Below are 56,082 nucleotides of genomic sequence, written 5' to 3'. Positions count from 1 at the left end.
CGCCATCCTAATCTTCTTCGAGAGGTTCGGGTGCTTACCACGTTTGGTCTTCCCGGGTTGTATTATTTTGTGCTTGACCATCTCTAACTCTCCTCCTTGACTCGGGTATCGGCATCTGTCCCGATCAATATCTCGTGTCCTGACTGTACCAGTTTCGCGAACTGCTCACCGATCTCCGCCGAGCGGTCACGGACTTCGCCAGCACTCTCGACAGACCACTGCTTCTCAACGAGCCGATAGCGTTTGTTGTCTTTGACGGTGAAGCCATTCTCGGTGAATAGCTCCTCGTGGGCTTGGATTTCGTCGACGACGTTCGGGTTGTCGTCGAGATTGTCGATTGTGACCGTGACTTTGTCTTGATCCGGTTTCGCAGCGAGAGTGTAGACAACGCCACCGGGATGGTCGGGGTGCTGAGATTGGAGTTCCGGCCCGCGCGTGTCGAGACCGCCCGGGAACGCGTCACTGAGCGTCTCAGCCTGAACAGTGCTCCGAATAGAGGGAAAGATCGCTTCGACAATCGGCGCGACGAGCTTGGGATACGTGGGATTTCCACGACTGGCCGGTCGCACGCGGGACAGTTCATAATCTACGACGACAGAACTCGTCAATAGCGAGTGATCATCGTCCTCATCGTCTGGTGGAGAGAACCGCTGCACCTCCGTACACTGGAAGTGCAAGCCCTGTTCAAGTAGAAACCGCGCGTTAGCAGCGGTCGCCTGAGTGATCTCCTCGGCCACGACCACCATCCGCTGCTCGGTGTTGTACTCGTGTTCATCGATCTCTTTCCCGAACTCGGCTTCAACAGATGTCTGGAGAGTGCCACCAATAGCGGAGTCCCCGGCTACGTCCCAGTCGCCGCTCTCCAGCCGCGCTTGGTAATCGTGGTAAAGAGCGTCCAGAGCGTCGTAGTCATAGGTGCTCAGAGAGCTTGCGTACGCCTGTGGCTGGGAGAGTATCGTCTCCTCACTCGCCGAGCCGGAACCCGACCGACCGATCTTCACTTCGATCACGACGACGTTTGCGAACTCGTCAAGCGTGATGAGATCGGCGACACCGGAGCCCAGACGAACTTGCCGTCCAATAACGAGAAGTTGTTCATCCAGAATTAGCGTTGGATTCTCGTGAAGGATTGACTCCAGTGCAGACTCGGGTCGAATTGCATCTCGGGAAAGTGCAGTCACTGCTGACGGTATCTCACTGTCGTTGGTTTCGTAGACTTTCACAGAGCCTCAGTCGTACCCTTATGGGTAAATATTTCGTACCGATCTAAAATCTAAATCGGTTCAAAAATCGTTTATATACCACTTATCCTATCGGTTAGGATTTTTGGTCGATGAGTCTTATCGGAGACACGAAACTCCGGATTTTGCTCGAAGTCGTTGGCGAATCAAAGCACGGGTATCAGATCGCCGACGAGCTCAACATCTCTAAAGGCGGCGTATACAACCATCTCCAAGATCTTCAGGAGGCTGGAATGGTTGAGTTGGTTGACGAACAGGAGAGTGGACGCGGGAAGAAGACATACAAGATTACTGAGAACGGATTGTTACTACTTGAGGCACTGGGTGAGCGATAAATCCATACCAACTGACTCTATCATATGACAGCTTAACCCAGATGCAGTATAGTCAATTGGAGGAATATTACTGATAGGAATCGTCATTTTATACAGATGCGCTTGGGCCTGACCGTCGACAGTGAACCGACATCGTCTTACTGAAAACGCTAATCTGGTAGGCTGGTGACATTGGTTGGTTACGGTTGATGACCTTTCCCCAGGGCGGTCCCTCCCCGGCCCGTTGATTGTCGAGGTTACTGCAGTCGATTGGAACGCGGGGAAGTCACGTCGGGCGGTGGTGTCTCTCGTCGATACCGCTGGAAACCCGCTACGGCTTATCGACTACGAGGGTGCAGAAATCCCGGTTGACTGGAAGACGAAATATCGATACCAAGTCTCCCGCTGCAAAGTACAGAAGGGCGGCGGCGGATACGATCTCGAACTGGCCCCGAGTAAACGAACACGCATTGAACCGCTTGGGTCAGCTAATGAATATACTCGAATCCTCGTCATCGGCGACACGCACGTTGGCCGGACGAAACATCCACGGACTGGTGAGACGATCAATCCGATTGATGCGTTCAGTACGGCTGTTGAGTACGGCATCGAACGTAGGGTTGATGCAGTTGTCCACGTCGGCGACATCTTCCACGACACTGCGACACCAGTACAAGCGAAACTCGTTGATCTCACTGTCTTTGCACCGTTAGCAGAGGCCGATATTCCGTTCTACTACGTACGTGGGAATCACTCAGCGTCAGCGGGTGATGAAGTACTCGAAGACAGAGATGGGCCGCTGGTGTTCAACCTCGACACGCACGGGGTTTCTGTTGGGCCTGGTATTCGCCTTTTTGGCATCGACCACTATGCCGAGGGTAACATTCCGTGGAGCCGTCTCACGTTCCCCGACTCGATTCGTGAATCGGTTAGGATCTTAGTTTTGCATCAGACACTCGAGCAGATTTCTGGTCGCGGCCCAAAGAGCGTCGATCTCAGTCAAGTTCAGCGACGCTTTGGTAACCAGTTCGACTTCGTTGTTTCAGGCCATCACCACGATGCAACGCGAATAGACTGGGAAAGTATTGGAGTGATGTACACCGGAGCGTCCGAACGAATGAGCACTAACAACGATCCTGTTGATCGGGTTGCGTGGTTACTGACCATCGAGAGCGGATCGGTCACCTGCGAGCAATACGACATCCCGTGAGTGATGCGTTATTGAGAAACCAGCTTGAGATCACCTGCTTTAGTCACTCCCGGATCTGGGTGGGGAATAGTCTATGAGAAAGTCGTGTTCATCCCGCAGATATTGGAATGAAACAGGTGGTCGAAAGTCATCGATATGTTGACGGGGATCGATAGATCGCTCGAAACGGCTTGTACTATCTACCTCGATCGCATACCCTGTATCCGCGTCTCCAAAATAGTCCATAAATCGGGAGCGGTCGTCAATACCGGATACAGCGCCAAAGTCTTGCCAGAGCTGTTCCGGCGGGCCTTCGATAACCTCGTCCAAGGAGAACGATCCCACGATCTCTTGGACTGGGGAAGATGCGTACAGATAGATCGTTTCGATACGGGAGGGATCTTGGAACCGAGTCTTCCGGAACTCGTACCGCTTCTCTTGGTCGAGAATTTTCTCGGCGAACTCCGGTTTAATAGATAGTAAAACGTTCATCTATGCTCCCTTTCTTGCGGATGTACTGATAGCTTGCGTCATCAACTTCTTGGATCGTCTGAGGTGGTCCCGATAAAACACCCTCATTCAGCAACACTTGGTAGTGGAGGGGGTTGTCCAAATCGAAGTGCCACTTGAACAGTATCACTGTGGTCGGAGATTCTACCATCTCTTTGATCTCATGCGTAGTAAACACAGACCGCTTACCGACGAGTTCTACCACAGTAGCTGCATCAGTAACGCCGTACTCTACTCGTTCACAGACCCCGAGCGATGTGAGTTCCTTGTGGTCATTCGATCGGTAGAATAGCAAGAGATCGCCTGGTTCGATTTTCCGCGTATTCGCGTGTGAGAGGTACGCCTTCTTAATCGCGTTTCCCTCTGTGAGGAATTGTCCAGAGAACTCCGAAAGCTTGGGTTGGCGCTTTTCGTACGTCGGGAACAGACGGCTGTGAAACTGGGGCTTGATAGGAACGAGGAATTTGCCAACCTCCTCGCCGTCATAGAAACTGGGATAGAACCGAATATTCACTTCCAGTGGATCTGGGTCGTCGCCCGGTCCTGGCGTGAGGCGTTTTACGAAGACACCTTCGCCGTCAGATTCTCGTGAGGCCAGTTTGAAGCCGTATTGGGAAATAAGCTGGACGAGGTAGTCATCTGAATTGATGTGGTGAGTGAGGTACACCTCCTCCAATTCGTGTTGAATCGCCTCTCGGATCGAGATACTAACGAGGAGTTCACCGATCTTCGAGCCGCGTCGATCTGCGGCCACTTTGAGCGTGCAGATCTTCAACCGGTCTCGCTTCCCGAGTTCTGGCTTGCTCCCGACAGACTCCGCCTCATTCGGCTTTAGGATCAGGACCGCACCAAGCGAGTCATCACTGTTCCAGTTCACATAGGCATCGCGTTCATCGGGTATCGACTCGAACCAACTCCGAAAATCGTACTCCGCTTTCAGTGAATCGAAGATCGGATCATCTACGTCGAGATCGCCAACTTGCTTTTTCTGGATAGAGGGCGGACCCTGGTATGCTGCTTGCTCCTCTCTGAATCGGTTCCTGGCCTGATCAACATTCAGTACCTCCTCACCAATATCGAGATCGTCGGCTTTCCGGTGCATCCCCTTGTCTTCTGTAATGAGGACGTCGACGCGCTCCTCGAACACAGCGTAGAGTAACGCATTGTCGACTTGCTCGTTGAAGTCCGCTCCATCTGGGACGTGTGCCCGGAACGCCGTCGACGTGGAGTCTGGATACGACGGAAACCCCAATTCGGCGTATGTTGCGATCTTCGACTCAGCTGTTTCCCGGCGTTCATCGTTCTCGTAGTTTCGAATCTCCTGTTTCGACAACGGATGAACGAGAATCGTGTGACCCTCCGTCTTCAGGAGGTTCTCGAGTTCTTGAAGCGGTTTGGGGACGGTCCAGTCTCCTTCTCGCTGGATGAACACGTTCGTGTCGATAAGCACCTCCATTGAAGCACCTGAGATGTATCTAACAGATCAGTGTTATCTATACATCATAAATCATGGGGACAATTAGCATTTCACAAACCCAACTCAACGACAAGATCGAAGTTACAAATCGCTCTTGTCGAAGATCAGTTTCGTGCTATTTTGATCTAACCACTTCACTGATTCGTGGTACTGTGGAAGTATCTGCTCTATAAGACTCCAGAATTTCGGGCTGTGACTCTGTTCCCGAAGATGGGTGAGTTCGTGGACGACAACATAGTCAATCACTTCAGGTGGAGCCATCATCAGCCGCCAGTTGAACCCAAGTGTCCCAGTAGTTGAACAGCTCCCCCATTTCGTCCGTTGATTACGAATCTCGATCTTTCCGTACTCTACACCTATCTCGTCGGCGTGATGGTCTGCTCGATCAGTGAGGTATTCTCTGGCCTCACGCCTGTAGAAATTCTCCAAAGCTCGCTTGACTGAGGACTGAGCGACCGCACTACGTCGGAGTCGGATCATGCCATCAACCACTTCTGATTTCTGACGTGGTTCCACAACAAGCTCGTGAGTCTCACCGAGATAGGGGAATCGTTCACCAGGTTCGAAGCGTCGGTCGGGAGCTTGCTCTCGGTACGTTTGGTATTTATCCTGCTTGTCAAGGACCCAGTAAGCGTTCTCGCGCAGCAGTTCCTCTGGGTCAATTTCAGCGTCTTCAGGGAGAACGACGACTACACCGCGAATGTCGATGTCAATCCGTGGTTGAGTGGCATCTGCGCTCTTGCGGACCTTGTATCCGACTTCGGTGCCGATGAGCGTCGCTGATCGGGCTTCACTCGACATAGTTCTTGATGAGGTACATCCGGACAGCGTCGATGAACTGGTCATTCACGAGCTCCGAGATACTGTATCTCTTAATCAGGACATCAAGTAACACGAGTTCAATCGTCTGGACCGTCCGGTCGTTCGCTTCCCATCCTTCGTACCCAGTGTCGACTCGGTCCTCGAACTCGGCGACGATTTCCCGAGCAATGGATTCGGCTTGCTCGTCAGATTCGATGCTGTCGGCCTGTTTCTCGGTGAGTTCGGCGTAAATCGCGAACTCCGCGTCGTTCATCCCTCGTTCCTCAGCCTCCTGTTCGACCTCAAGAACCGATCTCTCCACGGCTTTGAGCGCCTCTACAGCTTCTGGGTCGCCTCGGTTCCCCTGTTGCCAATCTTCAACGATCGCGGTTACCCGTTCACTGAGTCGTTTGTAGTGGGGGTTCTGGCCCTGGCGGGACTGGAGGAACTCACGGGTTGCGTGCGCGATGTTGGTCGCCTTCGCAGCATCGTTATCCATCTTCTCGATGGCTTCGAGGTGCTCCTCGCCGATCTCGTACACCGGGTAATCTCGCTTGATGTCGTCGATGTCGACATGTTCCTCAATGATTTCCTTCGTCTTCTCACGCATCTCGTCTTCGGGCCGATCCTTGCGGTTGTTGTGTCGCTGGAAGGCCGTGTGAACCCGAACGAGCCACTTATAGTCCTCTTGCAGTCCTTCTTCGACAATCCGACGGTCAGGAGAAACGGATTCATAGAGGTCTTGAAGCCGACGGAATCCTTGTTTGAACTCACGCTTTTGAGGATGTGTACTGACCCGAGCCAAACACTGGTCGATCGTCTCCTGCGTATTTGTCCGCGGGATACCGTCGAAGATGTCGAGGACTACGTCGAGCTGTTTTTCCAACTTCTCGAACAGCTCCTTGCGATCTTGGGCTGCGTAGGCTTTCGTCTCCTCGTCGTAATCGAGTGCGTCGTCGATGTTTTCAAACACGCCCTGGAAGTCAACGATCTCCCCGTTCTCTTTCCCCTCGGCTGGCCGATTCGTTCGAGCGATGGCCTGCATCAGCGTGTGATTCTTGATGTTGCGGTCGAGGTACATCGTCTTGAGAATGGGCGCATCGAAGCCCGTGAGTAGCATGTTGTGTACCACGAGGAGTTTGGGCTCGTCATCCTCTTTGAACGCTTTGACGATCTTATCGCGTTCTTCGCTCTCCGTGTGGAACTGTCGAACGAGTTCGTCGTCGCCAGTCCGCGCGGTGTACAGGACTTCGACAGCACTCTGACCGAGACTTGCCACCAGCCTCTCACCGTACATCGCGGCTGAGGTTCGACTCGGCGTGACGACCATCCCTTTCCAGCCATTCTTGTCTACACCCGCGAAATGGTCGAGGATCTCGTCGACAACACAATCGACACGCGGCTCGATCTCCGCGAGCATCTGACTCGTGACGTTGTCCTGGATGAACTCGAGCTTCTCATCCTTGCTCATCCGAGCGAACGCTTCATCGAACTCCTCATCGAGCCCAGCCTCGTCAACGTCCCAGTCCATGTCGTGGCGGAGCGTGAAGTAGACCGGGAGAATGAGTTCGTCCTCGATACCGGCTTTGATCGAATAGCGATGGAGGTACTCCTCTCCCTCTGGCGAGAACTCGCGGAAGGTGTTTCTGTCGGCCTCGCGTTCACCCTCGCGGACAGGAGTCCCTGTGAAACCGAAGTGGTAGGCGTTCGGGAGTGCTGCATCGAGACGGCTCCCCAGGTCTTTCTCAAGGAATCGGTGGGCTTCGTCGCTCATCACGACCGCCTCGTCATTGGACTGAACATCAGGATCGACGTCCTGGAATTTCTGGATCGTCGTGACCACGAGCTCGCTCTTGCCAGCGGCGATCTTCTCCTCCAGGTCGTCGATAGTGAACGCTTCCGTCCAGCGGTCGAACGAGAGGTTCGCCAGTTGGTCGCGCATCTGGGAGTTCAGCTTGTCCGTATCGACGACGACGAAGATCTGAGGCGCATCCATCACCTCCCGTTCGAGGAGGTTCTTCGCCGTGTAGAGCATCGTGAACGACTTCCCCGACCCTTGGGTGTGCCAGATAAGCCCTTCTCGGTGATTGCCACCAGCCACCCGCCGGAGGACGCACTTGACCGCGTAGTACTGCATATACCGCGGAATGATCTTGACATCCTTGCCGGCCTTGCGCTCGTAGAAGACGAAGTGTTTGAGGAGATCGAGTAGGGTCTCGTGGTTGAACAGGGCTTGAACAGCCTGCTTCATCCGGTTGGCGTCGCGATACTGTTCGGGCGCATCGTTCCACGGCATGTAGAACTCCCGTGCAGCCCCGACAGCCCCGTAGCGGAGTTCCGTGGTGTCAGCGGCAACATTCATGAGCGCGGGCACGAACAACCGCGGAACTTTGGCCTCGTAGCCATGGAGATCCGTAATCGCGTCGTAGTAGTCGTTGTCCTGTGCGAGCGACTTGAGTTCCATCTGGACCAGCGGGATTCCGTTGACGAACAGAGTAACGTCCGGGCGTATCGTGTGGATACGCGAGACCTGAAACTGGTTGACGGCGTGGAAGACGTTGTTCTCCGGTTGCTCGAAGTCGATGAGATCGGCGTAAATCGTCTTTGTGCCGTTGTGCTTCTGGTCAACGGTGAACTTCTTCCCCTTCCGAAGAATTTCGGTAAACTCTCGGTTGCCATCCATCAGGTTGTCATGGTCGAGATCGCGCTTCACCGAGTTCAGGAAGCGGTCGACGTTGTCCTCGCGGATGTCCCGGTTGAGTCTGATGGCTTGTTCAGCGAGGAGATTCCAGTAGACAACCTCGGTACTGGTGCGATTGTACTCCTCGTCGAGCGCCTTCGCGCCGTTTCCACCATCGATACCGTGTGTGTCCCAACCGTGGGCGTCGAGCCACGAAAGTATCGAGCGTTCGACGCCACCTTCGGTCGGGAGGTCAGCCATGTTGGAGGACTTCGTCGAGGACTGCTATGTTTGTGTCGGTAGTACGGACAGTTCCAGAGAGAAGATCTTGCATGAGACCTTGTTTGAAGCGCTGAAGTCGTTGTAGGTAATCACGCTCGTTCCGGAGTTTCTTGGAGTGGTGATCAATTATCTCGACAATTCGATCTTGTTCTTCTTCGGGAGGGAGGTGAACGGGTACTTCTCGAAGGTCTTCCAAATTGATTCCTTGAACAGCCTGTCCGATAGTGTTCCTCTCGAAGTAGTTGTTCGGTGTTTCTGTCTCGAAGAAGTACCGAATGAATCGAGGGTTAGCCCCCGTGACTCGGATACGGGCCGTATCCTGCGTAATGTTCCCCCCGTCCAAACTTTCCGGGACGAAGGCCATCCTACCGACGGTTCCCCGGATAGTGAATAACAAGTCGCCCTCCCTCAACTCGGCTCGCTTGAAGTCTTCGTGTATCTCCTGGGATGTGTGAAGAATATCCCTCTGCTTTACTTCCCCATTGTGAATGTCTTTCACCTTCACAACAGGGATACCATCTGGCTGATGGTCGCCGGGCTTCAATATTCCGTAGACAATAGGTGCGTCTTCAGGGACGAGTTGGCTTAATGCAATAACATCCCAACTCTCGGGAATTTCGCCGTACTTGGTCTTCCGGTACGGTTCGGTACCCTCGGCGGAACCACGGAGTTCTCCGCTTTCATTTAACCCGTATCGAAATAGGTCCTGCATTATCCCTTTCCTTACCCGAGTCGCTTGTTCGATGATTTCCTCGGTTTTCTGAATCGATTGGTCAACATCTTGAAGTACTGTGGCGATTCGACGTTGTTCTTCAAGTGGTGGAAGGTCGAACTCGAAGTTGCTGAAGAGGTTCCAAGAGGTGCGTGGCATACGGGTACCAGCGGAGGTACGTCGGGCGTGGTCGTAGGCTGGTTTAGAACTCAATCTGTACAGCAGGTACTTCGAGTTGACTCCTTCTTCCGCAACGATAGGGAATATGTCAGTCGAAGCAACCCCTTCAAAGTCAGGTTGGGCGGATTTTTCAAGGTTGGGCCGGAGTTTTGCGAACAGAATATCCCCAGCCTCGAAACGTCGTTTGGTGCTCGATAGGCCGTCAACCGATTCCCACTCCGGGTACGGCGTACTGGGGTCGATATGTTCAAGTCCAACGTGCCTATCTAAGTTCACCTCCTGCGGGTCAACGTTCTCCGACCGTTTTCGGGAGACGTCCCCAAGCCGCACTTTTTGCCACTTTTGGCCTTGTTCGTCCTCTGATTCACTCTGAACCTCGTCCAGTGCGACTTCCTCACTCATAGTTCAGCGCCTCCATATGGCCATCAATACGCGCTTCTATCTCGTCGCGCTCGGCCTGTAACTCGCGTAGTTTTCCGAGTTCTTCCTGTACGTCAATGTCTTCCTCCGGCTCGGTCGTATCGACGTAGAGTGCGACGTTCAGGTTGTAATCGTTTTCTCGAATCTCATCAAGCGACACCGACCGGCTCACCCGTTCCTCGGTCTTCCACTCCGAGACGTTCACGTCGATGTGGTCCATCCCATCCGCGGTGAGCTCGTTCTGATTCGAGAGTTCGCGGTAGAACGCTTCGTCAGCGGCATGGACGAACAGTACCTCGTCTTTTCGTTCCGCGGGCTTGTTTGTGTTTAGTAGGAGGACCGCGGAGGGAATCGAATTGTTCTGGAATAGATTCTCCGGAAGACCGATAATGGCCTCAACCATGTCGTTCTCCAGCATCGGCTCCCGGTATTTACTCTCGTGTTTGCGGAACAGGACGCCGTGAGGTATGACGATGGCCGCCTGTCCTCCCTCACCGTCGACGGCGGGGTCTTTCAGTTGCTCCGCCATGTGCATGATGAACGCGTAGTCGCCGCGATCAGCTCGTGGGAGTTTCTCGTGCCACCCGAAGCGGCTGTACGGATCGTCCTGGAGCTCGTCCTTTGCCCAGTCAGCCGAGAACGGGAAGTTGGCGAGGACGTAATTGAACCGCTGAAGTTCGTCACCTTCGGTGAACTGCGGACGCAGGAGTGAGTCCTCACGCTCAATGCGGCCGTTGAGCCCGTGGATCGAGAGGTTCATCTTGGCGATAGCCGCGATGTCGGGGTTGATCTCCTGGCCGGTGAAGGTGAGCTTCGACGGGTCGCCGTCTTGTTCCTCGCGGTAGTGTCGGGCGGCTTCGATGAGCATCCCCCCAGAACCCACCGTCGGGTCGTGGAAGGTGTCGCCGTCCTCGAACGGCTCAACGAGGCGCACCATTAGCTCGACGATGTGCGGCGGGGTGAAGAACTGGCCGCCCGACTTGCCTTCCTCCTCGGCGAAATGGCGGACGAGGTCCATGTACGCCTCGCCGAGCATGTCCGGAGGGACGCTCTCAGTGTCAAGGTCGTGGGTACTCAGGTGCTCAATGAGCTTTGAGAGGCGGTCGTCGTTGAGCGCGTCAGCGGCCACGTAATCAGCACGGAACACGCCCTCGATCTCACCGTCGTTCTCCTCTCGGAGCGCGTCGAAGGCCTCGTTGATCGCCTGGTCGACGTTCTCGTTGACGGCACGGAGGTCGTCCCACGTATAGCCTTCTGGGACGATGGGTGTGTCGTAGAGAGCCGGACGGCGGGCGTTTTCTTCGCCGTACTCCTCGGCGTACTGCTCGTACTGAACCTCGAAATTGTCCGAGATGGTCTTGTAGTAAACGAGCGGGAGGATGAACTCCTTGTAGTCAGTCGAGTCGACGGCGTCGCGAATAATGTCCGCGCACTTGAATAAGTGAGAGTCCAATTCGTCCAGCGAGAGAGTCATAGAGAGGACATCTCACCTGAATCCTTTATCTGCTACGGTCGCGGAGTAGCGGTTGCCAAATCACTGTTTGATAAGTCTCCAACAACCAGGGAAATGGGCGCGCGTCTTACTCGCGCCATTCATACAAGTCACCATACACCTGTTCACGCTTCTCTTGCATTTGATCCGCCCAATCCACTGCTTCGTCAAGCACCTCTTGTGGGCAAAGCCCAAATTCAAAAGTTTTGATATAGTTCACATCGACGTGTTCGGACCCCCCGATCATACGGGTTGAACCACCTTCGTCCGAAACTAATCTTGCGAGGATGGTTCGTTGTTTTTCTGCAAGCCGATACTCGTCTATGTGGCCTGAAGCTTGACGGTCCACCATTACGCAGAAACCGACCAGTCGCATTGCGGTGGCGACGCTACCAGACAGATCTTGGCCGGGGAAATCAGGGAGATCTTCGAAAAGATGGGCTTCATATCCCCTTTCCTCCAACGCACGTTTCACCCGTACGAGTTCAGCTTTGTGAGCACCCTCGTAATTTCCTAAAACCAATACCGTATTATCGAGCTTTTGAATCACCCTCCCGAGAATCGCATCAAACGTTGAGTTTGCCTTGAGATTCAACTGGCCGTCGTATGATACTTCGTCAAGCTTGCTCAGACCTCGATTGAGGGCCTGTCCTTCTCGGAAATCCACCCCATCAACATAGAATGTAATGTTAAGGTTGTAATCATTCTCTCGTATTTCTTCGATCTGAGCAGTCTTACTTATCGAATATCTCGTTGCATTGTCCTGAACCAGACTTACGATTCTATCAATCCCATCCTCAGTCAATTTATTCTGGCTCCTTAGCTCCTCATAGAAATCGGGATCTGCTGCGTGAATGAACTGTACTTCACCTTCCTTCTCAGTTGGTTTGTCAGTGTTTAGAACGAGAATTGCCGAAGGGATAGCTGTGTTCGGGAACAATTTTTCTGGAAGGCCGATTATCGCCTCGACAAGATCATGCTCAAGCATATGTTCCCTATACGCCATCTCATGCTTCCGAAAGAGGACACCATGAGGAATGACGATAGCCGCTTTCCCCCCCGTGCTGTTTAAATTTGGACGCTTCAAATGTTTGGCAATGTGCATGATAAACGCGTAATCACCGCGATCAGCCCGAGGGAGTTTATCGCTCCAATTGAAACGCTCATACTGGTCATTCCGAAGTTCGTCTTTCGACCAATCCATTGAAAACGGAAAATTGGAGACGACGTAGTCAAATCGTTCCAACTCGCCATCCTGAGTAAACTGTGGGTCTAATAGTGAATCCCCTCTGGCGATTTCGTCGTTTAGATCATGGATAGAGAGATTCAAACGGGCAATGGCGGCAATATCTAAGTTGATCTCTTGGCCCGTCAATCGGAGTTCTGAAGGGTTCCTCTCTTGTTCTTCACGGAAGTAACGGGCGGCCTCCACCAACATCCCAGCGGACCCTACGGTCGGATCGTGTAATTCGTCTCCAACTTCGAAATCGTCTAACAGCGAGATACATAATTTTGAAATCTCAGGCGGAGTATAGAACTGGCCTCCTTTCTTACCTTCTTCTTCAGCAAAACGGTGAATGAGGTCTCGGAAGGCATCACCAAGCAGATCAGGTGATACCGAGGTGCGGTCAAGATCGTACTCACTAAGATGATTCAGCAACTGGGTCAATCGGTCGTCATTGAGCCCGCTTGCGTTAACAAAATCAACTCGGAAAGCACCTTTCAATTCAGGGTTTGTCTCGATCAGTGCTGCAAAAGCTTCGTTGAGTGCTTGATCGACGTTGTCAGTAACTTCTCGAATATCGTTCCAAGTGTGTCCTTCGGGAACAACGGGAACGTCGTAATGGTCGGGGTTCCGAGCGGTCTGCGTGTCATACTCCTCAAGATTGTTCTGATACTGATTTTCGAACTCGTCAGAAATGGTCTTGTAGTAGACGAGTGGAAGAATATACTCCTTGTAGTCGGTTGAGTCAACGGCGTCGCGAATAATGTCTGCACATTTGAATAAATGAGAATCAAGTTGGTCCAGCGAAAGGGACATAACAGAGTCGTTGACGGGGGGCCAGTTATTTTCTACGGTGGGGCGACATCTCAAGCCATACTCATCGAATCATTCATCCCTGCACTACCGATACGGGGATACGAATCGGCCGTTTTCGTTCCGCTGAAGTGGATCAAGAGGAGAGTTCCCCAACTGGTCTACATACTGCGTGAATAGTTGCTCGAAGCCATGAGGAGGATTGTCGAAAAGGCCGACAGCATACTGAATCAATTCCTCATCCGTGACTTCTTCTCTGTCATTACCTTGTGTAAGTCCGTAGTACGCTGAACTCGCCATCTCCTGTAGAAACTGTAGCTCCCCGTCGTAACAGAACTGGCAATCATGAAAGTCGGGAGCGAACAGAACCCCCCGGCTGTGATGTTGAGTGCAGAATATCTTTTTGAGTCGGTCGAGGTTGCGGAAGTCCACCTCAAACGGCGGCTCATCCTCTACAGTGACGATGAAATACCCGCCGATAAGTGGGTCACTCCCGTGATCGTCAGTTCGGTAGAGAAACGCCGAATTGAGACAACGACCCTTGTATCGTCCAGTGTGCTCGTGGCCAGAGAAGTACGCCCGCCCAGAGAAATGATCCAGCATCGGAACATATTCACCGTGAGTAACTAAAATATCGTCCTCCACTACACTTTCTGGCTCCTGAGTAAACCGCTGGTCTCCTACTGTAGTGGTACCCTCTGGTGAGATACGAGTTCCTACGGAGAGCTCGTGTTCTTCATAGACATACCGTGAATCTGGTCCGCGCGTGTGATCTCGGTTTCCGTAGATATAGAGCAAACCACCGTTGGTGCGATCCTCCAAGGTTGCCAAGTACGGTTCAACATTACAGAGCTGTTCAACACCAGCTTCAAGCCCGTCAAAATATGCGTTAGTCAAGTCTCCTACGTGAATAACAAAATCAAACAATTCTCCCTCCGTTTCAGAGACTACCCGTTTTAGGGACTCGACGTCACCATGGTTATCACCCATTACGAGAATCTTCTGTGTACCCATACTATTACTCGATTATCAAATCTTATCAAGATGACTTCGAGAAGGCAAAGAAGACCACAGGCCGAAGCTTATGTCGCAAGTGACGTTCAACTAACGAGGCTCCCCTGATTTTCCGCCAGCGTTCCATACCAGATCCATTAGTTCATCAATAGCAGAATCAGGATCGATAGAATACGACTCAATCACAACTTCCGGTAGAGTGATAACTTGCTCCCCAAACGGGACTCGGTCGTACTCATCTCCTCTCGAGTTACGCTTGATAAGGAACTCTGGAGCGCCGATAATGGATGCGAAAACGTAGAGGGGTGGCCGCAGATCTTGTCTTTGGAGGTAGCTGACGTAATCCGGTAGCGTATTTTCTAATGCAGTTCTGAGCTCGCTACTGGACAAATAGGGAGATCCATGTTTTGGATTTGTGGTGAATACGTATTTTGTTAATGCTTCAACTACCCCTCCGCGAAACGTACGAACGTACTTGCTCACTTCTTGATCCGTCGAACCACGGAGAACAGTAACGCTGTCAACGGAATACACCTCGTCGAGGCCCCCTGCACCGGCTCTCGCCTCGAAGAAGGGAGGCCTCGAATCTGTGCGGAGTTCTGCGGTGGAAAGATCGATTTGCTTCCCAGGTGTGAGAGAGTCTCCTGAAAGGACATGTAGAACGAACTTTGGTGATATCGTAATGTCGAACCGATCTCCGTCTCCCGCTATGGTGGCGATTCGATCGTTTCTGAACTCATTGAACGTCTCACCTTGACGCTCCGTCTGAAGTATTCGTCGGCGAATCTCACCGACATCTAATGGAAATCGGCCACTCGGGCTCCGTGCATAGAACCGGTCATTTGTCGTGACACGGTGGGGAGATCGCCAGCTCCGGTCAATACCGACGACTACGAGGTGTCGGTTCCCTTCGGTCGGGATTGCACTGATGTCGAAACTGCTGGTTGGGAGAGGAGGGTCAGTGCTACGCCGGAGAACATTGGCCCATTGTTCGATAGTTTGATCAACCTCGTCAACAGGAAAGCCAGCCGCATGTTCAGGCTGGCCGTCATCATCGGGGATTCCAACGATTAGATGACCTCCATTACTGTTTGCGAAAGATGTCGCCTCCGCCAGCAGTGTGGTTTTGTGGTCTGATGAATCAGTATCGAGGTTGAGGTACTCCTTGTACTCGATCTGTTTTCCCTCTTGAATCCCTTCAGTAACCAATTGTTCAACATCACCAAGCGTGATCTCGTCAACGGGTTTCTCAAAAATCGGCATAATATCTGTATCTTTCAAATCGTATTACATATACGTTGGTGTGTGCCGAAGCGAGTACGAGATTTGTTTCCGGTACCGCGAAGATTCATGCCAACAACCACCAGGTGTTGCTCAAGACGGCTTTAGAGGTGTCTATCATGGTTTTACCCCCGAACACTTTCCTCCGAACATAACATCCGCCGTGAGCTGGCCGCTCCGAGGCAAACTCAATGATTTTCTCGAAAGAGCGACACTAATCACGCCCCCTGTCACACAAGCGTTTCTGACTCACCGGCGTATAGGAGCAACGCGTCCTCATCACCTTTGAGGAAAAAAGAGAAGCGACCATCCCATCACGACCGGCGAGTCGGTGCCACCAACCTCTTTGGGAAAGCTCCGCCGGACTTCTCACCACCTGATCTCCTTAGCCCCTGTAAGTACGTATACACAGGTAGTGCCAGTACAACAGCTACTCAGTCGAATTGTAGTGCCAAGACGCGCCCGTACGTACATACAGCATTTTCTCCCATCCCGGTATGGGCACTGTCGGAATCGCTAAAGTATATAATGTGTTAGTGGTTGCAGTCGGTCTTGTGGACACCCGCAGTATCGCTACAACAGGATTGGCGATTCCGTCCGGTCCTGATTAGAAAGTCGAGGTGGCACCCCTGAATTATTTATATTGCCGTGTAGTGTTTCCTCGACGAGAAGGTCGAAACCGGCGGAGATGCGGCAATAACGCCCTCAAAACGGCCGATTTGGCCGGAGGGTAAAGCGCGTCCTTGGTAAGGACGAGACCCCGGGTTCAAATCCCGGCCTAGGCTCTTCTCGAAATTCAACTGTCGAGCGAGGCGTCTCGTCCCCGAGCGGTTGCCGGATTTCGGTCGAAACTGACCCGCCCCTCGCACGCTCATTCTTCCCACTCCCACCACTCACCAGCACCCTCCGAACCCAACACGTTCGCCTTCGAATACCGTTCAGCCTCCGCCTCAGTCAACGCCATCGCCCACGGAACTCGCTCGCCCTCCGCGCCCGGTCCTCGGCTGCCGTACTCCGCGTATTCGACCGTCTTCTCGGCTTCCGGGCGCGACCAGTTGTGCCAGCCGGCGGGGAGCACGTGCGAGTCCATCCGGGTGCGGATAAACGCGGTTCGGGCGTGGTTTCGCCACGGGCGGCCGAGATACACCTCGGACACGTCGGGGTCGGCGGTCAGTTCGCAGTCGAGAAAGACGAAGCCGAAGGGCTCGCTCTCCGGCGTTGAGGCCGCCGTCACGTACGAGTCGGCTTTCGAGTGGACGCGGCAGTCCTCGAAGACGGCGGTCGCGCCGCCGAAGACGAAGTCGGTCGTCCCCTCGACGTCGCAGTTCGAGAAGTACTGGCGTGCCCCCTCGCCGGCGGCGTAGACGGTGTCTTGGTGGCCGAGGAAGCGGCAGTTCTCGAAGACCGCCCGGTCGGCGTCGACGTGGAGGGCGACGGCCTGTCCGACCGGGCCGGCGCTGTTCTCGACGGTCAGGTTTCGGGCGCGGAAGTCGTTGCCGCGGACCTTCAGCGTGTGGGTGAAGAAGGTGCTGTTGCGCCCGCGGTCGATTTTCTCGAAGTGGTCGTCGTGGGTGATGACCGTCTCCCCGGCGCGCTCGCCGACGAGGGTGACGTCGGGGTTCCACGCGTGGACCTCGACCTTCTCGTCGTACACGCCGTCTCGGACGAGGATGCGGATTCGGTTCGGCGGGAACGACTTCGCGCCGTCGATGGCGGCCTGAATCGTCTCGTAGTCGCCGCTGCCGTCCTTGGCGACGACGTAATCGTACTCGTCGGGGTCGTCAGCGCCCCCGAGGGTTCCGACCGTCCCGGCGGCGACGCCGAGACAGCCGACCGCAACTGCGAGAGACGCGAGTAGTGCGAGCATGGGTCGTATCTGCGTCCCCGACGCTATACGCTTGGGGGATACCTGTGGAATTCACGGGGCGTCGCGAGCGGGCGCATCGACCCAGCTCGCCGCCGCGAACGGCCGTTCAACCCTCGTATCGCGCTAACACGAACGGGTACTGACTCCCCAGTTCGTCGTCCACGACGAACTCGGATTCGACCGTGAACCCGGCCGAATCGAGCGTTTCGTAGGTCTCCTCGATGTCGGGGAAGCTCCAGCGCATCTCGACGCCGCTGTCGAGCCAGTCGGGGTTCGACCCGGACCACGCCTCGCCGCCGACGGTCGAAAGCAGGGTGCCGCCGGGCCGGAGGACGCGGGCGAACTCCGCGAACACCTGTTCGTGTTCCGCGATTGGGACGTGGATGACGGAGTAGAACGCGCAGACGGCGTCGAAGGCGGCCGAGCGAACCGGGAGCGCGGTCATGTCGCCCTGTGCGAACCCCGCCGCCGGCACGTCTTGGCGGGCGAGTCGCAGTTGCTCGCGGGAGAAGTCGACGCCGACCACGTCGAAGTCGGCGGCGAGGGCGTCCGTCACGGGCGTCCCCTGCCCGCACCCGGCGTCGAGCACCCGCGCGCCCGAGTCGAGGGCGTCGGCGAGTTCGCCGAGCACCGCGGGCGCGTCGTCGCTCCGCTGGTCGCGGTAGTCGTCGGCGAGGCGGTCGTACGCGTCTCTGACGGCGCGTCGTTGGTCTGTCATTCTGGAACGCTGGTGAGTTCGACCGCGCGGTCGCCGGATAAGTGTCTTGTCCCGGTCGGCCCGCTCGCGGGCTGTCGGTTCGAGACGGAAGCGACGCTGAAAAACGGAGACTCGGTGGTCGAGACGCCTCGAAAACGGGGAGCCGCTTACCGAAGGTCGCGGACGAACCGCTCCGGCACGTAGTCGACGACGTGGTCGGGTATCGCCGCGACGGCGGTCTCGGCGATGGCGACCATCGGCTTGCGGAGCAGGACGTAGACGCCGGAGACGGCGACCGCGGCGATGACGAGCGTCTCGGCGAGGCCGTCGAACGCGAGGACCGGCGGGACGGCGAACAGGAGCGTCAACGCGAGGTCCTCGGGTGCGCCGTCGTAGCGAATCAGTCGCTTGGGGGCGAGCCACCGCCCGTTCCAGTGGTCGTAGACGGCGCGCTCGGAGGTGCCGAGCCACGGCTTGAGTTCGAGGCCGCCGCCGAGCACGTCCGACGCGGAGTGGAGCGCGGCCGCCGCGAGGAACAGCGCGACCGCGAGCGTGGTCGTGGTCGGGTTCAGCGCGGCGACCGCGACTGCGGGCACGGCGAGCGCGCTGAAGTACACGGGGAAGTGGAGGGTCTTCCGGTGACCCGCGTACAGGTCGAAGTCGGGGAACAGGCCGCCGAGTGCGGCCGCGAGCACCGGGAGCATCCCGGCCTCGGGGACCAGCGCCCACACGGCGGTGCCGAGAACGACACCAGCGAGGGCGTGAGTGGTGGCCATCATCGGTGGAGCGTATGCAATCAGGGCGAAAAACGGTGTCGGTGGTCGTGCTAGCTAGTCACACGCTCGAATTTAGGGCGCTCAGGTCGTAGCGCACCGCAATGGTCTCTCGTCGAATCGAGCGACTGGCGGGGCGGGCGATTCAGGCCGTCATCCTGTGTATCTTCCTCGTCGGCGTCTACACGCGGAACCTGAGCGTCGTCGTCAACGCGGTGCTCGCGCTGGGCGCGACGTTCCTCCCCGCGGTGCTCCGCCGCGACTGGCAGATTCGGCTCCACCCGCTTCTCGGCCTCTGGTTGGCGCTGGCGGTGTTGCTCCACGCCGTCGGCATGCTCGGCCCGTACAACTACATCGACTGGTGGGACCACGTCACCCACACGCTCTCGGCGACCGTGGTCGCGGCCGTCGGCTACGTCACCGCGCGGGCCGTCGACGAGTACACCGAGGCCGTCTCCCTCCCCGACCGCTTCATGTTCGTCTACGTCCTGCTTTTCACGCTCGCGGCCGGCGTGTTCTGGGAGGTACTGGAGTTCGGCGCGCGCCTCGCCGCCGAAGCCGTCGGCTCCGAGTCCGTCCTCGTCCAGTACGGTCTCGACGACACCATCGTCGACCTCATCTTCGACACGGTCGGCGCGGTGCTCGTCGCCCTCTTCGGGACACCGCCGCTCGCGGACACCATCGATTCGGTTCGGGAGCGACTCGAACGGACCCGGCCCTGACGGGGCCATCTTTTAGCCACCCGGTGTGCATACTACTACCATGAAACTCGTTATCGTTGGGTACGGCCGTGTGGGCTCGCGGACCGCTCGCGTGCTCCGCGAGGAGGGCCACGACGTGACGGTCGTCGACAACGACGAAAAGAAGGTCGACCGCGCCCGCGACGAGGGGTTCGAGGCCGTTCTCGGCGACGGCGGAACCGAGAGCGTGCTGCGGGAGGCGGGCGTCGAGGGAGCGGACGCCGTCGGCGGACTGACCGGCGACCCGAACGTCAACTTCGCGGCCTGCATGCTCGGCAAGGAGTTCGACTGCCGGACGGTCATGCGAATCAGCGAGGACTACCGCCAGGAGATTTACGAGCGCTACGCCGACGACGTGGACGAGATTATCTACCCCGAACGCCTCGGCGCGGCCGGCGCGAAGACGGCGCTTCTCGGCGGCGACTTCAACGCCATCGGCGACCTGACCGACCAGCTCCGACTGACGACGGTGACCGTCCCCGACGGCGCGCCCGTCGTCGGCCAGCACGTCGCCAACATCGATCTCGGCGCGGACGGCCGGGTCTACGCCCACGGCCGGGAGCGCGAGCCGATGACGATTCCGCTCCCCGGGACTGCCGTCGAGCCCGGCGACCAGCTCGCGCTCCTCACGGAGCGAAACGCGCTGGAGCGAGTCCGGTCGAAACTGCTCGGCTGACCCGACGCAGACGCCGGTCGTCGCGGCCGAGACGTCGGTCGTCGCGACCGAGACGCCGCTCTGCGGCGCAGTCTACCTCGGAAAACAGCGCCGTGGTGGCGGCGCCGCGTGTCGTACCGGGGGAAACCAGAACGACGATGGTGGTGGTGGTTTTCGTGCCGGGCGCGCCGGTGGGAGGATGGGAACTGAGGCCGAATGCGCGCCCCATCCTCGGGTACGTACGGGGAACCTTAAATCTGCGTCAGACGGGGGTCACACGCCATCTACACGCAAAATCTGCTGTTATACCGACGACGAGACCGCGGCTGAGGCCCCGCGTTCAGTAGACGAGTTTCCCCTCGACGAACTGGCGGACCCGGTCGTCGTCCGGCGACTCGAACACCGCGTCGGTCGCCCCCGATTCGATGCACGTCCCGCCGAGGATGACGGCCGTCCGGTCCGACACCCGCCGGGCCTGCTGCATGTCGTGGGTGGCGAGCGCGACGGCGATGCCGCGGTCTCTGGCCGCCCGCATCGCCGACTCGATGGCCGCGGTGTTCCGCGGGTCGAGGTTCGAGGTCGGCTCGTCCAGCAGTAACACGTCGGGGTCGGGCGCGAGCGCGCGAGCGATGGCGACGCGCTGGGCCTCCCCGGCCGACAGCGAGCCGGCGTCGCGGTCGACCTTGTCGAGCATGCCGACGGTCCGAAGGGCGTCCTCGACCGTCTCCGACGGCCCCTCGCGGCCGAGTAGCCCCGCTACCGCGTCGCGGACGCGAGCCGACCACGGTCGGCGGACGCGGAGCCCGTAGGAGACGTTCTCCGCGACCGTCGTCGAAAAGAGGCTCCGGGTCTGGAACGCCATCCCGACCCGGCGTCTGACCGCCAGCCGGCGAGCCTCCGGGAGGCCCCACACGTCGTCGCCGCCGACTTCGACCGACCCCTCGTCGGGGCGCTCGAACATCGCGAGCAGTCGAAACAGCGTCGTCTTCCCCGTTCCCGAGGGACCGACGACGGCGAGAATTTCCCCCGGTTCGACGGCGAGCGAGACGTCGTCCAGCACCGCGCCGTCGCCGAAACCGTGGCCGAGATCGCGGGCCGCGAGCCGAGTCCGACTGTGTCGCGCGCCGGTCGATGTGGAGTCGGACCCGTCGGACTCGCCGCCACCGGGGAGTCCGGCCGTCATCGTCCCCTCCCGTTCCGTCCGGGAGTCCGGTCGCGGAACCGCGCGCCGAGGGCGTTCACGCCGAGGACGAGCGCGAGCAGGATGGCTCCGAGGGCGATGCCAGTCTCGATGTTCCCCTTCCGCGCCTCGACGGTGATGGCCGTCGTGAGCGTCCGGGTGAACGACGTGCTGTCCGAGAAGACGATGTTGCCGCCGACGATGAGCACGGAGCCGACCTCGCTGATGGCGCGGCCGTAGGCGGCCAGAAGCGCCGTGACGATGCCGTATCGCGCCTCGCGGACGACCAACAGCGCCACGTCGGTCGAGGTGCCGCCGGCGGCGAACGCGGCGTCTCTGAGGTCCTGCGGGACCGACTGGACCGCCGACAGCGAGACGCTCACGAGGACGGGAAGCGCGAGGATGGTCTGCGAGAGAATCATCGCCTCGGGCGTAAACAGCAGTTCGAACGCCCCGAGCGGCCCCGACCGGGAGAGCGTCAAGAGCACGACGAGCCCCACGACGACGCTCGGAAAGCCCATGCCCGTCGAGATGAGCGAGGTCACGGCGGACTTCCCGGTGAAGTCGCGGAAGCCGACCAAAAGCGAGATGGGCAGGCCGATCGCGGCGCTGAGCGCGACCGCCGCGGTGCTCACGTACAGCGAGACGGCCGTGATGCTGACGAGATAGGTGAGGTTCAGGTCGCCGAGGCCGAACACGGTCGGTGGTGGGGTCCGACCGGACTAAAAGTCCTCGGGGACGTGCTGTGCCACCCACGACTCGAACTGCGCGTCGGAGACCGACGCCGACGACGAGGCGTTCTCTCCGCCGTCGTAACTCTCGGGGACGTACTGGCCGAACTGCGGCTCCTCCGAGAGCGCGTTGGGGAAGAACAACTGCGACCCGTTCGCCGTGTAGTTGCTGATTATCTCCTGTCCCTCGGGGCTCGTGAGGAAGCCGGCGTACGCCATCGCCAGCGAGTAGTTCACGTCGGGGTACTTCGCGGGGTTGACCGGGATGACGCCGTAGGGGTTCTTCAGGATGGTCGGGCCGCCCTTGAGCGGGCCCTGCACCTGGATTTCGAGGTCGACGTTGTCCTGCGTCGCGAGGAACGTCCCGCGGTCCGAGAGCGTGTACGCGCCCGACTGGTCGGCCTGCACGAGCGTGTCGCCCATGCCCTTGCCGATTTCGCGGTACCACGTCCCCGACGGCTCGACGCCGGCGGCCTCCCAGATGAGCAGTTCCTTCTTGTTCGTCCCCGAGTCGTCGCCGCGGGAGACGAACGTCGCCTCGGCCTCGGCGATGGCCGCGAAGGCGTCGGTCGCGCTCTCCATCCCCGAGATGCCCGCGGGGTCGTCGGCCGGCCCGACGACGACGAAGTCGTTGAACATCACGTCGCGGCGGTTGACGCCGTAGCCGTCTTGGAGGAACTCGTCTTCAGCGCCGCGGGCGTGGACGAGAATCACGTCGGCGTCGCCGTTCCGCGCCGTCTCGATTGCCGCGCCGGTCCCCTGCGAGATGGTCTTCACCCGGGCGTTGAACTGCTCCTCGAACACCGGGTTCAGGGCGTCGAGCAGCCCCGTGTCGTAGGTGCTCGTCGTCGTCGCCAGCGTCAGCTCTTGGGTCGCGCCGCTCTCGCCCTCGCTTTGGCTCCCCCCAGAATCCTCCGCGGTCTCGTTGTTCGCCTCCGGGGGACTCGTGTTCCCCGTGCATCCGCTCAGTCCGAGAACCGCGCCGACACCGGCAGCCTGTAAGAAGCGCCGTCGCTCTATCGCCATGCATTGTGGTTCGCCGAACGTGGAATAACTGTTTCCCATGTGGGGTAATCACAATTCATTTCAATCACGGGAATTCGAAACGACTCGCGCCTGAAATCGGTTGCGTCGGATTCTTTTCGACTCTCTCCGTGCTAGCGCACATGAGCTGGGAATCGCTTTTCGCCCGCGCCGCCGCCTACGAGACCACCGAAGCCGACGTCACCGAGGCGCTCCGCGCCCGCCGGGGCGACGATGCCTGAGACGGAGCCCTCGCCCGCGCGGGTCGTCGCCGACGCCGACGTGCTCGCGGCCGACCTCCTCGCCGACGGTCCCGCGAGAGCGGCGCTCGACCACCTCCGGCGGCACTCGTGGACGACGCTCGTCGCCAGCGACCCGCTTCTCGACGACGCCGAGGCGGTCGTCTCGTCGCTCGCGGACGCCGACCTCGCGGCCGACTGGCGCGAGAAGGTCGACTCGTGGGCCGAACTCGTCTCCCACCCGGACGGCGACAACCCCGCGCTCGCGTCGGCCTACCGCGGCGGCGCGATGCACCTCCTCACGTTCGACGACCGTCTCAGTTCGGTGCGGGCGGGCGCGGCGGTCGGCGGTCGCTTCCCGGTCAGTATTCGCCATCCGAAGGCGTTCGCGTCGCTGTTCGCGCCGGAGAGCCTCTACGTCGAAGTCGAAGGCGGGTCGTACCCCGGCCCGGACCGCGACCCGCGGGCGTAGTCGCCAGCGCCGGCCCGATCGCCGACCACCCGCCGGCTCAGTCGTTGAGGACGCGCGTCACCGCGAAGATGGCGAGGACGGTCACGAGGCCGAACGCGACGGCGACACCGAGACCCTGCGAGGCGTCGCCGAAGAACACCGCGATGGCGGCGAAGACGGCGATTCCGTAGCCGCTGGCCGCGCCGGCGGCGACGACGTTCGCTCGGTTCATACGTCCCCGTACGCGCCCGCCGTCCCTGAGTGGCGACCCCCGCGATTGCGGGGAATGACGGGGCCGGGGTCGGCTGTCAATCGGGCGGCGCGCGCGCGGTCGATACCGCTGGAGGGGTCGGTGACGAGGGGAAGGGGCTCGTCGTAGTCGGGGAACATCACGACTAGTCTGTCAACGCCGAACGTATCAAATTGTTCGCTCGCAAACCAGTCTCGACGTTAGTTCCCGTCGCCGTCGGTCCCGGCGCGCTCGACGGTACAGCCGAGCGATTCGAGTTTCGTCGCGGCCGCCGCCACGTCGCCCCCCGGGACGAGGACGTGGTCGGTCGAGTACGCCGACAGCGCGAACACCGAGATGTCTTCCTCGGCGAGCGCGCCCGCGACCCGCGCCAGAAAGCCGACGAGTTCGAACGGCAGGACCATCTCGAAGGTGAGTCGCTTCCAGCCCCGCTCGATTTCGACGGCGGCCGTCTCGTCGACGCGACCCTCCTCGACGACGACGGTCGTCTCGTTCTCGTCTCGAATCGTCGCGAAGGCGTCCGGGTCGCCCCGCTCGGCCGTGACGACCGCGTAGGTCGCCGCCGAGACGGTCACGGTCCCGCCTTCGAAGAAGTCGCTCGGGTCCATGCGGTTCGGGGTCGCTCCGCCGGGGTAAACGTAGCGGCCGGTGGCGGTGGTTGGGTGCGGCTATCGTTCGGGCGGCTCTGTTGAACTCCTCGGTCAGGATAGACGAGATTCGCCTCGCTCCCGCTCGGCGTACTTCTGAAAATCAGTGGCTTTCAACGTACGCCTCGCTCCCGCTCGGCGTACCACGTCGCGAACTTCGCTAACGCCCGCCCGCGGTGGGAGATGCCGTTTTTCTCCTCGGCGGTCATCTCCGCGAACGTCGCGCCGTCGTGTTCGAAGATGGGGTCGTAGCCGAAGCCGCCCTCGCCGCGCGGCGGGACGATGCGGCCGTTGACGCTCCCCGTAAAGAGCTTCACCGGGAGCGCCTCCGTCTCCTCTGTGTCCTGTTCCGCGCCGCGGGCGGCCGCGACGGTCCGGTCGTCGCGGTCTATCGGGTCCGGACTCGCCTCGAACGGCTCGCCGTCGCAGTACGCGAGGACACACCGGAAGGAGGCCCGCCGGGGCTCGTCAAGTTCGGCCGCGGCCAGTCGGTGGACCGCCTCGACGCCGAGGGTGTCTTCGACGTACGAGGAGTACGGGCCGGGGAAGCCCTCGAAGCCGTCGATGAAGAGCCCGGCGTCGTCCACGAGCACCGGCTCGCCGGCGTAGCGGTAGGCCTCGCGCGCGCCGTGGGCCGCGATGGGGCCGAGGTCGGACGCCTGTACCTCGGTGTAGTCGAAGTCGAGTTGGGTCACGTCGTCGTCGAGGTACGAAAGCGCCTCGCGGACCTTCCCCGCGTTCGTGGTGACGTATCGGAGCATGCCCGCCCCTCCGCGGGCGGACGTGGAAAAGTCGTCGGTGTCGGTCGCTTCGCCTCAGTCGACGATGACTTCGACGGGGCCGTCGTCGGCCTCGTCTCCTTCGTTCTCCTCCGCCTTCTGGCGCTCGTTCCAGAGGAGGCCGCCGGCGACGAGGAGGACGACCCACGACCGCCAGCTCGCGAGGTTCAGCGTGTAGCCGATTCCGAACGGCTTTTCGACCAGCATGCCCTTGCCGGGCTGCCAGTACGACGAGAGCAGTCGGCCGGCGCTCGGTCGCTCGAAGTTGTACGGGATGCCGAAAAGCGTTCCGCGCTGCGGTTTGTCTGCCATGTGAGACGAATACGCCGGCTCGGGATAAATCGTTTTGGCCTTCCGGCGAGGTGTCCGCGCCGGCTACCGGTACCGGCCGCGGGACTCGACTTCGCGCAACCGGGCGATGACCGCCTCGGAGCCGACGGTCTCGTAGCCCGCTTCGAGCGCGTCGAGAAGCGGGTCGGCGTCGGCGGCGGTGCCCTCGACGCTCTGGGCGAACACGTGGAGGTCCATCGCGTGGTCCTCGACGTGGCCCGTGTGGAAGCCGAGGCCGAAGTCGATGAGGGACACGCGCGGGTCGCCGTCCGGTCCGGTCCCGACCCGGACGTTCCGCGTCGTCGGGTCGCCGTGGACGATACCGGCCTCGTGGAGTCGCGCGAGGTACTCGCCGACGACGCGGACGGCCTCGGCGTCGAGGCGCTCCGCGAGGTCCGCGTCGCCGACCCGCTGGAACGTGATGACGCCCTCGACGGGGTCGATGTCCCGAATGACGGGCGTCCGAACGCCGGCGCGCCGGGCGTCGCTCGTCAGCCGCGACTCGGCTTTGGTCCGCTCGCGTCGGAGTCTGTCGTCCAGCTCCGGGTGGCGGTACGTCTTCGGGACGCGCCGCTTGACGACCTCCTCGGAGCCGATATCGACGGTCGCCTCGGCCCCGCGAATCGCGCCGTCGTCGGTGTGGGCGCGCGCGACCGACTCGTCCGCGCCGCGCCACGTCACCTCGACCTGGTCGGGTCGGAAGTTCGGGTCCACGGTGGACTCTTCGACCGCGAGCGTGTCGCCCGCGGCGAGCATCCGCGCGCCGAGGGCGGCTATCATGCCGGCGTTGTCGCGGAGGAACCGCGGTTCGGGCGCGTGGAACTCCGCCCCGCGCTGGTCGCACATCTCGGCGAGCATCTCGCGCAGGCGGGCGTTCTGGCCCACGCCGCCGCCGAGGACGAGTTCGTCCGTCCCCGTCAGCGACAGCGCGCGCTCGGCCACCTCGGCGAGCATGGCGAAGACTGTCTCCTGGAGGCCGGCGCAGATGTCGGGGACGGGCGTGCCCGCGTCCGCCTCGTCCTTCGCGGCGCTCATGATGCCGGAAAACGAGAAGTCCATCCCCTTGACGACGTACGGCAGTTCGACGTAGTCGCCGTCCGCCGCGGCCGCCTCGACCTTCGGCCCGCCGGGGTGGGTCCAGCCGACGTGGCGGGTGAACTTGTCGAGGGCGTTGCCGACGCCGGTGTCCATCGTCTCGCCGAGGACGCGGTAGCGGCCGTTGTGGTAGCCCAAGAGGTGGGCGTTCGCGCCCGAGGCGTTCAGACAGACCGGGGAGTCGAAGCCCGATTGGTAGCGACCGATTTCGAGGTGCGCGACCATGTGGTTGACGCCCAGCAACGGCACGTCGAGCGTCTGGGCGACCGAGCGGGCCGCGGTGCCGACGATGCGGAGACACGGCCCGAGACCGGGGCCGCGGGAGAAGGCGACGCCGTCGACGACGGGACCGTCGCCGTCGTGCCGCGCCGCGGCGTGCGCGAGCGCGGTCTCGACGACCTCGGGGACGGCGGTCCCCATGTGTTCTGCGGCCTCGCGCGGGTGGATGCCGCCGCTGTCCGGCTGGTAGGGGTCAGATTCGATGAAGACGTGGTCGGCCGCGGGGTCGGGCGTCCGCCCGCTTCCGGAGCGGAGCGCGTCGGGGTCGTCGGTCTCGAAAACCGCTGCGCTCGCGGCCCACGCTGTACCTTCGATTCCGAGAATGCGCATCGAGTGTGAAGAAACGACGGTTCGAAGCCGGGGTTACGCCTCTTCGGCTTCGACTTCGGCGTCGGCGTCGGTGATCTTGTTGCGTTCGAGCATGTGGTCCTGTTCGACGTCGCGCGCGAACTCGGGGCTCTCGTAGACCTTCGCGTAGCCCGCGGTCTTGCGCATGCCGAACTTCGTGTCGAGTTCGTGGACGACGACCTCGTCGGAGTCCTTGTTCAGCTTGGCCGCGAGCGAGTCGCGGACCGACAGACGAGAGGGCGTCGCTTCCTCGTGGACGATCTCGAATCGAACGTCCGTCCGGTGCAACATGGGGTTCTCCTCCTCGGAGATGATTTCGATATCCATGGTTCAGTTACCTGTAATTCCCCCCGAAGCAAGTAAAAGGATTTCGAAGGGACGAGCGCGCCCGCGTCTCAGGCGTCGATGGGCGCGACGACGGCGTCGAAGTCGCCGTCGAACCGCGCGAGGAGGTCCCGCATCTCGGTCTTGGTCGCGTCGGTGACGGCGACGCGGACCATTCCCTCGTCGGGTTGGCCGTAGACGACCGTCGAGCCGACGGGCGCGGCGAGCACCGCCGGGAGCGTGGCGAGGTCCTCTTCGCCTTCGACGAGGAGCGTCGTCGGCTCGTCGGCGGCGAGCGCGGCCACGAGCGCCTCGACGAGTTCGACGGAGACGGTTCCCGGTTCGTTTTCGACCTCGACGAGGCGGCCGGTCTCGACCGCCCGCCGAATCTCCTCGCCGACGGCCTCGCGCTTCGTCTTGCCGTCGACGACGGCCACGTCCGGCGGGCGACCGGCGCGGCGGAGGTGGAAGGTGACGACGTCGCCGACGGCGACGAGCGGCGCGCCCGCGTCCTCGCTGGATGCGTCTGCGAGGAGGTCGTCGGCCTCGGTGTACACCGGGCCGAACGGCTCTTTGAACGCCGCCCGAAGCGCCGTCGGCAGGGTGAGCATCCTCAGCGGACCTTGAGCGCGTAGCCACCGGGTTCGGTGACGTTCATCTCGGTGGCGATTTCGCTGTCTTCGGGGTGGGTGATGACGACGTAGCCCGCCCAGTCCTCGGTGAGACTGCTCGACCCGCAGTTCTCGCACGTCTGTCTGTCGGGGTCGTTGACGAAGTGGCACTCGCGGCAGGCGAGACGGGGCTTCGCCATCAGTTACCCTCCGCCGAGGCCTCGCTCTGCTGGCGCTTCGATTCGAGCCAGCCGTGCTTGCCGAGCCCCGGCTGTTTGGCCGTGAGGCCGATCTTCGAGTCGCGCGGGTTGCGCTCGTCGATGCTCTTGGTGACGATGCGGGCGCGCACCTCGTCGTCGACGGCGAGCGTCTGGTTGGACTCGGTCGACGCGAGCTGCTGGTTCTCGCCGTCGTAGGCGAGGTATTCGTCGGATATCTGCGAGACGTGCAGCAGCCCGTCGACCGGGCCGATGCCGACGAAGGCACCGAACTCGACGACCTCGACCACGATGCCGTCGACGACCTCCTGCATGTCGGGGTCGTAGGTGATGGCGTCGAAATCGGCCTCGTAGTAGACGCCGGGGCGGTTGGGCAGCACGGTGCCCTCGCCGATGTCGTTGACGTTCACGACGCTCACGACGCTCCCCACGTCCTCGTCCATCCGTCCTTCCAACTTGTCCTGCAACAGTCGCTTGACCCGCTCGGGCGTCACGTCGCCCAGGTGTCGGGGTGGGACTTCGACTGTATCTTTGAGTCGTACCCGTTTGTACATAGTTTCGTTAAGGTTCCGTGATTGCCAGCGTGGCGTGCCCCCGGATGCCGACGACGGGAATCCCGCAGTCGAGCACCCGGTCACGGAGGGGCTTGTCGTTCGTGACGACGTAGTCGACCTCGCCCGATTCGGCGAGTTCGACGACCGCGTCGTCGGCGTACGTTTCCTCGGTTTCGACCGCCCGGCACCGGGTCGCCAGGTCCGCGCCCACGCTCGCCGCGACGCCTTCGGTCCCGCCGCCCGACGAGAGCTTCTCCAGCTCGTCGAGGACGGCCGTGGGGACCACGAGGTCCGCGTCGGCCGCGAGGAGCCGGTCGAGTTCGTCGAACACGCGGACGTCGAGCTCGACCGGCATCATGAGCGCGTTCGTGTCCATGACGACTACGGTGGCGGTCACGTCACTTGAGCGTCCCGATACCGATGAGCCGCCAGCGAGCGCCCACGCGACGGTTGATGGCTATCTTCGCTCCCTCGGCGGCGCAGACGGGGCGCTTGAGCGAGACCTCCGCCTCGCCGCTTCGCGCGCTCGTCACCGCGCCGACCGTGGTCGCGGTGCCGACGGTGAGCATCAGGGGCTCGCCGGTGGATATCTCGTCGATACCCTCGTCTTCCTCGCCGCCGACGACGCGGTCGAGCAGCTCCACGTCCATGGTGAACTGCTCGCGCGTCGGCGGGAGCGTGCCGGGCTCGCCGGCGACCTGTCCCGCGAGCGCGTCGCCCTTCGTGAAGCTCGGGTCGAGACCGGTCCCGACGCCGCAGAGCCCGCCGGGGCGCACCTCGTCGACCATGTTGCCGCCCGCCTGCAGCGAGCGGACCTCGGTCGTGATGGAGCGCCACTCGGTCTGGCCCTCCTCGTCGACCTCGCGGCCGGGGCGGAGTTCGAGTTCGTCGCCTTCGTCGAGCTTGCCGGCGACGACGCTGCCGCCGATGACGCCGCCCGAGAGCCCCTCCCAGGTCGTCCCCGGTCGGTTGATGTCGAAACTGCGCGCGACGAACATCCGGCTGTCTTCGGTCTCGTCGCGGTCGGGCGTCGGAATCTCCGACTCGATGGCCTCGATGAGGAGGTCGAGGTTGACCTCCTGCTGGGCGCTGATGGGGACGATGGGCGCGTCTTCGGCCACCGTTCCCTCCACGAACTCCTTGATCTGTTCGTAGTTGTCGAGGGCGCGCTCGCGGTCGACGAGGTCGACCTTGTTCTGCGCGATGACGATGTTCTCGATGCCGATGATATCGAGCGCCATCAGGTGCTCGGCCGTCTGGGCCTGCGGCACGTCCTCGGTCGCGCTCACGAGCAGGATGGCCCCGTCCATGATGGCGGCACCAGAGAGCATGGTCGCCATGAGCGTCTCGTGGCCGGGCGCGTCGACGAACGAGACGGTGCGGAGTACGTCCGTCTCCTCGCCGTCTTCGGTCTCCTCTTCGACCGTGTAACACTCCGGCGCGTCGACGCCGGGAATCTGACGGAACGTCGCGTCGGCGTACCCCAGTCGGATGGAGATACCGCGCTTCATCTCCTCCGAGTGCTGGTCCGTCCACGAGCCGGACAACGCTTGGACGAGCGTCGTCTTTCCGTGGTCGACGTGACCGACGAGTCCGATGTTCACCTCCGGTTGTTGTGGGTTTTTCGTCACCATTGACCTCCTGAGAGTAATCTTGCGTGAACTTGGCTCCGAACGACTGATAAAGGTGCTGTTCTCGGAGCGGCGACGCTGTGGCCGCGTCGGGCGGTCACACACCGCGCGCGGTGACTCAGCGGCGTCTCCCGGTCCCGGCGACGCTCCGAAAAATGGTCCGTCGTGCCCCCCAGCGCGACGGTTCGCGGACCGATTCGAGTACCCCCTCGAACCGCTGTCGGCCCCCGGCTTCGCCGGTTATTCGACGCCCGCGACGAGCGACTGAAGCTCCTCGCGGTAGGCGTCGGGCGTGAGCCCGAGGTCGATGTCGACCGAGACCTCGATGGCCTCGGTCGGCTCCTTGGTCACGCTGAGTTCGATGTTCTCGCCGGGGTGTGCGCCGCCGGCGACGAGAATCGTCCCGTCGTGTTCCCAGACGGCCAGCATCCCGCTGACGTCGAACTCCTGGCCCTCGATGGTGAACTCCCGCTCGTCGGTGAACGGGAACGTAATCTCGTCGAAGGCGATGGTGGCCTCGTACTCGGTCACGCGCGCCGACTCGCCGGTGTCGACCGTCGTCGACCGCGTGCCCGTCTGTTCGATGTCCGTGACGTCCACGTCTTCTAACTGTCCCTCGTAGTTCTTCCGCGCGTGGTCTTCGACCAGGTCGACGACCGTCCCCCGGACCTCCTTCGGGAGGTTCGACAGGCTCGGGTCGAGCGTCACGCGCGTCGCGAAGAACAGCGAGAACTGCCCCTCGGCCTGCCCGAGCGTCTTCTCCTTCAGTTCCTCCGAGAGGTCCATGTCCTCGTAGACGACCGTCTCGAACGCCGCGGAGACGCTCGCCGGACCGATCGACCGCTCGAAGGCCGGGTCCAGAGAGTGTCCCCCGATGTACTCCCAGCCGCCGGCTTCGAGCGCCGCCTCGGGAACCCGCGGCGGTGCCCGCGCGGCGCTCGCGGTCATCCCGGAGCTACAGCCCGCGAGACCCGCGAGTCCCGCGCTGGCCGCGATACCGAGGTACGCTCTCCGCCTGATACTGTGGGTTTCGTTGTTTTCCCCCTTCATCGGTCAGTACTGCCGCGCTCTGTCTGAAATAGGTACCCCCCCGAGAATCAGATGCGAGAACACCGACACGACCCGGCGGCCGTGGGAGCGACCTTTTTGCCGCTCCGTCTCCGAGCGCCCCACGTGCCCGCACCGGTGTCGTCGCCCTCGGAGTTCGCCTTCGAACTGGCGCTCTGCGCCCACCTCGAACAGACGACGGACTGGCTGCCCGCGCGCCAGCTCGGCGCGTCGGTCGCCTCGCCGGGGAGCCGCATCATCGACGTGTGCGCCGTCGTCCCGGGGCCGGGATTCGACGAGCGCGCCCGCATCACCGACCGCGCGATTCCCGCGGCGGCCATCGAGAGCGACGTCGGAGCCGGGAGCGCCGTCTTCTGGCGCGACGGCTTCGACTGCCGTCCCGGCCGCGCCCGCCGCGCCACCGACCGCGCCGTCGACGTCGGCTTCTTCGAGTCCGAGCGCCGCCGGAGCAGGGAGTACGTCCGCCGCGCCGCCCGCTATCCCGACGACTGGTTCGCCCGGCTCGTCGGCATCGAGAACAAACCCGACCTCGGGACCCCCGGCGACCTGCTCCGACAGCTCCGCCTCGACGCGAGCCTCGCGGTCTTCGACGAGGTGATTCTCGCGACCGAGAGCTACGTCACCGGCGCGCACCTCAACCGCATCCCCGAGGAGGTCGGCGTCTGGCGCTTCGACCCCGACACCGGCGACCGCGAGGTGGTCCGCGAGCCGCGGCCGCTTTCGCCCGGCTCGACCGGCGTCGAACCCGTCGAGTACCACTCGCTGCACACCGACGTGGCGCTCGTCCCGCCCGCCGAAAAGCGAACCGCCCGCCTCCGACTCGCCGAGCGCGCCTACGGGAAGGGATGGCGCGCCTACGACCCGCCGGGCTGTGCCCACGCCCGCGTCGACGCCGACGGCCGCCCGGTCTGCGCCCACTTCGACCGCGTGGTCGACCCCGGCTCCGAGTGCGGTGCCGACTGCCCGGCGTTCGAGGCGGCCGACCCGCCCGAACTGGACCGCGACGGCCTCCGCGAGTCGCGGACGGGCTGGGTCGCCGACCCGCCCGGCGCGGTCCGCAGACAGTCGGGACTCGACCGGTTCGTCTGACCGAGACGCCGGGGCGTCGGAGCGACCCTCACTCCGCGTCGGCCCGCCGCTCCATGTAGTTCCAGTAGGTGACGAGCGCGACGCCGATGACGACGACGAGGGTGAACTGCAGGGCGGCCCCGAAGAAGTCGAGTCGCCCCGTATCGAAGTAGGTTAGGCCGAAGTTCGTCGCGGCCGCGGCGACGCCGGCGACCACGAGGTACCTGAACGCCTTGTCATCGGCGATAGTTCGGAGATTCACAGTTCGTGCACCTCGCCGTCGACCGCCAGCGGCTCTTCGAACGCCTCGTCGGCGGGGTAGAAGTGCGCCACGTGGACCAGGCGGGTCTCGTCGGCGTCGAGTTCCTCGCCGAGCGCGATGGCCCCCTCGCGGGTCATGTGCTTCGTGCCGAAGGTCCGCGCGACCCCGTTTTCGTCGTAGTCGTCGCCGCCGATGGGGTGGTACTCGCAGACCGACGCGGGGACGATGGCCTCGGCGAGAAGCAGGTCCGGGTCGCGGAGCACGTCGCGGGACTCCTCGGGGATGGCGTAGGTGGAATCGCCCGAAAGCGAGAGCTTCGCGCCCGTCTCGGGGTCCTCGATTGCGACGCCGTAACAGACCAGCGGCGGGTGGACGACCGGCACGAACGTCACGTCGAGGCCGCAGGCGCGGAACGACTCGAACGGCGTCCGGTCTTCGACCGAGATGCGGTCGAGGTAGGCGAACTTCGAACGAATCGCGTCGGCGACGCTCTCGCCCGTGACCGGGTCGACCTCGTCGGCGGCGTGGACCGCGAGATCGTCGAGGAGGCGGTATACGTTCCCGAGCCCGTCGAGGTGGTCGAAGTGGATGTGGGTGACTAAGGCCTCGTCCGGCAGCGGCACGTCCTGCGTGAGAAACTGGTGGCGGAAGTCGGGGCTGAAGTCGACGAGGAGCGACTCGCCGGTCCGCTCGTTTTGGACGTGGACCGAAAAGCGCGTCCGCTCGATGCCTCGCTCGCGGGCCGCGAGGCAGGTCTCGCAGTCGCAGCCGACGGTGGGCGTGCCGGTCGTGTCGCCGGTCCCGAGGAGGGTCACGCGCATTGAGTCAACCACGGGGGCGGCGAGGTATAAACGTGGCCGACGGCGGCGAGTCAGGACCGGTATATCTGCCGGAATTCGACCACGGGGTGGAACGTCCCCGAGAGCGTCGTCGCTTCGAACTGGAAGTTCCCGGTAACCGTGCGCGGAACCGCCGAGACGAGCGCCTCGAATTCCACGGCAGGCGTTCGCGTTTCACCGCCCCGATTCGGCCACACCTCGTAGCCGAGCATCACCCGCCTCTCGCCCCCGTCGTTGTACCCCATCCCCGGGCTGATGTCAGCTAACGACTCGACGCCGAGTCGCTCCCGCGCCGTCGCCATCGCCTCGGCTCCCGCGACAGTCCCGCCGACTCGCGTCACCCACGACGATGCTGGTTCGCGCTCGTATACCGGCTCTTTCGTCGTACCCGACTCGTTCACGTGTTTGCGATAGCCGGTGCGTCGTCGAATCTCCGCGGCATCCGGATAGTAGTCGTACTTCGAGGACGCTCGGTAGTCGCGCGAGATTGTAATCGGGTCCCCAGAGGCGAGCGCGGGATTCGGCTCGGGTTCGGGGAGAGGCGTCGCGGTGGACGGTTCGAGGTCCGATGTGCACCCCGAGAGCGCCGTCAGAACCCCGCCCGCCGCAATTGTCCGAACGAATCGGCGTCTGCTGGAGGGCATCGGCTCGCCGTTTGCGGCCCACTAGTAAATGTTTTGTCAGAAAGGCGGAGTTACTGCGCCGCGCCGGCGTCTTTCTGCGTCTCGCCTTCGTGTTCGTCCGCGTGGTCGTGACTGTGGTCGTGACCGTCTCCGGACGCCGACCCCGCGACGAGTTCCGACGAGTCGGACATCATGTCGAGGTTCTTCAGGTTGTCGCGCTCTTCGAAGTCCGCGACGGCCTCAAGCAGGTCCTCTTGGGTGAGTTCCATCCGCTCTTCGGTGAGCGCTTCGAGGACGGCCTCGCGGAGGACGAGCCGGAGGTCGGAGCCGGTGAGGCCCTCCGTCACGTCGGCGATGGCCGAGGGGTCGAACTCGTCGATGTCCATTCGGTTCGTGATGACCCGGAGGATGTCGGCGCGCATCCCGCGGTCCGGCTTGGGGAAGTTGACGATTTCGTCGAAGCGCCGCCACGCCGCCGAGTCGAGCTGGTCGGGGTGGTTGGTCGCGCCGATGAGGATGACCTCGTCGCGGATCAGCGAGATGTCGTCGATGCTCTTGAGCAGCGTGTTGACCGCGCGCTTGAGCGCCGCGTGCTCGTCGGACCGGCGGGTCTTCGCCACGGAATCGAACTCGTCGATAAAGAGGATACACGGCGACAGCCGCTTTGCGACCTCGAAGGTCTTCTCGACGTTCTTGGCCGTCTCGCCGAGGTACTGGCTCGTTATCATCGAGAGCTTCACCTCGACGAACGGGAGGCCGAGCTCGTGGGCGAGCGCCCGCGAGACGGTGGTCTTGCCGGTCCCCGGCGGCCCGACGAAGAGGATTTTCCCGATCTCGCGGAGGCCGATGTCCGCGAGGTACTCGCGGTGCTCGATGGCCTTCATCAGCTTGTGAATCTCGCCTTCCTGGTCCGTCGTGAGCACGAGGTCGTCGAGGGTCATCTCGATCTCCTCGGGCGCGCGGACCTGCACGAGGTCGAGCATCTCGGCGTCGTCCTCGTCGTCGAAGTACTCGTCGAGCAGGCTGTCTATCCACACGCGGTCGGCGTGAATCGGCCGGGTCTGTTCTCTGGCGTCCGCGTGGGTCACGTCCACGTCGTCGCGGTCCTCGACCGACTTCGCGACCGTCGGATTCGTCACGAGCCGGTCGTGGTCGGCTCGCTTGACGAACCACTCCAGCGCCATCTCGGGTTGGGTCAGCGAGAGACGCCCGGAGAACTCCTCACGCTGGGTGAACATGAGGTCTGAAATCGCGTCCCAGGGGTGTTCGACGCCGGTCGCCTTCCGCGCGACGGACTCGGTCACGACGAGCGGTCGCTCGATGCCGCCCATCGACGAGTCGTCCTCGTCGCCGTCGTCCTCGGCGTCCGCCCAGAAGACGCGCCGATACCGCGGGGGAAGGTCGTTTTCGTCAAGCGTTCGGTCGTCAGTGTAGAGGTGGGCCGTCAGCAGAAACTCGACAACCTCGAGCGCCCGTTCACTCATCCCCCAGAAATTGCCCGGGGAGACGCATAAGAGCGTCGGAGCGCCGCCGGGAGCCGCGCGCGACCGAACTGCCTCGATGGCAAGGAACGAGACGCTGAACCGCTATCGGACATTAATTCCGTAAAAACAATTCAAAAATATATTCTAAAACGGATTGATTACGCGATTATATTCCTTCTATTCGATTGTATATTGGTTCTTTCTTCAGAATAATTGGGAAAAATATGTCTTCTTAAACGATTAGGTCTTTATGGTTATCTTCCGCCACTGTGAGCCAAGAAAGTGAAATGATATTCACGAACGGCACGGGATACTTGCCCGAATGCGGTACATTCGACGCGGACGGTAGGTGGTGAATCGCGTGGCGAAACAAGTCCCGACGACCTGCATGCGCTGTGCGGTCGGCTGCGGTCACGTCCACCTCGGCTCGGACACGGCGTACGGTCTCGACGCGGTCCGGGGCGACCCCTCGCACCCCGTGAACAACGGGCTGGCCTGCGGCCGCGGCATCCGCGAGTCGGCAGACCCGGACGGGTCGTGGCTCACGCGACCGCTCGTCAGGGAGAACGGAGAACTCCGGCAGACCTCGTGGTCCGACGCGCTCGCGCGCGCCGGAGACGCCATCAACGACGCGATGGCCGACGACCCCGACGAGGTCGCCGTCCTCGGGAGCGGCCAACAGACGAACGAGGCCGCCTACGCCCTCGGAAAGCTCGCCCGCGGCGGTATCGGCACCCGGAACTACGACGCGAACACGACGCTCTGCATGGCGAGCGCGGTCACGGCGTACTACCGTGCCTTCGGGAGCGACGCGCCGCCGCCGACCTACGACGACATCCCCGAGGCGGAGACGCATCTCGTCTGGGGGGCGAACCCGGCGGTCGCCCACCCGGTGATGTTCCGGTGGATACGCCAGTCGGCCGACGACGTCGACCTCGTCGTCGTCGACCCCGTCGAGACGAAGACCGCGGCGGTCGCCGACGACCACGTCGCCATCGACCCCGGCGGCGACCTCGCGCTGGCGCAGGCGATTCTCGGACGCCTCGTCGAAACCGACTCCGTGGACGAGGCGTTCGTCGAGGAACATACCGAGGGGTTCGACCGCGTCGTCGACGAGGTCCCGCCGGTCGAGGAGGCGGCGGCGGACGCCGGCGTCACCCTCGACGAGGTCGAGAAACTTGCGTCGCTCCTCGACGCGCCCACGCTCGTCTACTGGGGCATGGGCGTCAACCAGAGCGTCCGCGGCACCGCGACCGCCGGCGCGCTCGTGAACCTCTGTCTCGCGTCCGGGAACCTCGGCCCCGGCTCCGGCCCCTTCTCGCTCACCGGACAGGCGAACTCGATGGGCACCCGCGTCGTCTCCTCGAAGGGGACGTGGCCCGGCCATCGACCGTTCGAACACCCGGACCACCGCCGGACCGTCGCCGAGGCGTGGGACGTGCCCGTCTCCCGACTCCCCGACGACAGCGGCCCGGGGCCGGTCGGCATGTTCGAGTCGTCGCCGTCGGTCGTCTGGACCGTCGCCACCAACCCGCTCGCCGGGTTCCCGGACGCGACGGCCGCCCGCGAGGTCCTCGAAGACTCGTTCCTCGTCGTGCAGGACGCCTTCCGGTCCGAGACGGTCGAACTCGCCGACGTGGTGCTCCCCGCGGCGACGTGGGGCGAGTCCGAGGGAACCACGATGAACATGGAGCGGACGGTCTCGCGGGTCCGCGCGGCCACCGAGACGCCGCCGGGCGTCAGGCAGGACCTCGACATCATCGCCGACGTGGCCGCCCGCGTCGCGCCGGGACTGCTTCCGAGGCCGTCGGTCTCGCCGAGCGACCTGTTCGACGAGTTCGCCGCGCTCACCGAGGGGACCGACGCCGACTGCTCGGGACTGTCGTACACGCGACTCGACGGCGAGCGCGCCGTTCGCTGGCCCGCGCCGGACCCGACGAGCGATGGCGGCTACCGCTACTACGACGCCGACGAGGGGTCCGACGACCCGACGTGGTCGTTCCCGACGCCCTCGGGGAAGGCGCAGTTCAGCGCGCTCTCGGGGTCGTCGCTCCCCGAACCCGCCGACGAGTCGTACCCGCTGACGCTCACGACCGGCCGCGAGGCCGACGGGTACAACACCGGCGTCCGCACGCGGAGCGACACGCCGGACGAGCCGGTCGCACGCGCGCACCCCGACACAATCGACGCGCACCGCGACGCGGTCGCCGACCCCGAGGGCGACCGCCGAACCACCGTCGTCTCCCGCCGGGCGTCGATTCCGGCGACGCTCGACCCCGACGACGCCGTCCCGCCGGGCCTCGTCTGGCTCTCTATCCACCATCCCATGACCAACCGACTCACCAGCCCCGCGGTCGACCCGCAGTCGAACGAACCGAACTTCAAGCAGTGCGCCGTCCGCCTCGAACACCCCGAGACGACCGCGTCCACCGACCTCCTCGCGGCCGAGGTGAGCGACTGATGGCGCTCGTCGCCGCCGGCGGACGGCCCCGCGAACCCGGACGCACCGCCGCCTGAGAATGGCCGACGCGTCGCACCCACACCTCGACACCGGCCGCGCGGGTATCATCCTCGCCGGCGGCCGCTCGACCAGATTCGACGGCATCGACAAGGCGACGGCCACCGTCGGCGGCCAGCCCATGATTCACCGGGTCGCCGCCTCGCTCGACCCCGTCGTCGACGAACTCGTCGTCAACTGCCGCGCCGAACAGCGGGACTCGCTCGCCGGCGCGCTCTTGGACTTCGACGTCCGGTTCGCGGAGGACGCCCACCCCGACCGGGGCCCCGTCTTCGGCCTGCGAACCGCGCTGCGGGCGACGAGCGCCGAGTACGCGGCGGTCCTCCCGACCGATATGCCGCTGGTTCCGAGCGGGTTCATCTCGCACCTCTTCGGCCGCCTGCAGGGCGCGGCCGGCGTCGTCCCGCGGGTCTCGGAGACGACCCAACCGCTCCCCGCGGTCGTTCACTGCCGCGCCGGCGAGGTCGCCTGCACCGATACCATCCGCGCCGGAGACGACCGCCTGCAGGCCGTGATGTCCGCGCTCGACGTCACGGTCCTCGACGACCGCGAAGTGGAGGCTCACGCCGGGACGCACGCGTTTCACAACGTGAACTCCTTCGACGACTTGCGCGCGCTCGCCGCTCGTCGGTGAGCGCGTTCGAGTCCCATACCACATTATCGTCCATTATGTTCAGTTCAGGTTATCCAATAATCACTCGACTATCTGACCAAAGTACAACCTTATATTCGGAATATTCGGTTATAGAGTGGACGAATGCGCCCTATAGAGTCAATTTATAAAGATTCTCAACGAATACTCTTATGAGCCTCTGTCGAGTCGTGTTATCACGAAACATGACCAAGTTCGCAAACAAACGCACAGGAATAGTGGATAATTGCCCACTGGTGGTCGGAAATGGCGAGTAAGAAGGAAGCGTGGAAGTCGGAGCTCTACGGCGACGCGGTCCGCGAGAAAATCGAGGAGTTCGCCGAGAAGGGCGTCGACGCCATCCCCGAGGAGGAACGGGACAAGTGGTTCACCCGCTTCAAGTTCTGGGGGGTCTTCCAGCAGCGGACGGGCCAGGACTCCTATTTCATGATGCGGCTGACGAACGCCAACGGCGTCCTCGAACCGGGACAGCTCCGGGCTATCGGGGAGGTCGCGCGGGACTACGCCTCCGGCCCTGTCGAGAACCCCGAGTTCGGCGACGCGTGGATCGACCTGACGACGCGCCAGTCGGTTCAGCTCCACTGGCTCGAACTCGAAGACATCCCCGAGGTCTGGGAGAAGCTCGAAGCCGCGGGCGTCTCCTCGCGGTCCGCCGGCGGCGACACCATGCGGAACATCACCGGCTGTCCGGTCGCCGGCCGCGACAAGCACGAACTCGTCGAGTCCCAGCCGCTCCTCGACCGCTTCCAGGCGGACCTCCGCGGCAACGACGCGCTGTCGAACATGCCGCGGAAGTTCAACATCAGCGTCACCGGCTGCCGCGAGGGCTGCGCGCAGGACTCGATAAACGACGTGGGGCTCGAACCCGCGGAGAAGGAAATCGACGGCGAGACGGTTACCGGCTTCAACGTCCGCGTCGGCGGCGGCCTCGGCTCCCGCAAGCCGCGCGTCGCCCGCGACCTCGACATCTTCGTCGCCGACGAAGACCGCGCCTACGAGGTCGTCCGCGGCTTCGTCGAACTCTACCACGAACACGGCAACCGCGACGTTCGGGCCCGCGCCCGCAGCCGCTTCTTCGTGGACGAGTGGGGCACGGAGAAGATTCGCGACCTGCTTCAGGAGGAGTACGTCGACTTCGAACTCCAGTCTGCGGGCGAGAACATCCGCGACGAGTACACCTACAACGCGGGCCGCCCGGAGTCCGCCGGCAAACACGACCACGTCGGCGTTCACGAGCAGGCCGACGGCGACTACTACGTCGGTCTCAGCGTCGCGGTCGGCCGGCTCACGGCGTCGGACGTCATCGAACTGGCCGACATCGCCGACGAGTACGGCTCCGGCGAGGTCCGACTCACCCGCCGGCAGAACCCGCTTCTGATGGACGTGCCGGAGGAGAAGCTCGACGACCTGCTCGCCGAGCCGCTCCTCGGCAAGCACACGCCCGTCCCGAACCCGTTCCAGCGCGGCACCGTCGCCTGCACCGGTACGGAGTTCTGCTCGCTCGCGCTCACGGAGACGAAGGCGCGGACCGCCCGGATGCTCCGGTGGCTCCGCGACAACGTGGACGTGCCCGACGACGTGAGCCAACTGAAGATTCACTACTCCGGCTGCACCGCCGACTGCGGGCAGGCGAACACGGCCGACATCGGTCTGTTCGGCATGCGCGCCCAGAAGGACGGCGAGATGGTCGAGGCGATGGACATCGGCGTCGGCGGCGGCATCGGCGAGGAGCCGTCGTTCGTCGAGTGGGTCCGACAGCGCATTCCGGCCGACGAGGTGCCGGGCGCAATCGCGTCGCTCGTGGAGGCGTTCGCCGAGCGCCGCGAGCCCGGACAGACGTTCCGCGAGTGGGTCGACGCCGAGGGGACCGAAGCAGTCACCGAGTACTGCGTCCCCGAGGAGACGGAGTTCGAAGCGCCGTACATGCACGACGCGAAGCAGTCGTGGTACCCGTTCGCCGAAGAGGAAGCGAAGGCCGAACAGCCGGTCACGAGCGACTGAGCATGACCGACCGCATCGCATCCGACGGCCCGGCAGACGACGCCGACGTCGACGACGCGCCGTTCGAGCACGCCTCGGCGGACGTCGCGCCGGAGCTCTTCCCGGCGGAGCCAACGGTCGCCGACGCGGGTACCGGCGGAATCCCCGGTCGGCCGGACAGCGACTCCGCCACTCGTTCCTGAGCTCCGAGACTCGGTGCCGTCGTCTCCACGTTCACCGCTTTCTCGGCGTTTTTCGACCCGAACGACAACTCGTCACGACGAATAGCGAGTTCTAAACTATTTATGGTGTTCGAACCCCGACACTGTGCCATGCCAGAGCCAGTCATCGCGGCCGCGTACCGCACGCCGTTCGGCAAGGCCGGCGGCGTGTTCGAGGACGTCCGAAGCGAGGACCTCTCGGTCACGCTCATCGACCACGTCCTCGACGAACACGACGTCGACCCCGACGACGTGGAAGACCTGATGTGGGGCGTCGCCCAACAGCGCACCGAACAGGACAACAACGTCGCCCGCGTCATCGCGCTCCTGTCCGAACTGGGCGAGGGGACGCCCGCGACGAGCATCAACCGGTGGTGCGCCTCCTCGATGCAGGCCATCATCTCCGCGTCCGACGCCGTCGCCGCCGGCAACCGCGAGTGCATCGTCGCCGGCGGGGTCGAGAGCATGTCCCGCGTGCCGATGGACGGCGACTCCTACGAGCACCTCCACCCGGAGCTGAGCGAGCGGTACAACATCTTCCAACTCCAGATGGGGATGACCGCCGAGAAGGTCGCAGAAGAGTACGAGGTCTCCCGCGAGGCCCAAGACGAGTTCGCGCTCCGGAGCCACCGGCGCGCCGCCGAGGCGACCGACTCGGGTCGCTTCGACGACGAAATCGTCCCGGTCGAGACGGCCGACGGCGTCGTCACCGAGGACGAGGGCATCCGCCGCGACACCTCGATGGAAGTCCTCTCCGGCCTCGACCCCGCCTTCTCGGGTGACGGCTCCGTCACCGCCGGCAACTCCTCGCAGATAACCGACGGCGCGGCCGCCGTCCTCGTCACCAGCCGCGAGTTCGCCGACGAGCGCGGCCTCGACGTGCTCGCCTCGGTCGGCACGAACAACGTCGCCGGCGTCGACCCGACGGTCATGGGCATCGGCCCGGTCCCGGCCACCCGCGGCCTCCTCGACCGCGCCGGCACCGACATCGACGAGTACGGCCTCGTCGAAATCAACGAGGCGTTCGCCAGCCAGTGCGAGTACTCCCGGCGCGAACTCGGCATCGACGCGGACGAACTCAACGTCAACGGCGGCGCAATCGCCCTCGGCCACCCCCTCGGGGCCTCGGGCGCGCGCCTCCCCGTGACGCTCATCCACGAGATGCAGAAGCGCGACGTTGACCGCGGCCTCGCGTCGCTCTGCGTCGGCTTCGGTCAGGGTGCGGCAATCGAGTTCAGTCGGTGAGGTCGCCCCGCGTTTTTATCCTGATTCGTCGCGGGAAGCGAGCGAAATCCGAGGGCCGCGCGTCGGTGGTCCCCCGAACCGCCGACCTCGGCGCGCCCGTCTGGTACGTCCTCGTCGCGCTCACCGTCGGCTACTGGACGGTGTTCGTCCGGTGGGCGCGGCGCTGACCGGTCGGGGACGACGCGAAAAAACCGAAAGCGAGCGGGCGGCGAGAGCCGCTACGCGGGATTGACTAACTCTTCTGCGTCTCGGACGGCCTCGCGCTCGCCGATGATGGTGATGCGGTCGCCCTCTTGGAGCGTGTACTCCGCGTTGGGGACCGTCGTGTCGCCGTTCCGCGAGACGAGCGTGACGAGACAGCCGTCGGGGAGTTCGGGTCCGACCTCGCGGATGGTCCGACCGATGAGTCGCTCGGCGGTGACCTCGACCTCTTGGACGTCGCCGGAGCGGCCGATTTCGCCCATCCAGTTCGACATCGACGGGCGCTCGATGTAGTTGTCGAGCGCCTGCGCCGTGGCGATGGTCGACGAGATGGTCCGCACGCCGAGTTCTTCGAACGCCTCGACGTTGTCGGGGTTGTTCGCCCGCGCGAGGACGCTCTCGGGTTCGAACTTCGAGTTCGCCAACTGCGCGACGAGCAGGTTCACGTCGTCGTCGCCGGTCGCGGCGACCACGAACTTGGCGTTCGCGGCCCCCGCGGAGCGTAAGACGCTCGTGTCGGCCCCGTCGCCGTGATGGACGGTAAAGCCCATGTTTCGGGCCGTCTGGACTACTTCTTGGTCCTGCTCGATGAGGACCACGTTCTCTCCGCGGTCTGCGAGGCGTTCGGCGAGCGCACGGCCCACTTTCCCGCCTCCGATGATGAGTACACGCATTGGGATGACGTCGAGGTATTCTGCGATCCGGCGAGCGAGGCCGGCCTCGAAGACGACGGTCGTCAGGATGACGAGGAAGACCGTGCCGACGAGGATAGAGGCGCTCTGGTTCAGTGCGGCGGCCTGCTGGGTCAACCCCTCGGCCGCCAGTCGCGTCGCCTCCTCCTGCAGGGCGATGGCGAACAGCGAGGCCACGGACGCGGGGATGATACCGCGCGGGCCGACGAAGCTCATGAAGAGCTTCTCCTCTCTCGTGAAGCGGTCGCCGCGCGCCGAGATGAAGACCAAAAGCGGCCGAATCACGAGCGCGACGGCGGCGACGACCACGAGGCCGCCGACGCCGAGGTTCAGGAGGTTCTGGAAGTCCAACAGCGCCGCGAGGGCGATGAAGACGAACGACAGCACGAGCAGCGTGATGTCGCCTTTGAACGCCGAAATCTCCTCTTCGTACGGTACGTCCGCGTTGCCGAGGAGGATGCCGGCGGTCGCCACCGCGGCGATGCCGGCCTCAGTGGCGACGTAGTCGGCGGCCGCGTAGGACACGAGCGCGCCGGCGAGGACGAGCAGGCGCGCGTTCTGCGGCGCGTTGCCCGGCGAGAGGTCGACGTACCGGAGCGCGTAGTACAGCGACCCGGCGACGATTGCGCCCACGATGACGCCGACGCCGAGGCGCTCGGCGAACAGCGTCACGAGAGCGTTGGGACTGCTGACGCCTTCGAGGATGGCCTCGAAGATGACGACGGCGACGATGGCCGCCGTCACGTCGTTGACGATACCCTCCGTGTCGAGCGCCGCGCCGACCCGGTCGCGGACCGGGACGACTTCGAGAATCGGCGCGATGACCGTCGGCCCGGTCGCGACGAGGAGCGCGCCCACGAGGAACGACACGGGCCACGGCGCGCCGAGCGCGTAGTGGACGACGACGCCGGTCGCGATGAACGAGATTATCGCCCCGACGGTGACGAGTCGGAACGTCGCGGCCGGCGCTTCCCGTAGCTTGTCGATTCGAAGGTGGAACGCGCCCTCGAACACGATGATAGCGACCGAGAGACCGACGATGGCCTGTAGTGCGTTCCCGAACGAGTCGGGAGAGATGACGCCGAGGACCTCCGGGCCGAGCAGGATGCCCGACGCGATGAGGAACACGACGCTGGGGACCTGAAACCGGTCCGAAAGCACCTGCGAGACCACGCCGATGCCGATTATCGCGGCGACGAGCGGGATGAGGTTCGCCCCTCCTGCTGCGGCCACCTATATCGCCTCCATGGATTCGGTTCATGTGGCGACGGAAGATAAAACCATACATCTCGGGCGGTATTTCCGCGGTCTTGTGGATACGTATGACCGCAAAACTCTCGAAAAAGTTTAGGGTGTCAGATTTTACTGGCTCGCGTCCCGCCCGCGGCTCCGCCGCTTTCCGGGCCGGCGGTCCTCGTCGTAGATGAGCGACACCTCGTCGGCGTAGCGGTCGAGGATGTTCCGGCGCTTTTTCTTCATCGTCGGCGTCATCAGGTCGTTGCCCTCCGAGAACTCCTCGGGGACGACGCGGAACTGCTTGATTCGCTCGTAGGACTCGAAGTGCTCGTTGGCCGCGTCCACCTCGGCCTCGATGCGCTCGTACACCCGGTCGTCGCGGCAGACGGCCGCCGGCTCGTCCGGGAGGTCGATTCCCGCCTCGGCGGCCCACTCCCGCAGGCCGTCGAAACTCGGGACGATGAGCGCCGAGACGAACTTGCGGCCGTCGCCGAGGACCATGCACTGTTCGACCACCGGCGAGGAGGCGAAGGCGTCCTCGATGGGGCCGGGGGCGACGTTCTTCCCCGTCGAGAGGACGAGAATCTGCTTGGCGCGCTCGCGGAACGCGATGTAGCCGTCCGGCCGGCGTTCGACCACGTCGCCGGTGCGGAACCAGCGGTCGCCCTCGTCACCGACGACGAACGCCGCCTCGGTCTCCTCGGGGTCGTTCCAGTAGCCCTCGGTGACGCTCGGCCCGCGCACGAGCAGTTCGCCGACCTCGCCGCCCGCGTCGCCGAGTCGGTCGCCGACGACGGTCGTGTCGAGTCGCGTCTCGACGTTCCGAAGCGGGTAGCCGATGGTGCCGATTTTCGGCTCCTCGGGGGGGTTGACCGAGATGACCGGCGACGTTTCGGTGAGGCCGTAGCCCTCGTAAATCGGCAGGCCCATCGCGTGGTAGAGCGCGCACAGCTCGGCCGAGAGGCTCCCGCCGCCGCTGATGAAGAAGTCGAGGTCGTCGCCGAGCGCCTCGCGCACCTGCCCGAACACGAGCCGGTCGGCGAGGCGGTGTTTCGCGGTGAGCAGGTAGCCCGGCGCGTCGGTCGCGTGGTACGCCTGTCCGACGCCGACAGCCCACTCGAAGATGCGCTTTTTGACGGACGACTCGCCGGCTTGCGCCCGAATCGCGTCGTAGAGCTTCTCGTACACGCGAGGGACGCTCGTCCCGACCGTCGGGCTGACGAGCCGGAAGTCCTCGCGGAGCGTGTCGGGGCTCTCGGCGTAGGCGACGGTCGCGCCCGCCGCGAACATCATGAAGTGGCCGGCCATGCGCTCGAAGACGTGCGCCAGCGGCAGGAACGACAGCGTCACCGAGTCGGGGTCGATGACCGGCGTGTCGCCTTTGTCCGGGCGGGGACCGAAGCGCCGGTAGCTCTCGTTGACGTTCGACCGGAAGTTCCAGTGGGTGAGTTGGACGCCCTTCGGCTGACCCGTCGTCCCCGAGGTGTAGATGAGGCTGGCGAGGTCGTCGGGGTCGCGCTCGTCCAGCCACGACTCGGAGGCCGCCTCGTCGTACACCTCCTCGCCGCGGCGGTAGAGTTCGCCGAGCGTCAGCACGTCGTCGCGGTCGTCGCGGCCGTCGTACTCGTCGACGACGACGATGAACCGAAGGTCCAGTTCGTCTTCGACGGCGAGCACGCGCTCCAGTAGCTCTTGGTTCTCGACAACGACGGCGTCCGCGCCGGGGTCCGAAAGCAGGTACTGCACCTGTCGCTCCGATGACGAGGTGTACACCGTGGTGACGACGCCGCCCGCGCCGAGGACGGCGAAGTCGGTCTGCGCCCACTCCATTCGCGTGTGCGAGAGGATGCCGACGCGGTCGCCGGTCTCGATGCCGAGGTCGCGGAACCCGGCCGCGAGGCGGCGGACGACGCCCCGCATCTCCTCGTAGGTCAGGTCGGCGTAGTCGCCGTCGGGGGCCGCCGGGACGACGCCCTCGGCGACCAGCGACCGCCGGTAGACGCCGCCTTTGTACCGCTGTGCGACTCGCGAGGCGTTCCGCGACGCGCTCGCCTCGAACATCCGTGGGAGGGTCGACCGCTCGATGACCGGGTCGTCGAACGCCGCCTCCGCGTCCCGCCAGTCCATGTTCTGTTAGTAATAATTCAACATCTAAAAACTATGTACGTGCGGTCTGTTGAAAGCCCGCGGTACCGCGGGGAACCGTTGATTGCGACTCCGGTCGCGTCACTCGCCGTCGCCGACGTAGTCGAGGTAGCCGAGCACGCCGCGGGTGTTCAGGCGCTCTTCGTCGCGGGCCTTCCGCGCGCCCCACACCTCGTCCATCTGGGTGTGCTCGACGAAGTGGTCGATGACGGCCTCGTCGTCGCCGAGTTCCGCGCGCTTCTGTCGGATGGCCTCGACCCACTCCACGAGGACGCGCTTGTACGCCTCCGCGAGGTCGGCGTCGTAGGGTCTCGGGCCGAAGTGGCCGAAACAGACCGTCTCGGGGTCGATGTCCTCGATGGTTCGCACGTCGTCGAGCGCCTTCTGGAGGTGGAACTGCGAGGGCGGCGAGGTCTGCCGGAGCGTCCGCGACCGCGGCTCCCAGATGCCGAGCGCGTCGCCGACGAACAGCACGTCGTCGCCGTCGTCGTGGAACATCACCTGATGCGGCGCGTGGCCGGGCGCGTGGTGGACCGTCAGCGTCCGGTCGCCGAGGTCGATTTCGTCGCCGTCGGTGAGTCCCTCGACGCGCTCTTCGTCGATTGGGCGCGGTTCGTCGTAGAACCGCCACTGGTCTTCGACGGCCGCCTTCGTACCCTCGACGAGCCGCGAGGGGTCCACGAGGTGCGGCGCGCCGAGTTCGTGGGTCATCACGGTCGCGTCGGGGTAGCGCTCGGCGAGGTAGCCCGCGCCGCCCGCGTGGTCGAGGTGGACGTGCGTCGGCAGGATGTACGCGAGGTCGTCGACGCCGACCTCGTCGAGCATCCCGAACACCGCCTCCCTGTCGGCGGCGATGCCGGTGTCGACGAGCGCCGGCTTCTCGGCGTCGATGAGGTAGACCGAGCCGTACTTCTCCACCTCGTACATCCCGCTGTCGACGTAGTAGATATCCGTGCTGTCCGGGACGGGTTCGACGTCGCCAATAGCCATAGTTGACGGCCGTCTCCGGGAAAGAAAAGCGTTCGGTCGCCGGACCCCCCACGTTGATTACGGGCGACCGCAAAGCCGTCTCCATGTCCGAATCTGGGAGCAGCGGCCGTTTTCACCGTGGGTTCGTCGCGCTCCTCAGATGTGGTTTCGTCGCGTTTCCCCACCGCGGATTCGCCCCCGCCCCTCGGCGATGCGATACGATTTTCCCGCCCGCCCGGAAATCACAGCCCAATGATTGACAGGCAACTGCTCCGCGACGAACCGGAGCGAGTTCGCGACGCGCTCGCCGCCCGTAACATGGAGGACGTGGACATCGACCGCGTCCTCGACGTGTACGACGAGTGGCGTTCGCTGAAGGCCGAGGGCGACCAACTCCGCCACGAGCGCAACGAGGTCAGCCAGAAAATCGGCCAGCTGAAACAGGAGGGTAAAGACGAGGAAGCACAGGAAGCCATCGACCGCTCGGGCGAGCTCAAGACGGAGCTCCAGGAGCTGGAAGCCCGCGCCGACGAGCTCGAAGCGGAGCTCGACGAGGCGCTCATGGAGCTGCCGAACCTCCCCCACGAGTCGGTTCCCGTCGGGGCCGACGAGGCAGACAACGAGGAGGTCCGCCGCGTCGGCTTCGACGACCGCCGCGAGCTTCCCGACGAGGTGACGCCGCACTACGACCTCGGCGAGGAACTCGACATCATCGACGAGGGCCGCGCGGCCAAGACCACCGGCTCGGGGTTCTACTTCCTGAAAGGCGAGGGCGCGATGCTCGAACACGCGCTCGTCCAATTTATGCTCGACGTGCACCGCGAACAGGAGTACGTCGACCTGTTCCCGCCGATTCCGGTCAAGACCACCTCGATGGAGGGCACCGGTCAGCTCCCGAAGTTCGCCGAGGACGCCTACCGCATCGGCGGCGCGGAGACCGAGAACTACGAGGACGACGACCTGTGGCTCTGTCCGACCGCGGAGGTCCCGGTCACGAACATGTACCGCGACGAGATTCTCCTGAAGGACGACCTCCCGCTGAAGCACCAGGCGTACACGCCGAACTTCCGCCGCGAGGCGGGCGAACACGGCACCGAGACCCGCGGCATCGTCCGCGTCCACCAGTTCAACAAGGTCGAACTCGTCAACTTCGTCGAACCCGACGAGTCGTACGACCGGCTCGAAGCCCTCGTCGACGAGGCCGCCGAAGTGCTCGACCGCCTCGGCCTGCCGTACCGCGTGCTCTCGCTCTGTACGGGTGACCTCACCTTCGCGTCGGCGAAGACCTACGACCTCGAAGTGTGGGCCCCCGGCACGGAGTCGGACGACGCCCCCGAACAGGGTGGCCGCTGGCTGGAAGTCTCGTCGGCCTCGAACTTCGAGGACTTCCAGGCGCGCCGCGCCGGCCTCCGGTACCGCCCCGAGCGCCACGAGTCGGCAGAGTACCTCCACACGCTCAACGCCTCGGGCACGGCCGTCGGCCGCGTCATGGTCGCGCTGCTCGAATACTACCAGAACGAGGACGGCACGGTCGACGTGCCCGAACCCCTCCAGCCCTACATGGGCGGCCGCGAGGTCATCGAGGGCCACGAGCCCGTCGGCGAGGCCGCGGTCGGTGCCGGCAAGAAAGACTGAGCGACCGACGCGCGCCGCAAAGCGGTTCTCTCTTCTCCCGTTCTTCTCCCGCGTCTCACCCCGTCAGTTCGCCGTCGACGACTTGACGAACGTCTTCAGCTCCGAGAGCTTCCCGTCGCGCGCCCGAAACCGGTCGAGGAAGACGAACAGCTCGTCGCCGTCGCGGTCTTCGAGGTGGCCGCGGACGACGATTTCGTCGTCGGACTTCGACTGGATGTAGCGCTCGATGACGTGTCGCGTGTCCTTCCGCGGCCGGTCGTCCCGCATGAACGTGACGAACTCCTCGCGCCCCGAGAGCGTCATGTCGCCGCGGTGCTGGACGAACCCCGGTTCGAGGAGGTTCCGAAGCATCTCGTATCCGTGGTGGTCGAGCGCCGTGTAGTACTGCCGGGCCAGATACGTCGCGTCGGGATGCACGCCCTCTCTTCGTCGGCCGGGGGGAAGAATCCGACGCCGACTCGCCCCTCGTGACGCCTCGCGCGCGCCGACGCCGCGTTCGGGACGCTTTTCTCGGCCAGCCGCGTACCGCGGCTGTGGACCTGCACGTTCGATACGAGGGCGACGACGACCCGAAGAAGTGCACGGCGAAGAAGCTCGAACGCTTCGACATGGCCGTCCTCCACGGCTCCGACCGGGAGACCCCCTACGGCGTCGTGCTCAACCCCCACGCCGACAGGGCGCTGTCGCCCGCCGACGCGGACACCGGCGCGCTCGTCGCGCTCGACTGCTCGTGGGAGTCGGCCGGCGAGGCCATGTTCTCGCTCCCCGGCGACCACCGGGCGCTGCCGTATCTCGTCGCCGCCAACCCCGTGAACTTCGGTCGCCCGATGCAGTTGACGACCGTCGAGGCGATAGCCGCCGCGCTCTGCATCTTCGGCGAGAAAACGCGGGCCGAAGACGTGCTCTCGAAGTTCAACTGGGGCCACACGTTCCTCGAACTCAACGAGGAACCGCTGCGCCGGTACTCGGAGTGCGCGGACTCGACCGAAGTCGTCGAGATTCAGCGGGAGTACCTCGAACGCGAGTAGCCCCCGTCAGCGGCGGCGAACCGCCTCGGTTCCGCCTTCAGAGTCGGCTCGACGTCCAGTTGAGCGCGATTTCCGTCCCGGTCTCGACGCGCTCGGTCGGCGTCACCTGAATCACCCGCGCCCACGTCCCGCCGCTCGGCGCGGTGTAGTTCATCCCGCCGCAGTAACAGTCGACTTCGAGCGCGGGGTCGTCCTCGTTGTGGCCGTCGTACGGGTAGCCGGTTCTGGACCACGCGCTCCAGTCGATGGTGTCGGTCTCGTTGCGCGCGACCAGCGTCACTTTCAGCGGCTCTCCGATGGTCGTCGTCCCGTAGTGGATGTCCTCGCGGTCGGTATCGACGGTGTCGAGCGCCTCCGGCGAGTCGGGCAGCAGGTCGACCTCCGAGAGGTCCTGCGTGTCGTACGTTTCGGTCGCCTGAACCTCGGCGTCGTCGGCCGCGCGGTACACCTCGGTCGTGAACGGGAGCGACGAGTCTTCGAGTCGAAAGCCGAGGAGCACCTCGTCCGAGGGGACCGACGTCTCTTCGACCAGCGTCGGGTGTATCTCCTCGGGGTTCTCGACGAAATCGGCGGCTTCGGGCCCGCTTTCGGTGCTTTCCTGTGTCTGTTCGGTCGTCTCGTTCGTCGTCGTCTGCGCGTCGGTCGTCGCCTCAGTCGTGGTCTGAGTCTCCGTATCGGTCGACTGTGTCGTCGGGCCTTCGCCTTCGGAACCGGAGGAACTACAGCCAGCGAGACCGGCGACGGTGACGGCGCCAATCGATTGGAGGGCTCTTCGCCGGGTGTACGTCGTCTTCTCACCCATATGGGGTCACTGTATTGGGTCGACCCCTTTAGAAGCCGGTGACCGTTTACGCGTCCAAACGTAGCTTATCACCTGTCTAAACCCGTTTCAACGCTCCCCGACGACCCCGGTGGCCGACGGGTTCGGCGCGTACGTGGCTATCCTTTCACCCACGCGCCGACCGCCCCGGCGATGGCGCTGTCGATGGCGAAGACGAGCGTCAGCGCGACGCCCGCGACGAGGACGCCGACGCCGCCGAGGAGGCCGCCCAGCGGTCCGCCGGCGAGTCCCACGAGACTCCCGAGGAGCGCCGCGAGGAGCGTCACGACGATACCCGAGATAGAGCCCGCGACGAGGCCGTTCCACGCGCCGTTGCCGAGCGTGCCGCCCGCGAGGTAGCCCGCCGCGAAGCCGCCGAGCAGGCCCGCGCCGATTTGGCCGACGACGGGGAGCGCGAGTCCGCCCGTGCCGACGACGACGATGACGACGAAGCCGACGGCGACCGCTTTCCAGTCAGTCATGGGTCGGAGTAGGCCGCGGGCGGGCAAGAACTTCGTGGCGGTCGCCGGCTGACCGTTCGCGTCCGTCGGCGTCTGCGGGCGGGCCGCCCGCGACCCCTTCGCTTCCGGTCGAACCGTGCGGGAGACCTGCACGGCGAATCCACCGCTCGAAGCGCCGAACCCCAAACGGACGCGCTTTTACGGCTCGGCCATGTAGCGGACTGCAATGATTTTCGAGTCGCTCCCGACCACGCCCCGGTCGGACGAACTCATCGACAAGGCCTTCTCGCGGGCCGCGCGCACGGGGCGAGCGAAGCAGAACAAGTTGGAGGCTCAGCAGTCGATGCTCCAGACGGCGTCGAACATCCTCTCGGACAACCTCGAAAACGTCGTCGTCGAGTGGCCCGACTTCGAGACGGTCGACCCCTTCTACTACGAGCTCGCCGACGCCATCGTCGACGTGGACGAGGTCCGAAAGAGCCTCTCGGAAGTGATGTGGGCCTCCCGGCAGGTCGACAACATCGCCCGCGAGTACCAGCCGAAGCTCCGCAAGACCGACGCGGACCTCGCGCGCAAGCACCGAAAGCAGGCGTTCGCCCGCATGGCGAGCGTCGTCGAGGAGGTCGAAGACGACCTGCTCCGCATCGGCGAGGCGCGCGACGCCCTGAAGGACCTCCCCGACATCCGCCCGGACGAACCGGCGATCGTCGTCGCCGGCTACCCGAACGTCGGGAAGTCCTCGTTCGTCAACGACGTGACCCGCGCGTCGAACGAGATCGCCCGCTACCCCTTCACGACGAAGGGCGTCCAAATCGGGCACTTCGACCGCGACCGCATCCGCTACCAGATTATCGACACGCCGGGCCTGCTCGACCGCCCGGAAGACGAGCGCAACGACATCGAGCGGCAGGCCGTGAGCGCCCTCGAACACCTCGCGGACGCCGTCCTCTTCGTCGCCGACGCCAGCGGGGCGTGCGGCTACCCCATCGAGTCCCAGCTCGAACTCCGCGACGCCGTGAAGGCGCGCTTCGAGGAGCGCGACATCCCGGTGCTCACCGTCTGTAACAAGAGCGACCGCTCGACCGACATGGACGCGGACCTCTACATGAGCGTCGAGACGGGCGAGAACGTCGACGCCGTCCTCGACGCCGCGGCCGACGCCATCGGGTTCGAACCCGACATCCCGCCGTCGCGCAACGAGTAAGCGGGTCGGCTTTTTTCGGTTCTGTCTTGTCGCAACGCCTCGACGGGAGAGCCGCGGCTACGGGATAGCTATCGGAGAAATGAGGGCGCGCGGTGGGTCGAACCGCGAGTTCGGTCTCGGTCAGCGGGGCGCGGGCGCTTACTCGGCCTCGTAGACCATCTGGACGGTCGCCGAGACGGTCACGGGGCCGGGCGAGAGTTCGGTCGACCCGGACGAGGCGCGGGCGGCGTCCTCGGCGTAGGCGACCGGGTACGGGCCGGGCGAGGCGCTGCCGCCGACGGTGGCGGTGTGGACGCCCGCGACGGTCAGGCCCGAGGCGCTGGCGACCGCGTCGGCGTCGGCCTTCGCCGAGTCGACGGCGCGGGTCAGGGCCTCCTCGCGGAGTTCGGCGCGCTTCTCGTCGGTGAGCGTGAAGGCGACGCCGCGGATCTCGCTGGCACCGGCACCGACCGCGAGGTCGATGACTTCGCCGGCGCGGTCGGGGGCGACCTCGACGCGGAGGGTGTGGGCGGCGCGGTAGCCGAGGAGTTCGCGCTCCTGACCGCTGTAGTCGTACTCGGGGTAGATGTTGAAGCCGGTCGTCTGGATGGCGTCCTCGGCGACGCCGGCGTCGGTGAGGGCGGCGCGGACGGCGGCCACGTCGTCGGCGACGGTGCCGCGGGCGTCGTCCGCCGAGTCGGCGGTGGTCGTCACGGCGATGGAGACCACGGCGAGGTCGGCGTCGGCGGTCACTTCGCCGGTGCCGGTCGCGGAGATGGTCGTCGCGTTCGTCGCGGTCGTCGCGTCTGTGCCGCCGTCGGTCGTCGCCTGCAGGGGTGCCGAGAGACAGCCCGCCAGAAGGACGAGGCCGACGAGGAATATCGGAGCAATCGTGCGTCGTTGCATACCCACCGTACGTCGGTTCAGCTATTCAAGCCGCGCTAGAGACAAAGAGCGACTGTAGCCTTCGAAACGGGGCGGGGGCTACACCCCCTCGGCGCGCGCTACTCCACGACGGCGACGTAGCGCACTTCGACGTCGATTTCGTCGGCACCCCACGGCGACAGCGGTTCGGGGGCGACGGCGTTCACCCGTCTCGTGAGTTCGCGTTCGACCAGCGGCGGGTCCGACGTCGGGTCGTAGCCGACGGTCACGACGACGCCGTCCGGCTCCTGTAGCGGCCCGCTGTCGTACTGCAGGTCCATCGACAGCAGTCGGGCGTCGGTGTCGGAGAGCACGTCCTCGATGGCGTCGCGCGCGTCGCCTTGGAAGTCGGCGTTCCGGTAGGTCGTGTAGGTGACCGCGCCGAGGAACGACGAGAGGACGAGCAGGCCGACCCCGATGACGGCGATGCGGAACAGGGCGGCCCGGCGGGCCTCGTCGCGGCGAATCCACCGCTCCGGCCGGTAGCCCTGCTGCCAGAGGACGCCGATGGCGACGAAGTTGACCGAGAGGATGTTGACGAGGACGAGGATGGCCGAGCCGACGACGGCCTCGGGCGCGCCCCACGCGATGCCGATGCCGACGACGGCGGTCGGCGGGACCAACGCGGCGGCTATCATGACGCCGACGAGCGCGGTCGAAACGCCGGAGGAGAGCGAAATCGCGCCGGCCGCCCCCGCGCCGAGCGCGATGACGAGCGACAGCACGTCGGGCGCGAGCCGCTCGTCCACCTCGGGAATCGACAGCACCTCAGCCGGGGACAGCGGGACCGCCCCGGTCTGTTTCAGCAGGAATGCGAAGACGGCGGCCGCGCCGACCGCGAGGACGCCGCCGAGCGCCTGCAGGCGAACGCCGCGGGCGAACATCTCGTCGTCGTCGACGACGGTGCCGACGCTCGCGGACATCGCGGGGCCGACGAGCGGGGCGATGACCATCGAGCCGACGACCACGGCCGGCGAGTCGAGGAGCAGGCCCGCCGTGGCGACGAGCGCCGAGATGACCGTCATGAGCACGTACGTCGAAACCGACGGCGCGAGGTCGGCGGCCTTCGAGGCCAGCTCCTCGCGGGCGATGCGGTCGCCGTTCTCCTCGTCTTCCTCGTACTGCTCGCGCAGCTGGTCGAACCGCTTCGAGGCGACCGTCTCGGCGGCGACGACGACCGTGTAGGCGTCGCGCTCGACGCCCGCCTCGCGGAGCCGCGCCAACACCGGCTCGACGGCCTCCTTGGGGACCGGGAAGGTGACGACGGCGACGAAGTCGCGCCCGGAGGTCTCCTCGGAGACGGCGTAGTCGACGCCCTCCTCGTCGAGCGTCCGCAGGACGGCCTCGCGCTTGCCGGTCGGCACCAACACCTGTACGAGTCGCACGGCCTCACGTCGGCCCGGGCGGTGAAATAAGCAGGGGCTCGGCTACCCGTTCGACTCGTCGCGCAACCGCCGGAGGACGGGCATCTCGTCGAGGCGCTCGTCGGGGAGCGCGCCCCAGTCGATGCCCTCGGGACGGGGATACGGGGTCTCGGTTCGGACCAGTCGTTCGGGGGTGACGACGAGGTCCATCGGCACGTCGTGGGCGTCCGGCTCGGGCAGGTCGTCGCGGACCTGCCGCTCGTGGACCGTCGTCGCCACGGTCGTCTCCGCGGAGACGGCTCCGAGACCCCGCAACACCGCGTATTCGAGGTCGCTGAACCCCTCGCCCTTCCCGACGCGAGCGCCCGCCTCGGAGACGGCGACCGACCCCGAGACGACGAGGTCGACGGG

At 63.8% G+C, this 56,082-nt stretch carries 55 protein-coding genes and 1 pseudogene (1 of these 56 only partly in view); 14 read left to right on the top strand and 42 right to left on the bottom strand.

Features of this window, described 5'->3' with window-relative positions:
• Positions 1–81, bottom strand: partial view of a hypothetical protein gene (locus FY251_RS22680; RefSeq protein WP_187367448.1) — the beginning only. The gene continues 84 nt to the left of window position 1, outside the view; the window shows 81 of its 165 coding nt (coding positions 1–81); its start codon is at positions 79–81; its stop codon lies off the left edge, out of view.
• A 2-nt stretch (positions 82–83) separates the two neighbouring features.
• Entirely contained in the window at positions 84–1,223 is a 1,140-nt protein-coding gene (locus tag FY251_RS18415; protein ID WP_148416487.1) for a hypothetical protein, read from the bottom strand.
• 110 nt (positions 1,224–1,333) lie between these two features.
• On the opposite strand from FY251_RS18415, the gene FY251_RS18410 reads away from it, so the two are divergent.
• Positions 1,334–1,576, top strand: coding sequence for a helix-turn-helix transcriptional regulator (locus FY251_RS18410; RefSeq protein ID WP_148416486.1), 243 nt, complete (start codon positions 1,334–1,336; stop codon positions 1,574–1,576).
• Between the two features lie 280 nt (positions 1,577–1,856).
• Positions 1,857–2,765 (top strand): metallophosphoesterase, encoded by a 909-nt coding sequence (locus tag FY251_RS18405; RefSeq protein ID WP_187367447.1) that lies wholly within the window; start codon positions 1,857–1,859, stop codon positions 2,763–2,765.
• Positions 2,766–2,804: 39 nt separating this feature from the next.
• Here FY251_RS18405 and FY251_RS18400 read toward each other — a convergent pair whose 3' ends face one another.
• The 12 genes and pseudogenes from FY251_RS18400 to FY251_RS18345 all read right to left on the bottom strand — a co-directional run bounded on the left by FY251_RS18400 (position 2,805) and on the right by FY251_RS18345 (position 18,974).
• The gene (locus FY251_RS18400) at positions 2,805–3,236 is read right to left on the bottom strand and encodes a hypothetical protein (protein ID WP_148416484.1); all 432 of its coding nucleotides are present in this window, start codon (positions 3,234–3,236) and stop codon (positions 2,805–2,807) included.
• Entirely contained in the window at positions 3,214–4,710 is a 1,497-nt protein-coding gene (locus tag FY251_RS18395) for a GNAT family N-acetyltransferase (protein ID WP_148416483.1), read from the bottom strand. Before FY251_RS18395 ends, FY251_RS18400 begins: the two co-directional genes overlap by 23 nt.
• Positions 4,711–4,812: 102 nt before the next feature.
• A complete protein-coding gene (locus tag FY251_RS18390) occupies positions 4,813–5,577 on the bottom strand; it encodes a M48 family metallopeptidase (protein ID WP_255516750.1) in 765 nt (254 codons plus the stop codon).
• Complete coding sequence (locus FY251_RS18385) at positions 5,522–8,473, bottom strand: type I restriction endonuclease subunit R (RefSeq protein ID WP_148416481.1); 2,952 nt, start codon at positions 8,471–8,473, stop codon at positions 5,522–5,524. Before FY251_RS18385 ends, FY251_RS18390 begins: the two co-directional genes overlap by 56 nt.
• Complete coding sequence (locus tag FY251_RS18380; RefSeq protein ID WP_148416480.1) at positions 8,466–9,788, bottom strand: restriction endonuclease subunit S; 1,323 nt, start codon at positions 9,786–9,788, stop codon at positions 8,466–8,468. Before FY251_RS18380 ends, FY251_RS18385 begins: the two co-directional genes overlap by 8 nt.
• Positions 9,781–11,280: a class I SAM-dependent DNA methyltransferase gene (locus FY251_RS18375; RefSeq protein ID WP_148416479.1), complete on the bottom strand. Its 1,500-nt coding sequence runs from the start codon at positions 11,278–11,280 to the stop codon at positions 9,781–9,783. Before FY251_RS18375 ends, FY251_RS18380 begins: the two co-directional genes overlap by 8 nt.
• Before the next feature lie 628 nt (positions 11,281–11,908).
• Positions 11,909–13,339: pseudogene (locus tag FY251_RS18370) on the bottom strand (N-6 DNA methylase); the annotation flags it as partial.
• A gap of 84 nt (positions 13,340–13,423) precedes the next feature.
• Entirely contained in the window at positions 13,424–14,350 is a 927-nt protein-coding gene (locus FY251_RS18365; protein WP_148416477.1) for a metallophosphoesterase family protein, read from the bottom strand.
• A gap of 90 nt (positions 14,351–14,440) precedes the next feature.
• Positions 14,441–15,613 (bottom strand): RNA-binding domain-containing protein, encoded by a 1,173-nt coding sequence (locus FY251_RS18360; protein WP_148416476.1) that lies wholly within the window; start codon positions 15,611–15,613, stop codon positions 14,441–14,443.
• 889 nt (positions 15,614–16,502) lie between these two features.
• On the bottom strand, positions 16,503–17,498 hold the full coding sequence (locus tag FY251_RS18355) for a pectinesterase family protein (RefSeq protein ID WP_148416475.1): 996 nt from the start codon (positions 17,496–17,498) through the stop codon (positions 16,503–16,505).
• A 106-nt stretch (positions 17,499–17,604) separates the two neighbouring features.
• Positions 17,605–18,216, bottom strand: a complete 612-nt coding sequence (locus FY251_RS18350; RefSeq protein WP_148416474.1) for a class I SAM-dependent methyltransferase — start codon at positions 18,214–18,216, stop codon at positions 17,605–17,607.
• Positions 18,217–18,362: 146 nt separating this feature from the next.
• Positions 18,363–18,974 carry a metal-dependent hydrolase gene (locus FY251_RS18345; RefSeq protein WP_187367446.1) on the bottom strand — a complete coding sequence of 204 codons (612 nt, stop codon included), beginning with the start codon at positions 18,972–18,974 and terminating at the stop codon, positions 18,363–18,365.
• A gap of 98 nt (positions 18,975–19,072) precedes the next feature.
• On the opposite strand from FY251_RS18345, the gene FY251_RS18340 reads away from it, so the two are divergent.
• On the top strand, positions 19,073–19,690 hold the full coding sequence (locus tag FY251_RS18340; protein ID WP_148416473.1) for a hypothetical protein: 618 nt from the start codon (positions 19,073–19,075) through the stop codon (positions 19,688–19,690).
• A 40-nt stretch (positions 19,691–19,730) separates the two neighbouring features.
• A complete protein-coding gene (locus FY251_RS18335) occupies positions 19,731–20,384 on the top strand; it encodes a TrkA family potassium uptake protein (RefSeq protein ID WP_089776911.1) in 654 nt (217 codons plus the stop codon).
• A gap of 319 nt (positions 20,385–20,703) precedes the next feature.
• Here FY251_RS18335 and FY251_RS18330 read toward each other — a convergent pair whose 3' ends face one another.
• From FY251_RS18330 to FY251_RS18320, 3 genes are read right to left on the bottom strand one after another with little or no spacing between them, the layout of a single operon-like run.
• Positions 20,704–21,546, bottom strand: coding sequence for a phosphate ABC transporter ATP-binding protein (locus FY251_RS18330; protein WP_148416472.1), 843 nt, complete (start codon positions 21,544–21,546; stop codon positions 20,704–20,706).
• Complete coding sequence (locus tag FY251_RS18325; protein WP_148416471.1) at positions 21,543–22,241, bottom strand: ABC transporter permease; 699 nt, start codon at positions 22,239–22,241, stop codon at positions 21,543–21,545. The genes FY251_RS18330 and FY251_RS18325 overlap by 4 nt, the downstream gene beginning before the upstream one ends.
• 24 nt (positions 22,242–22,265) lie before the next feature.
• The gene (locus FY251_RS18320) at positions 22,266–23,300 is read right to left on the bottom strand and encodes a substrate-binding domain-containing protein (protein WP_148416470.1); all 1,035 of its coding nucleotides are present in this window, start codon (positions 23,298–23,300) and stop codon (positions 22,266–22,268) included.
• A gap of 231 nt (positions 23,301–23,531) precedes the next feature.
• On the opposite strand from FY251_RS18320, the gene FY251_RS18315 reads away from it, so the two are divergent.
• A complete protein-coding gene (locus tag FY251_RS18315; protein WP_148416469.1) occupies positions 23,532–24,008 on the top strand; it encodes a PIN domain-containing protein in 477 nt (158 codons plus the stop codon).
• A gap of 37 nt (positions 24,009–24,045) precedes the next feature.
• On the opposite strand, the gene FY251_RS22675 is transcribed toward FY251_RS18315, so the two are convergent.
• The 12 genes from FY251_RS22675 to FY251_RS18260 form a co-directional block, all read right to left on the bottom strand.
• Positions 24,046–24,219 (bottom strand): hypothetical protein, encoded by a 174-nt coding sequence (locus FY251_RS22675; protein ID WP_167344088.1) that lies wholly within the window; start codon positions 24,217–24,219, stop codon positions 24,046–24,048.
• 218 nt (positions 24,220–24,437) lie between these two features.
• A complete protein-coding gene (locus FY251_RS18310; protein WP_148416468.1) occupies positions 24,438–24,845 on the bottom strand; it encodes an ACT domain-containing protein in 408 nt (135 codons plus the stop codon).
• A gap of 152 nt (positions 24,846–24,997) precedes the next feature.
• Positions 24,998–25,645 carry a non-canonical purine NTP pyrophosphatase gene (locus FY251_RS18305; protein WP_148416467.1) on the bottom strand — a complete coding sequence of 216 codons (648 nt, stop codon included), beginning with the start codon at positions 25,643–25,645 and terminating at the stop codon, positions 24,998–25,000.
• Between the two features lie 54 nt (positions 25,646–25,699).
• Positions 25,700–25,975 carry a DUF5808 domain-containing protein gene (locus tag FY251_RS18300; protein ID WP_148416466.1) on the bottom strand — a complete coding sequence of 92 codons (276 nt, stop codon included), beginning with the start codon at positions 25,973–25,975 and terminating at the stop codon, positions 25,700–25,702.
• A gap of 63 nt (positions 25,976–26,038) precedes the next feature.
• A complete protein-coding gene (locus tag FY251_RS18295) occupies positions 26,039–27,697 on the bottom strand; it encodes a bifunctional N(6)-L-threonylcarbamoyladenine synthase/serine/threonine protein kinase (protein ID WP_148416465.1) in 1,659 nt (552 codons plus the stop codon).
• 33 nt (positions 27,698–27,730) lie between these two features.
• On the bottom strand, positions 27,731–28,042 hold the full coding sequence (locus tag FY251_RS18290; protein WP_004967452.1) for a 30S ribosomal protein S24e: 312 nt from the start codon (positions 28,040–28,042) through the stop codon (positions 27,731–27,733).
• A gap of 68 nt (positions 28,043–28,110) precedes the next feature.
• A complete protein-coding gene (locus FY251_RS18285) occupies positions 28,111–28,650 on the bottom strand; it encodes a GTP-dependent dephospho-CoA kinase family protein (protein WP_148416464.1) in 540 nt (179 codons plus the stop codon).
• 2 nt (positions 28,651–28,652) lie between these two features.
• Positions 28,653–28,850 (bottom strand): transcription elongation factor subunit Spt4, encoded by a 198-nt coding sequence (spt4, locus tag FY251_RS18280; RefSeq protein ID WP_148416463.1) that lies wholly within the window; start codon positions 28,848–28,850, stop codon positions 28,653–28,655.
• Positions 28,850–29,422 (bottom strand): DNA-directed RNA polymerase, encoded by a 573-nt coding sequence (locus FY251_RS18275; RefSeq protein WP_004041780.1) that lies wholly within the window; start codon positions 29,420–29,422, stop codon positions 28,850–28,852. The genes spt4 and FY251_RS18275 overlap by 1 nt, the downstream gene beginning before the upstream one ends.
• Before the next feature lie 7 nt (positions 29,423–29,429).
• Positions 29,430–29,798 carry a twitching motility protein PilT gene (locus FY251_RS18270; protein WP_089777295.1) on the bottom strand — a complete coding sequence of 123 codons (369 nt, stop codon included), beginning with the start codon at positions 29,796–29,798 and terminating at the stop codon, positions 29,430–29,432.
• A gap of 22 nt (positions 29,799–29,820) precedes the next feature.
• Positions 29,821–31,056: a translation initiation factor IF-2 subunit gamma gene (locus FY251_RS18265; RefSeq protein WP_148416462.1), complete on the bottom strand. Its 1,236-nt coding sequence runs from the start codon at positions 31,054–31,056 to the stop codon at positions 29,821–29,823.
• A gap of 237 nt (positions 31,057–31,293) precedes the next feature.
• On the bottom strand, positions 31,294–32,001 hold the full coding sequence (locus FY251_RS18260) for a hypothetical protein (protein ID WP_148416514.1): 708 nt from the start codon (positions 31,999–32,001) through the stop codon (positions 31,294–31,296).
• 225 nt (positions 32,002–32,226) lie between these two features.
• Here FY251_RS18260 and FY251_RS18255 point away from each other — a divergent pair, with 225 nt between their 5' ends.
• Positions 32,227–33,210, top strand: a complete 984-nt coding sequence (locus tag FY251_RS18255; RefSeq protein WP_187367445.1) for a DUF5787 family protein — start codon at positions 32,227–32,229, stop codon at positions 33,208–33,210.
• 28 nt (positions 33,211–33,238) lie between these two features.
• Here FY251_RS18255 and FY251_RS18250 read toward each other — a convergent pair whose 3' ends face one another.
• From FY251_RS18250 to FY251_RS18235, 4 genes are read right to left on the bottom strand one after another with little or no spacing between them, the layout of a single operon-like run.
• Positions 33,239–33,451 carry a hypothetical protein gene (locus tag FY251_RS18250; protein WP_148416461.1) on the bottom strand — a complete coding sequence of 71 codons (213 nt, stop codon included), beginning with the start codon at positions 33,449–33,451 and terminating at the stop codon, positions 33,239–33,241.
• Positions 33,448–34,272 (bottom strand): MBL fold metallo-hydrolase, encoded by an 825-nt coding sequence (locus FY251_RS18245; RefSeq protein WP_148416460.1) that lies wholly within the window; start codon positions 34,270–34,272, stop codon positions 33,448–33,450. Before FY251_RS18245 ends, FY251_RS18250 begins: the two co-directional genes overlap by 4 nt.
• A 50-nt stretch (positions 34,273–34,322) precedes the next feature.
• Complete coding sequence (locus FY251_RS23195) at positions 34,323–34,934, bottom strand: hypothetical protein (protein WP_255516748.1); 612 nt, start codon at positions 34,932–34,934, stop codon at positions 34,323–34,325.
• A 50-nt stretch (positions 34,935–34,984) separates the two neighbouring features.
• Positions 34,985–36,397 (bottom strand): ATP-binding protein, encoded by a 1,413-nt coding sequence (locus tag FY251_RS18235; protein WP_148416459.1) that lies wholly within the window; start codon positions 36,395–36,397, stop codon positions 34,985–34,987.
• Between the two features lie 349 nt (positions 36,398–36,746).
• Between FY251_RS18235 and nasA the strand changes: the two genes are divergently transcribed.
• The 5 genes from nasA to FY251_RS18210 all read left to right on the top strand — a co-directional run bounded on the left by nasA (position 36,747) and on the right by FY251_RS18210 (position 43,013).
• A complete protein-coding gene (gene nasA / locus FY251_RS18230; RefSeq protein WP_148416458.1) occupies positions 36,747–38,858 on the top strand; it encodes an assimilatory nitrate reductase NasA in 2,112 nt (703 codons plus the stop codon).
• A gap of 58 nt (positions 38,859–38,916) precedes the next feature.
• Entirely contained in the window at positions 38,917–39,549 is a 633-nt protein-coding gene (locus FY251_RS18225) for a molybdenum cofactor guanylyltransferase (protein WP_148416457.1), read from the top strand.
• A gap of 264 nt (positions 39,550–39,813) precedes the next feature.
• Positions 39,814–41,568 carry a nitrite/sulfite reductase gene (locus FY251_RS18220; RefSeq protein ID WP_148416456.1) on the top strand — a complete coding sequence of 585 codons (1,755 nt, stop codon included), beginning with the start codon at positions 39,814–39,816 and terminating at the stop codon, positions 41,566–41,568.
• A gap of 2 nt (positions 41,569–41,570) precedes the next feature.
• Positions 41,571–41,750 carry a hypothetical protein gene (locus FY251_RS18215; protein WP_148416455.1) on the top strand — a complete coding sequence of 60 codons (180 nt, stop codon included), beginning with the start codon at positions 41,571–41,573 and terminating at the stop codon, positions 41,748–41,750.
• 129 nt (positions 41,751–41,879) lie between these two features.
• The gene (locus tag FY251_RS18210) at positions 41,880–43,013 is read left to right on the top strand and encodes a thiolase family protein (RefSeq protein ID WP_148416454.1); all 1,134 of its coding nucleotides are present in this window, start codon (positions 41,880–41,882) and stop codon (positions 43,011–43,013) included.
• A 218-nt stretch (positions 43,014–43,231) separates the two neighbouring features.
• Here the strand turns inward: FY251_RS18210 and FY251_RS18205 are convergent, their stop codons facing one another.
• The 3 genes from FY251_RS18205 to FY251_RS18195 form a co-directional block, all read right to left on the bottom strand.
• The gene (locus FY251_RS18205; RefSeq protein WP_148416453.1) at positions 43,232–45,139 is read right to left on the bottom strand and encodes a cation:proton antiporter; all 1,908 of its coding nucleotides are present in this window, start codon (positions 45,137–45,139) and stop codon (positions 43,232–43,234) included.
• A 129-nt stretch (positions 45,140–45,268) separates the two neighbouring features.
• The gene (locus FY251_RS18200; protein WP_148416452.1) at positions 45,269–47,269 is read right to left on the bottom strand and encodes a long-chain fatty acid--CoA ligase; all 2,001 of its coding nucleotides are present in this window, start codon (positions 47,267–47,269) and stop codon (positions 45,269–45,271) included.
• A 99-nt stretch (positions 47,270–47,368) separates the two neighbouring features.
• Positions 47,369–48,277, bottom strand: a complete 909-nt coding sequence (locus FY251_RS18195) for an MBL fold metallo-hydrolase (RefSeq protein ID WP_148416451.1) — start codon at positions 48,275–48,277, stop codon at positions 47,369–47,371.
• Positions 48,278–48,508: 231 nt separating this feature from the next.
• On the opposite strand from FY251_RS18195, the gene serS reads away from it, so the two are divergent.
• Positions 48,509–49,891: a serine--tRNA ligase gene (gene serS / locus FY251_RS18185; RefSeq protein ID WP_148416449.1), complete on the top strand. Its 1,383-nt coding sequence runs from the start codon at positions 48,509–48,511 to the stop codon at positions 49,889–49,891.
• A 63-nt stretch (positions 49,892–49,954) separates the two neighbouring features.
• On the opposite strand, the gene FY251_RS18180 is transcribed toward serS, so the two are convergent.
• On the bottom strand, positions 49,955–50,308 hold the full coding sequence (locus tag FY251_RS18180) for a nuclear transport factor 2 family protein (protein ID WP_148416448.1): 354 nt from the start codon (positions 50,306–50,308) through the stop codon (positions 49,955–49,957).
• A 116-nt stretch (positions 50,309–50,424) separates the two neighbouring features.
• Here FY251_RS18180 and FY251_RS18175 point away from each other — a divergent pair, with 116 nt between their 5' ends.
• The gene (locus FY251_RS18175; protein ID WP_148416447.1) at positions 50,425–50,919 is read left to right on the top strand and encodes a DUF367 family protein; all 495 of its coding nucleotides are present in this window, start codon (positions 50,425–50,427) and stop codon (positions 50,917–50,919) included.
• Positions 50,920–50,956: 37 nt separating this feature from the next.
• On the opposite strand, the gene FY251_RS18170 is transcribed toward FY251_RS18175, so the two are convergent.
• Together FY251_RS18170 and FY251_RS18165 are read right to left on the bottom strand one after the other, a co-directional pair.
• On the bottom strand, positions 50,957–51,721 hold the full coding sequence (locus FY251_RS18170) for a hypothetical protein (RefSeq protein ID WP_148416446.1): 765 nt from the start codon (positions 51,719–51,721) through the stop codon (positions 50,957–50,959).
• A 137-nt stretch (positions 51,722–51,858) separates the two neighbouring features.
• Positions 51,859–52,221: a DUF5518 domain-containing protein gene (locus FY251_RS18165; RefSeq protein ID WP_148416445.1), complete on the bottom strand. Its 363-nt coding sequence runs from the start codon at positions 52,219–52,221 to the stop codon at positions 51,859–51,861.
• Positions 52,222–52,426: 205 nt separating this feature from the next.
• Here FY251_RS18165 and FY251_RS18160 point away from each other — a divergent pair, with 205 nt between their 5' ends.
• Positions 52,427–53,404 carry an NOG1 family protein gene (locus tag FY251_RS18160; RefSeq protein WP_148416444.1) on the top strand — a complete coding sequence of 326 codons (978 nt, stop codon included), beginning with the start codon at positions 52,427–52,429 and terminating at the stop codon, positions 53,402–53,404.
• A gap of 138 nt (positions 53,405–53,542) precedes the next feature.
• Here FY251_RS18160 and FY251_RS18155 read toward each other — a convergent pair whose 3' ends face one another.
• The 3 genes from FY251_RS18155 to FY251_RS18145 all read right to left on the bottom strand — a co-directional run.
• Positions 53,543–54,289, bottom strand: coding sequence for an SIMPL domain-containing protein (locus FY251_RS18155; protein ID WP_148416443.1), 747 nt, complete (start codon positions 54,287–54,289; stop codon positions 53,543–53,545).
• A 98-nt stretch (positions 54,290–54,387) separates the two neighbouring features.
• Positions 54,388–55,692, bottom strand: a complete 1,305-nt coding sequence (locus tag FY251_RS18150) for a TIGR00341 family protein (RefSeq protein WP_148416442.1) — start codon at positions 55,690–55,692, stop codon at positions 54,388–54,390.
• A 42-nt stretch (positions 55,693–55,734) separates the two neighbouring features.
• The coding region (locus tag FY251_RS18145) for a 5-formyltetrahydrofolate cyclo-ligase (protein ID WP_305037590.1) at positions 55,735–56,082 on the bottom strand (348 nt) is incomplete at its 5' end.

It is taken from the genome of Haloferax sp. KTX1, from assembly GCF_902410085.1.
Lineage (GTDB): Archaea > Halobacteriota > Halobacteria > Halobacteriales > Haloferacaceae > Haloferax > Haloferax massiliensis.
This window is presented reverse-complemented; position numbering and strand designations above follow the sequence as displayed.

Excerpts from the sequence above, each read along its gene's own strand:
- FY251_RS23195 (WP_255516748.1), bottom strand. The coding sequence starts at position 34,934 with ATGCCCTCCAGCAGACGCCGATTCGTTCGGACAATTGCGGCGGGCGGG.
- FY251_RS18320 (WP_148416470.1), bottom strand. The coding sequence starts at position 23,300 with ATGGCGATAGAGCGACGGCGCTTCTTACAGGCTGCCGGTGTCGGCGCG.
- FY251_RS18340 (WP_148416473.1), top strand. The coding sequence starts at position 19,073 with ATGGTCTCTCGTCGAATCGAGCGACTGGCGGGGCGGGCGATTCAGGCC.
- serS (WP_148416449.1), top strand. The coding sequence starts at position 48,509 with ATGATTGACAGGCAACTGCTCCGCGACGAACCGGAGCGAGTTCGCGAC.
- FY251_RS18265 (WP_148416462.1), bottom strand. The coding sequence starts at position 31,056 with ATGGTGACGAAAAACCCACAACAACCGGAGGTGAACATCGGACTCGTC.
- FY251_RS18290 (WP_004967452.1), bottom strand. The coding sequence starts at position 28,042 with ATGGATATCGAAATCATCTCCGAGGAGGAGAACCCCATGTTGCACCGG.
- FY251_RS18235 (WP_148416459.1), bottom strand. The coding sequence starts at position 36,397 with ATGAGTGAACGGGCGCTCGAGGTTGTCGAGTTTCTGCTGACGGCCCAC.
- FY251_RS18215 (WP_148416455.1), top strand. The coding sequence starts at position 41,571 with ATGACCGACCGCATCGCATCCGACGGCCCGGCAGACGACGCCGACGTC.
- FY251_RS18245 (WP_148416460.1), bottom strand. The coding sequence starts at position 34,272 with ATGCGCGTGACCCTCCTCGGGACCGGCGACACGACCGGCACGCCCACC.
- FY251_RS18210 (WP_148416454.1), top strand. The coding sequence starts at position 41,880 with ATGCCAGAGCCAGTCATCGCGGCCGCGTACCGCACGCCGTTCGGCAAG.
- FY251_RS18310 (WP_148416468.1), bottom strand. The coding sequence starts at position 24,845 with ATGGACCCGAGCGACTTCTTCGAAGGCGGGACCGTGACCGTCTCGGCG.
- FY251_RS18355 (WP_148416475.1), bottom strand. The coding sequence starts at position 17,498 with ATGCTCGCACTACTCGCGTCTCTCGCAGTTGCGGTCGGCTGTCTCGGC.
- FY251_RS18220 (WP_148416456.1), top strand. The coding sequence starts at position 39,814 with ATGGCGAGTAAGAAGGAAGCGTGGAAGTCGGAGCTCTACGGCGACGCG.
- FY251_RS18345 (WP_187367446.1), bottom strand. The coding sequence starts at position 18,974 with ATGATGGCCACCACTCACGCCCTCGCTGGTGTCGTTCTCGGCACCGCC.
- FY251_RS18200 (WP_148416452.1), bottom strand. The coding sequence starts at position 47,269 with ATGGACTGGCGGGACGCGGAGGCGGCGTTCGACGACCCGGTCATCGAG.
- FY251_RS18300 (WP_148416466.1), bottom strand. The coding sequence starts at position 25,975 with ATGGCAGACAAACCGCAGCGCGGAACGCTTTTCGGCATCCCGTACAAC.
- FY251_RS18375 (WP_148416479.1), bottom strand. The coding sequence starts at position 11,280 with ATGACTCTCTCGCTGGACGAATTGGACTCTCACTTATTCAAGTGCGCG.
- FY251_RS18390 (WP_255516750.1), bottom strand. The coding sequence starts at position 5,577 with ATGACCAGTTCATCGACGCTGTCCGGATGTACCTCATCAAGAACTATG.
- FY251_RS18160 (WP_148416444.1), top strand. The coding sequence starts at position 52,427 with ATGATTTTCGAGTCGCTCCCGACCACGCCCCGGTCGGACGAACTCATC.
- FY251_RS18315 (WP_148416469.1), top strand. The coding sequence starts at position 23,532 with ATGCCTGAGACGGAGCCCTCGCCCGCGCGGGTCGTCGCCGACGCCGAC.
- FY251_RS18330 (WP_148416472.1), bottom strand. The coding sequence starts at position 21,546 with ATGACGGCCGGACTCCCCGGTGGCGGCGAGTCCGACGGGTCCGACTCC.
- FY251_RS18350 (WP_148416474.1), bottom strand. The coding sequence starts at position 18,216 with ATGACAGACCAACGACGCGCCGTCAGAGACGCGTACGACCGCCTCGCC.
- FY251_RS18260 (WP_148416514.1), bottom strand. The coding sequence starts at position 32,001 with ATGACCGCGAGCGCCGCGCGGGCACCGCCGCGGGTTCCCGAGGCGGCG.
- FY251_RS18365 (WP_148416477.1), bottom strand. The coding sequence starts at position 14,350 with ATGGGTACACAGAAGATTCTCGTAATGGGTGATAACCATGGTGACGTC.
- FY251_RS18295 (WP_148416465.1), bottom strand. The coding sequence starts at position 27,697 with ATGCGCATTCTCGGAATCGAAGGTACAGCGTGGGCCGCGAGCGCAGCG.
- FY251_RS18165 (WP_148416445.1), bottom strand. The coding sequence starts at position 52,221 with ATGACTGACTGGAAAGCGGTCGCCGTCGGCTTCGTCGTCATCGTCGTC.
- FY251_RS22675 (WP_167344088.1), bottom strand. The coding sequence starts at position 24,219 with ATGAACCGAGCGAACGTCGTCGCCGCCGGCGCGGCCAGCGGCTACGGA.
- FY251_RS18305 (WP_148416467.1), bottom strand. The coding sequence starts at position 25,645 with ATGCTCCGATACGTCACCACGAACGCGGGGAAGGTCCGCGAGGCGCTT.
- FY251_RS18195 (WP_148416451.1), bottom strand. The coding sequence starts at position 48,277 with ATGGCTATTGGCGACGTCGAACCCGTCCCGGACAGCACGGATATCTAC.
- FY251_RS18285 (WP_148416464.1), bottom strand. The coding sequence starts at position 28,650 with ATGCTCACCCTGCCGACGGCGCTTCGGGCGGCGTTCAAAGAGCCGTTC.
- FY251_RS18170 (WP_148416446.1), bottom strand. The coding sequence starts at position 51,721 with ATGGGTGAGAAGACGACGTACACCCGGCGAAGAGCCCTCCAATCGATT.
- FY251_RS18275 (WP_004041780.1), bottom strand. The coding sequence starts at position 29,422 with ATGTACAAACGGGTACGACTCAAAGATACAGTCGAAGTCCCACCCCGA.
- FY251_RS18155 (WP_148416443.1), bottom strand. The coding sequence starts at position 54,289 with ATGCAACGACGCACGATTGCTCCGATATTCCTCGTCGGCCTCGTCCTT.
- FY251_RS18335 (WP_089776911.1), top strand. The coding sequence starts at position 19,731 with ATGAAACTCGTTATCGTTGGGTACGGCCGTGTGGGCTCGCGGACCGCT.
- FY251_RS18385 (WP_148416481.1), bottom strand. The coding sequence starts at position 8,473 with ATGGCTGACCTCCCGACCGAAGGTGGCGTCGAACGCTCGATACTTTCG.
- FY251_RS18270 (WP_089777295.1), bottom strand. The coding sequence starts at position 29,798 with ATGGACACGAACGCGCTCATGATGCCGGTCGAGCTCGACGTCCGCGTG.
- FY251_RS18225 (WP_148416457.1), top strand. The coding sequence starts at position 38,917 with ATGGCCGACGCGTCGCACCCACACCTCGACACCGGCCGCGCGGGTATC.
- FY251_RS18400 (WP_148416484.1), bottom strand. The coding sequence starts at position 3,236 with ATGAACGTTTTACTATCTATTAAACCGGAGTTCGCCGAGAAAATTCTC.
- FY251_RS18395 (WP_148416483.1), bottom strand. The coding sequence starts at position 4,710 with ATGGAGGTGCTTATCGACACGAACGTGTTCATCCAGCGAGAAGGAGAC.
- FY251_RS18410 (WP_148416486.1), top strand. The coding sequence starts at position 1,334 with ATGAGTCTTATCGGAGACACGAAACTCCGGATTTTGCTCGAAGTCGTT.
- spt4 (WP_148416463.1), bottom strand. The coding sequence starts at position 28,850 with ATGGCGAAGCCCCGTCTCGCCTGCCGCGAGTGCCACTTCGTCAACGAC.
- FY251_RS18360 (WP_148416476.1), bottom strand. The coding sequence starts at position 15,613 with ATGCCGATTTTTGAGAAACCCGTTGACGAGATCACGCTTGGTGATGTT.
- FY251_RS18380 (WP_148416480.1), bottom strand. The coding sequence starts at position 9,788 with ATGAGTGAGGAAGTCGCACTGGACGAGGTTCAGAGTGAATCAGAGGAC.